Here is a 57,671-nt window from a genome sequence, read left to right as displayed (position 1 = left end):
AAAGGGGACTTTCACAGTACCTGTAGTCTCATTTTTTTCGGTAGTCGGCAAGCGCCACTCTTGCCCTATTCGCTTCAGGCCATGCATCAATTAGCCGAACAGGTGGTCAGGCAGCAGATATCTGTCACGGGAGTCCAGCCTAAACTATCGCTGGAACTGGAAAGAGGACCGGGTGAGGCCAGATTGACACTAGTGGGCTTATGGGGAAATTTCATTCTCAAACCGCCTTACGCACTGTATCCGGAAATGCCGGAGATAGAAGATTTAACCATGCATCTGGCGGAAAAAGCGGGTATCAAAACCGTGCCTCACACGTTAATACGGCTCGAAAGTGGTGAACTGGCATACCTGACAAAACGAATTGATCGGCCGGGTGACGGGAAGAAACGCGCAATGGAAGATTTTTGCCAACTGGCAGAGCGCGCGACGGCCGATAAGTACAAAGGATCTATGGAGTTGGTAGCCAGACTAATTCGACAGTTTAGTGAACAAGCCCAGCTTGATTCTGTCGCCTTGTTTGAACTGACTCTCTTCTGTTTCTTGACGGGTAACGCCGACATGCACCTGAAAAACTTTTCGCTCTGGCGAACTGATGAGGGTATATCGCTGACACCCGCCTACGATTTATTGGCCACAAAACTGTTGATGCCTACCGACAATGAGGAGTTTGCCTTATCACTCAATGGCAAAAAAAGCAGGTTACGCAGCTCAGACTGGAAGGCGTTTGGGAATTATTTGCAACTTACTGACCGACAGCAGCAAAACGTGTTTACCCGGCTAGCTGATCGAATAAATAAGATCACCAAACTGGTGGAAATAAGTTTCCTGACACCGACCACAAAAGAAGCCTACCGGCAATTGCTTCACGAACGATATGAGCGATTGTTCTATTCGTAACTAATCAACTAACAAAGCGTGTTGCTCGGCTAGCTGATCGATGCTGGTGAGAATGAGCTGACAGGCCAGTCTGATTTCATCGTCGGTGATGGTGAGGGGCGGGGCAATGCGCATGGAGTTGTTACAGAACAGGAACCAGTCGGTGATAATCCCAGGCTTGTCGACACCCGGATCAATGGCGTGATCGATGATAGGTTTCAGCACGTCGAACGAATCGAACTCGGCGGCGAGCATCAACCCTTTACCACGTACCTGCCGAATGAGCGGATGTACCAATAATGATTTGATGAGTTCTCCCTTTCGTCCGGCGTCGGCAAAAAGGCTTTGATCCTGAACTGTCTGCAACGTAGCCAGTGAGGCCGCACACGAAACCGGGTGACCGCCAAACGTAGTGATGTGTCCGAGCATCGGGTTATTCTTAATCACGGACATAAGCGACTCTGGAGCCATAAACGCACCAATCGGCATGCCGCCGCCCATCCCTTTGGCGCTCAACAGAATGTCGGGTACCACGGCTCTGCCAGACGGGTCTATCCCCTGAAAAGCCCAGAATGAGCCTGTACGGCCAAATCCGGTCTGAATTTCATCGAAAATAAGCAACGTACCTGTGGCGGTGCAGCGTTCGCGAACAGCGTGCAGGTACGCAGGATCGGGTACCCGAACGCCCGCCTCACCCTGTACCACCTCCATGATCACAGCCGCCGTTTTAGTGGTAATCTGTTGAAGGTCTTCCCAGCTACTGTGCTGAATGTGCCGGATATCGGGTAGGAGGGGGCGATAGTTGCGCTTGAAATTTTCGTCGCCACTGAGCGAAAGCGCGCCTTGTGTTGATCCGTGATAAGCATTGTGGCAGGCAATCAGTTCGCTCCGTCCCGTAAACCGCTTCGCAATTTTCATCGCTCCTTCAACTGCCTCGGCGCCCGAATTGGTGAAGTACACGTTGTCGATCGGGCCATACCCGGTTTCTGCCCCGGCCAGTGATACAATTAGAGCCTGGGCCAGATCGGCCTGTGGTCCCTGAATGTATTCACCATACACCATCAGGTGCATGTACTTATCCAGCTGAGCGTGAATAGCGGATAACACGGCCGGGTGCCGGTGGCCTACGTTACTGACGCCAATACCGGAGATCAAATCCAGGTACGTTTCGCCATTAGGTCCGTATAAATACACGCCTTCGGCCCGTTCAATTTCCAGCGCTAACGGGAAATCGGTGGTTTGGGCAATATGCTGAAAAAAAAGTTGTCGATGTGTCACGGATGAAGTAGCAACAGATGCAGGTTAGTGTTACTTGTTACGTAACTTTCTGTCGTCTGTCGATTTAAACGATTAGCTGTCAATTCGGGTCAACGTACAGTACAGGCCGTTGAGTTTCTCTATTCCTAAACCAAGCTTTTTATGAAAACAGTTCTTCTTTGTCTGTTTCTAGTGCTGATAGGAACTCCCCTGATCCTTGCCCAGGTACCGCCGACCGATACAGCCAACGGTAAGCCCTACTACATTTTATTAAAAGACGGATCGCATGTTCAGGGTCGAATTGTAAAGCGCGATAGTGTGATGTACACGGTACGAATGAAGAACGGCCAACTCACCTACGTTGAGCGGGAGTTGTTTGGTCAGATCAGCAGTTTTGCGCCGGTCACCGCCGATTCGGTGGCCTACTTCACACAGCCCGCTTATGCCCGCGCCACCGATACCCAGCCCACGCCATTGACCGTTTCGCCGGGACAATACGCCGTAACGCTGACCGATGGAACGACGCTAAACGGGCAAGTGCTAAGCCAGGATTCGAGCCGGGTGGTGCTGAAAACGTCGTCTCTGGGCACCGTCTACGTACCTGCCGAACGGGTATTGCGTATGGAGCGGACTGGCTCTGAACGTACACAGGTTGGTCAGCGCGACGGGTTTACGAGAGGAAATCCTAATCTGTTTGGGCAATACATGAATTTCCTGCCCACCGCCTACCAGGCCGAACGCGGGCGGGTTTACTACAGAAATACAGTGGTTTACTTTAGTCAGTTCGACGTTGGCCTTACAGACAACTGGAGCATAGGGGCTACCTTTTTTACGTTTATACCCAGCTTATTCGGTTCGCTGACGACCAAGGTATCTTTGCCAGTGGGGGCTCGCGTGAGGCTGGGGGTGCAGGCGCAACTTTTGTATGGATCACTTTTCGATCGTACCACTTCCAGCGGTTTGTTGCAGGGAATTGTATCGATTGGTGATTCGCAGAACAACGTGACTTTTGGTCTGGGCACCGGAACCAGCAGGAACTCAATAGGGCAGGTGATTTCGGTGGGAATCGTTCGGAAGGTAAGACCCTCGCTGACCTTCATCAGCGAGAATCTTATCTTTTTGGGTGGCAACGGCTTTTCGTTGAGTAAGCTGGCCGCTGGTGTTCGGTTCGATAGGAGTCGGCACTCGTTTGATCTGTCGGCCAACCTTCCGTTTGGACGTGATGGCCTTATTCGGGGAACAACGGTGGTATTTTTCCCATCGGCTAGTTATCAGATACGTTTCGGAAAATAACTACTGCTCGAAATAGGCAATGGTACCGCCTACCCAATCGAAATCCTTGTTGAACCGCACACCGATCATTTCACCGCGACTCAACCGGGCCAGATTGGTGATTAGCTGAGGTTTGTCGGCACCAGTTGGCCAAATAAAGAGCATCCGTATTTCGCACTTGACCTGTCCGTCGAGTGCCGTGATAACGGGTTCGTACTGCACTTTGCGCTGTAACAGGTAGTTGCCCCGTTCCTCGATCCCAATTGCCTCAATATCGGTAGGGGTGACGTTTATTTTCACACCGCTACCCGCAAAGGAGAAGAGCGGTTTCAATACATAATTTTCGAGGTCAGTAACGGACTCGATGCCGCCGGGTACGTTGTCCAGGTAATAGCTTTTGGGTACGTAGTCGCTGTCGATCAACGGAAGTGTGTACTTGCTGATGCGGAAAAACCAGTTTGGGTGACCTACCCATTCTACGTCTACATCATCGGTCAGTTTAAACTCTGTTTCCAACTCTGGCATTGCGGCCAGTTCGTCGAAAATCAGGCGGTTGTAGATGCGTTTGATGCGAATTTCCTGCCCGTTTTTCTCATAAAATAAGGCCCGGCCACGCTTTTTGATCTTGGTCAGGCAAACCGCATCGATACCGATATAGTGTTTTGTCAGGGCAAAATCGATGCGTGTTTTCTGTTTTTCGGGATAAATTTCCAGCAGAATGACCTCATCGGTATGGCAATCGCCCACGATCATCTGGCGTAGTTTGTCTATGTAGTCGGCATTGGTGGCCACGCCAAATAGGTGATTCACTGAATCGGGAATTGAGAAGTTGGCCCGAAATGAATCTGATAAGTAGGGTTGAAATCCGTAGAGCGACGGAAATCCTTGTAATTCAATTAATTGGGGTTCCAGTTCGCCTGTTTCACGGTTTCTGCAGACAGCAAAATCAACCGCCATAAACTGCGTGTGGCTATCCGTTTTTTCGCCGGGTACGTATTGATTATCGGGAATGGCAGCTTCGGTCTTATCCCTAAAATCGGGCTGCGTGATTGTCCTGACAATATCCTCACAAGCCATCAGCATTTTATCCGTCAGCAGCTTTGGGACAAAAACCGGCGTTTCGGCAATCCGAAAATCGAGTTGTGCTGGAAATTTGGCGTGAATATTGGCCAGCAAAGCTTCGTAGCGATCGGTTGAAAATTGGGCGTTGTAAGCCGAGCGAATGGAGTCAATCATAACAGTTTTGCTAATCCCACAACAGCGAAAGGTACATTGCAGGGTATGGTGTGATTATTTTTTGACAGGATTCACATAATTAACATGATTTCTCGCTTGCACCGGATTTGATTAGAGCAAGCAAGAAATCCTGTTAACTATGTGAATCCTGTCAAAAAAACTCTTCCTGGTTAAGCCAGGGTTATTTCACGAATAGCATTTCTAAGAAAGCCCGGCAAGATCACCGATTCGGTGAGCGCAATTTTGTTGGGATCTTTCAAATAGGTCACCATTTCATCGTACTTGGCTTGGCCATAATTGCTGATGATCTGGGTACGTTTCTCGTCGAGTAAAAAATAGCGGAGCATACCCTCGTCATCAGCTTCAGGGTGAAACTGCGTACCAATGATTTCGTTGGTAAACCGAATGGCCATCACGGCCCGCTCCAGATCAACGTGCGGACGAATTTTTTCCAAACACAGCAACGCTGCGCCTTTCGCGTCAAATTCTGCCATTTTGGGTTCCGTTAGCTGATAATCCCGCGAATCAACGGCGTAGAACGGTTCGGGCAACGCCGCAAACAGCGGTTCGGTCAAGCCATCGTCGGTGCGGTGGATGGGAAAAATACCGAACGACGTTGATTTACGCTTGCTGATGGTGCCGAGGTGTAAATGACCCGCCACCAATTGAAACGAGTGGCAAATCAGAAACAGGTGCTTCTTCGAATCCTGCGTGAGGTTGTGCTCGAAGATAGCATCGATCAACTCGAAATAAGGCACCTCCCAGTCCTCGCCCAACGGCAGAGGAATACCCGGTCCCCCCGTTGAAATATAGGCATCGAAGGAAAGGTCGGGCAACTGATTATCGGCCCGTACATTGAAAACGGTGTAGGGCAATGCCACACCCTCGGCGGCTTCCACCGCCTGAATAGCGTGTAAAATGCAACGCATGCCTTCATTGGCTACGTTGTTGTACATATCTAAAATAGCAATCTTCATCGTATAGAAGCTAACTATCTGACACCGAATGAAGTTTCCTTCACAATGTAATCCACCACCGATTTGAGGTCGTTTGTTTCGTTAAAAACAGCTAGCTGCCGATCGGCACCGGTACCGTTTTTCAGGATCTCGTGGACGTATTCACACTCTTTCCGGCTTCCCAGTTCATCGAGCACATCATCAACAAATTCGAGTAGTTCGTAGATCAGTTGATGGGTTGGTACCTCTTCCTGTTTCCCGAAATCGATGAGTTTCCCTTCGATGCCGTAGCGGGCTGCCCGCCACTTATTTTCGGCAATCAGCACGCGGCGGTAAGGCCGGAAATTGAGGTTGGCGCGTTGTAACTTGTAGATCTTTGCCACCAATGCCTGCATGATGGCTGCCAGACAGATGGTTTCATCAACGCGCATGGGTACGTCGCAGATGCGGAACTCGATGGTGTCGAAGAACGGGTGCAGGCGGATGTCCCACCAGATTTTCTTGCCGTTGTCGATGCAGTTTGTCTTTACAAGTAAGGCAATGTATTCATCGTATTCACTGGCGCTGCCGAAGTAGTCGGGGATACCCGTGCGCGGAAACTTGTCGAACACTTTTGAGCGGTACGATTTGAATCCGGTGTTACGCCCGCACCAGAACGGTGAATTAGTCGACAGGGCATAAATGTGGGGCAGAAAATACCGTACGGCGTTCATGATCTGAATGCCTTCATTCCGGCTGGCGATGCCCACGTGTACGTGCATACCAAATATCAGGTTCGACCGGGCTACGTCTCGCATTTCCTCAATTAGCCGATCGTAGCGTTCGTTGGGCGTGATCAACTGATGTTGCCAGTCTGAAAAAGGGTGCGTGCCGGCCGAGGCCACGAGCAGGTTTTGCCGCTCCGCCATGTCGATGATTTCGCGCCGCAGGTACGTTACCTCCTGCCGCGCCTCCTCAATATTATGACAGATGTTGGTCCCTACTTCTACCACCGCCTGGTGCATTTCGGCCTTAACACGTTCCTGAAGGATAATTTGCCCGCCATCAACGAGTTTCGACATGTGCGAACGGAGCTCGCGGGTTTCGGGATCAATGGTCTGGAATTCTTCTTCAATCCCAAGCGTAAATTCGGGCATAGTTTCGTGTTCGTTGTATGAAAGGAAAGTTAAGTGATTCCGGCGAAAAGACAAATGATAACCTTATCCGATAGCCATTAATCGACTGCCGGAGATAGTTATACGTATTTGATCACCCACGGCTACATCATCGCGTTCGGTTAGTAGTCGAATTGATACGTATCGGCTGACTTTCACGGCTAGTTCGCTCTGTCGCCCCTGAAAAAAAATGGCCTGCACAACGCCTGAAACCGGTCCGTCGGGAGTCAGGGTGATGTGTTCGGGCCGCAAGCCAAACAGCGCGTCTGGATTTTCTGCCGCGGGCAGGCCCAATGTGGGCAGGTGTTTTCCGCGAATGGTGTTGACCGGGCCGGTCATACGGGCAGCATAAGCGGTTTTGGGTTGGAAGTACACTTCGCGAGGCGTACCGATCTGTTTGAGTTGCCCGTGTTGAATAATGCCAATTTGGTCAGCAATAGAGAGGGCATCCGTAGCGTCGTGAGTCACAAAGAGACAGGCGGGTGGCGGTACATCACCAGATGGCTGTCGGACTAATTCAAACAAAAGGTCTTTGATTATCAAACGGTTGGGTAAGTCAAGGTGACTAAACGGTTCGTCGAGCAATAAGACGCGGGCGGGTTCGGCAATGGCGCGCGCAATGGCGGTGCGCTGCTTTTCACCGCCCGATGCTTCCCGGGGTTTGTGGTGTTGCACGCCTTCCAGCCGACAAAGCCGCAGTAGTTCGTCGACACGGGTGTTGCGGTAGGTACGTTCGTAGAAGCGGAGGGCGTAGTTAATGTTTTCGCGAATCGAGACGTTAGGCATCAACTGATATTCCTGAGGCACTACCCGGATTTGCGGATGACCAGCAACCAGCACGTCTTTGGGACCGACAACGAGTTGGCCGTCGAGCCGAACGTCGCCCCGGTCGGCATCGAGCAGGCCCGCAATGAGGTTCAATAAGGTGCTTTTTCCAGACCCACTGGCACCCACAAGTGCCATAATCTGCCCGGAGGCTAACGTCAGCGAGACGTTGCGTACAGCGGGTAAGTCAACAAATGATTTAGAGAGATGGGTAGCAGTTAGCATGGGGGCAAGTTAAGCCCGGATTGCTTACTGAACATAGGGTGTGATGAAGGCATAAAATTGCTGCCGCACCGTGATAAACTGTTGTTCGAGCATCTGATAGCCACTACGCATACGTCGGTGCCGTTCGTCGATCTCCTGTCGGCGGTACCAATTGGGCGTACCCTGAGCGGTAGACTGCTCTTCCTGCTCGATTAGTTCGGATAGTTGGGCCATCTGCGAGCGAAGCCCGGTGAACCATTGACGAAACGATCCCGATCGGTTGGCCAGGTCGAAATCGGCGGTGCTATCGCATACATGAGACAATAGCGAGTCGAAATATCTTTCCTGGTCGGAGTACAAAGCAAGGGCGCGGAGCCATTGCTGGTGTTCATGCTGGTAAAGCGAAAAACGTTCTGTGGTTTGTTGAGCGGTCGCCATGACAAGTGCCTAAAAAGTGGGCGATAAGATGGTCGAGTGGTGAGAAAGAGGAATAATAAGTAAAACTATAGGAATAAAACACTATTTCTTAACATATGGCTATTTTGTAATCTAACGGGACAACGTGCTTTTCCCGAGTTAATAATCGGGCATTCAGAATAGCAATTGACTACCATTGGCGTGTATTCGTGAACAATCAGGTACTCAGCACGTTCCGATAGGAGCCAACACATGGCTGGATTTGTGACACGCCCTGACGGGAGGAAAATTATAGATGACGAGTAAAATAAGAGTGACCGTTGCGACCCTGCTGGCGGTAATGGGCAGCCTGTCAGGATATGAGGCCATTGGTCAGAATCGCGTGCTTGATCACAACGCCATTGGTTGGTACACCTACAACGGAGATCATAAGATCAGTAAAGACTGGACGATTCACACTGAGTATCAGTGGCGACGTATTGATCTGATCCGTACCTGGCAACAATCGCTGGCTCGAATCGGGGTAATGAAGAGCCTCAGCGACCGGGTGAAAGCGGGCGCAGGCTACACCTATTTTACTACTTTCCCGTACGGTGATTACCCACAGGCCGACGCCGGAGTTCCGTATTCCGAACAACGTACCCATCAGGATATTCAATTTGAGAGTTCCTACGGCAAACTAACCATGACCCAGCGATTCAGGCTCGAACAACGCTGGCTCGCCACCTTATCGGAACAAAACCCGCGAGAAGTTGCCGACTGGGAGTTTCAGAATCGTGTTCGTTACCAGATTGCCGGTGAAATACCTCTGAGTGGCGATACGATCGATGACGGCGAACTTTACTTTAATTTCTTTGATGAAGTTTTCATCGGATTTGGCAAAAATGTTGGGCAGAATATTTTCAATCAGAACCGTCTTTCCGGCGGGATCGGTTACCAGTTTCGCGATAATTTTCAGCTTGAGCTAAACTACCTCAATCAGGTAGTTCAACACGCTGACCTTGATGCTATCACCAGTAAACCCGTTTTTGAAATAAATAATGGTTTTCGGCTGAATCTGATCTACAATATCGATTTCACAAAGGAGTAGCAAGGCAAGAGTTAGCAGAGGTAGGTGACGGTTGATTTGGCTTCGGATGATCCGGTTGTGCGGATTTGTCCGTGCAGCTTTGGTTCCAGGGTGTGGTCGACCTTGTAAATGCCAAACTTGATCGTCGACGAGCCACTGTTCAGCGTAATCACATGGGTTTCCAGGGTGTTCATGCCTGCGCTTTATAAGGCAAAATCCAGGTTTGATAAGTCCTCAATCAGGAGGGGTTCATCGTGGCGGGTGCTGTCATAAATCGTCAGGAGTGGAACGGGGGGGGTAAATATCCCTGACCGGGCCGTAGTGGTCGTTGTCGGTGAGTCAGTACGGGTATGGAAGCGGGGAACAATGACAAGCAGATCAACCGGTTGACTGGCCAGATACGAATCGATCCCCTTTTTAGCGTTCTGTGCCTGAAGGCGTGCCACGTTAGGCTCGATCGGGTGTAAGTACTGCCTTATCTGTGCTTCGTGTTCCGGCAGGATGATTTTTTTGCCCGGTGTGTCGATAGACAATAGGGTGAGGGTTGCCCCTTTCCGCATCACCAGCTCTTTTACGGGGTTGAGCAGCTCATAGGTGTTTAGGTTGGCAAAATCGAGGGCCAATACAATTTGCAGAATCGGTCTGATAGGTAGCGAATCGGGAACAACCAACACGTTTGCCTTTAACTGACGAATGAGGCCAATAGCACCATTGCCGAACACCAGGTCGGTCTCCGCTTCGCTGGGGCCAATAATCACAAAATCGTAGTTCTCGGCCTCGACCGATTCTCTGACTACGTCATACGATAGCCCCGATTTGGTAGACGACCGGAACGTGTGCCAATCGGTAACGGATTCTTCCCGCAGCCCGGTCACCAGTTCGTTGAGTTGACTGGAAAACGTGATTCGTGTTGTTTCGGCAACGTACTCGGGCGCATGAACACCACTTTGCTCATCCGGGTGCGGATACAACAAGTGGAAGTCGGTATCGCAATCGTTGAAAAAAGAACGGGCAAACTGAAGGGCATTGCGGGAGGCTGACGAGAAATTAGTCAGCAGAAGAAGCTTTTTCATACATTTTTAGCGGAAAAGTTGAAGACGAGTTATACGGCGGCTAGAACGGGGACTGTAGCCAGCCGCGACACTTCCTGCGTGACTGACTCGAGCAGGTACGTGCGCAGTTTATTGTGAGGTTTGGGAAGAAGGCAAATAAGGTCAGCTTTATGCTGCTCGAAATAGGTGTCTAATGCCAGTGGAACATCGAAGCCGGGTATGAAGCTGAATGTATGTGGTTGATTAAGCAGTAAATCACGGATATGTCGGGCTGCTTTTTGCTGCGTTTCCGTGGGCTCATCGTCAATACAAACCACGTCTAAAGACACATTGAGTAACTTTGTAAACCGCATAACCGTGGCCATAGCCAGCGCGTTGATCGGTTGAGCCAGGTCTACCGCCAGCACCATATTTTGTGGCGCCTGAAAGACCGCGCCTGGCGGAACCAATAGCATGGGTACCTGCGTGCGGGGAATAAGGTCAGTGGCCAAACTGCCCAACTCTCTGGCCAGTTTGGGCTCATCGCCTGCTACGCCCATGACCAGCAGATCGGCGTTGGCACTGGCTGCCTCTTCTGCAAGATGGGCACCGGGTGAACCGGGCTGCGCCACCACCGAAATGTCGACACAACCATCCGTTTTCGCCAGCATCTGATCCCGCAATAGAGACAACGGGCGCATGGCCAGAAAGTATTGTGTCTCGGGGGTCGAGGTGAGCCATTCCTGAGCCGGTGTGACGTTCGGGAGTGGGTCATAGGCATGAAAAACTACCAGCCGGGTATGTAACTGACGAGCGAGTTCGAGAGCGTAGTCAGTAGCCCAATGAGCGCCGGCTGAAAAATCGGTGGTAACTAGTATCGTGGTCATTTGAAGGTCGTTAAGTGATCATTAATCGGATCGTGGACGCTGGATATTGAATTGAAAATCAGGCCTGTTTAGGTTTTTTATCCAATATCCAGCGTCCACGATCCGATGTCCAGTTTTTATAGCCTTCAATCCAGCCGACGCCGAGCATGGCAGCCAGCATACACCAGGCCAGCGAAGCAACCGGCACGGGCGCAAAACGGAACAGCTGTTGTGCAGGCGCAATCAATAGGGTGATCAGCAGCAGGGCCATCGTAAGTCCGAGCATGAGCCAGAGTATTCGATTTGGGGTTCGGAGTGTTTGAAAGACCGACTGCCTGAAAGAGCGGTTTACCAAAGTGAGCAGCATGTTGCTGAATACCAGCGTGGCGAACACCAGCGTTCTGACCACCTCAACCGATTCGCCGGTTTGCATAGTCGAATAATACACGCCCAGAACCGCCCCGGCAATGCCTAATCCCTGCAGTATGCTCCTTAGTAGTTCGGGTCCAGCCAGAAAGGTATCGGTAACGCGGCGGGGTGGTTGCTGCATTTGACCTGCTTCGGCAGGCTCGTTTTCGAAGGCAATGGAGCAGGTTGGCCCCATTACCAGTTCAAGAAAAATGACGTGAATCGGACTAAATATATTGGCCCATTTCCAACCAGCCAGTAGGGGTATGGCTACCACCAGAATAATGGGAATATGGATGGAAACGATGTAAGCAACGGCTTTTTTCAGGTTTTGATAAATGCGCCGCCCCTGCGCAATCGCATCGATCATATTGCTTAAATCATCATGAACCAATACGATCGAAGCGGCCTGACGAGCCACTTCCGTACCCCGTTTACCCATTGCCACCCCAATGTGGGCTGCTTTCAAGGCGGGGCCATCGTTTACACCATCACCGGTCATGGCTACGATTTCGCCATTGCGTTTGAGAGCGTCGACCACGCGTAGTTTAGCTTCAGGAAACATGCGGGCAAAAACCGCCTTACTCGTTACTTCGCGTTGCAGTTCGTTGTCGCTCATTGCCATGATTGACTCACCGGTGACAAAGGTGTCGGCACCGGGTAGGTTTACCTGACGGGCAATCGCCTGCGCTGTTTCGGGAAAATCACCGGTGATCATTTTTACCTGAATGCCAGCCTCCGTAAAGGCATTGATTACCGCACCGGCATTTGCTTTTGGTGGGTTTTCGAGCGCAAACAGGCCCAGAAATGTCCAGTTGAAGTTGTCTTGTTGCGTCGGGAAGTCTGGAGTCTGGTACGTTCCTCTGGCCACCCCCAACACACGAAAGCCATTTCTGGACAGATCGCCGGTCACCTGTCGAATCCGATCAGCTATGGCTGACGCCGGTCGACAAACGGCCAGGATGTGCTCCACCGCTCCCTTGCCAGCTACCGTCAGTTCGCCCGACGGTGCCTTCCGAACGTGGGTCATCATGGGTGGGGTGCCGCCCAGCGGGTATTCAGCTACCATTGGGTACGTACCTGCGGTTTCTTGACCGTTTACCATTTCATACACGGTAACGATGGCCTTCTCCATCGGGTCGAACGGAATGGTTTCACTGGCCCAGCGGGCATAATTCAACACACTGATGGCCGTTTCAGACAGGGTAGAGGATTGCTGATTAGCGAGTGAAAGTAACTCATCCGTTGCCCCGTCGTAGAGTTGGCGGAGGGTCATTCCATTCTGCGTGATCGTACCGGTTTTGTCGGTGCAGATGACCGTGGCTGAACCGAGGCTTTCAACCGTTTGAGGCTGTTTGGTGAGCACACCCATTTGCGATAATCGCGCGGCTCCGAGGGCCATAAAGCTGCTGAACGCTACCGGAATTTCTTCGGGCAGAATAGACATGGCCAGCGTGAGGCCGAAGAGAAGCGCCGTCATCCAACTGCCCGACTGAGCGAAGTTGATGCCCCAGACCAGCAAAAAAGCACCCGCCCCAATCCAGGCCATGCGCAGCACAAACTGGCTTATCTGTTGTTGTAAGGGCGTTTTTTCGGTCTGAATACTGCCGATACTACGTCCTATTCGGCCGAGTTCGGTTTGCTTGCCCACCGCCGTGACCGTAAGCCATCCACTGCCCGACACAACGGTGGTGCCGCCAAAAACCGATTCTCCTGCTGGTTTGGAAACCGACACAGATTCGCCGGTCAGTATCGATTCGTCAACCGCAAAATCGTTGGTTTCGTCGAGAGTGCCATCAGCCGAAACTTTCTCGCCTTCCTCGATCAGCATAGAATCGCCAACCACGACTTCATCAACGGGAACAGAAACCAGTTCACCGTTCCGCTGCACCTGCGCCTGTGGTTGGGAGAGTTCGCGGAGTGCCCCCAATGCCTTGTCGCTTCGAATAGACTGGTAGACGGATATGCCCGATACCAGCAACAAGGCAACAATGAGTGTGATGGCTTCCTCGATCTGCCCAAGAGCGAAGTAGATGGTACATGCTGCTACCAGCAGTAGAAACATAGGCTCCACTGCCACTTCTTTTACCGTTACCAGTAAGCCGTTATCCAACTCCGGATCCACTGTATTTCGGCCATTCGCTGCCCGCGACTGCGCAATGGCTTCGCTGGTAAGTCCTGGTCTTTTCTGGAGGGTAGCTTGCATGGCCTGACGGGTTATGACGCTGAAACAGGGGTTAGATTCGGTCGGGTTTTCACTAAGGCGTGGTGACTTCGTTTAGGAATCTTCGTTCGTAGACGGCCGATTAGTTTTTGAAGTTCGATCGCCCAGAATACTACACTCGAGACCGCTACCGTAATGCCCATTTCAAACCAGCCTAGGGGCTGCGTATGAAAGAGATCGTTGAAAAAAGGGACGTAAATGATCATCAGTTGCAGCGCTACAGCCAGCACCAGCGCACCCAGCATAGGTTTGTTGGCCAGTAGACGGGTGCTGAAAAAAGAGGACCGGCGGGAACGAATGGCCACGGCATTGCCCAGTTGACTGAAACAGAGAACTGTAAACGTCATGGTTTGCCAGTGCGGAATACCCTGATTGATGGCCCAGGCCTGTATGCCAATCGTGATGGTCCCGATCAGCAAGCCCACCCAGAGGATAAACCAGGCCATGCCATCGGCAAAAATGGTTTGGGTGGGGTCGGCGGGTGGCCGTTTCATGCTGTTTGTTTCTGAGGGTTCGTAGGCCAGGGCCAGGCCGGGCAATCCGTCGGTGATGAGGTTGATCCACAGAATATGAATGGCCATCAGCGGAATGGGTAAGCCGACGAGGGGAGCCAAAAAAATGGCCCAAAGCTCACCCACATTGCCCGACATGATGTAGCGGATAAACTTCAGAATGTTGTCGAAGATGCGCCGGCCGTGTTTTACCGCTTTCACGATGGTAGCGAAGTTGTCGTCGAGCAAAATCATGTGGGCCGCTTCTTTGGCTACTTCGGTGCCGTTGATGCCCATGGCAATGCCAATGTCGGCGTTCTTAAGTGCCGGTGCGTCGTTTACACCATCGCCGGTCATGGCCACATATTGATTTCGGGCCTGCAATGCGCTGATGATGCGTAGCTTCTGCGCGGGGTCTACCCGGGCATATACCCGTACTCGCTCCACGATGGCATCGAAATCAGCATCGCTGAGGTTGGTTAGTTCCTGCCCGCTGAGCACCAGATCATCGTCCGACGATATAATGCCCAGCGTCTCTGCAATGGCTTTGGCCGTTAGTTTATGGTCGCCGGTGATCATAACGGTAATGATACCCGCCTGTTTGCATTGGGCTACAGCGTGCTTCGCTTCGGGGCGGGGTGGATCCATCAGGCTGGCAAACCCCATGAATGTCAGCTCCTGTTCAACGGTGGCGGGCGACAGGTTTTCGGGCAATTCGGGGATGAGTTTGCCCGCAAAGCCCAGCGTTCGATAGCCTTGTTGAGCCATGGCGTCTACCCGCTTTTTAAGGTCAGGTACGTTGTCTTTTTCAGTGCTGTTGAGCTGGGCGAACAGCGAACCCACGGCCCCTTTGGTAATCACCAGAATCCCTTTATTCGTTTGGTGCAGGGTGGTCATGCACTTCCGTTCAGAGTCGAAAGGCAGTTCGGCAATGCGCGGAAATTGTTGCTCCAGGGAAGCCTTGTCATACGCTTTGTCGGCGGCATACTGTACCAGTGCCACTTCTGTTGAGTCGCCGTGCCAGCTTCCCGGCTGGTCGGCGGTTACGTCGTTGTTGAGTGCCATCGCCACCAGAAGGCTATCGCGATCTGTTAGTGTCGGCCGGCTTCCGGCAGGCGATTCAAAGACATCCTGAACCGTCATTTTATTCAGGGTCAACGTACCTGTTTTGTCGGTGCAGATGTAGGTGACCGACCCCAGTGTTTCAACGGCGGGTAGTTTACGGACCAGGGCGTGACTGCCCACCAGCCGCTTGGCCCCCAGCGCCAGCGCAACCGTGACCAGGGCGGGCAATGCTTCGGGAATGGCAGCTACGGCCAGTGAAATTGAAATCAATAATAGGTTCTGGACCGGTTCGCCCCGTTGCCAGCCAACTACAAAAAAGAGCGCACAGATGGCAACGGCTGCCATGGACAGACTTTTCCCGAATGTACCCAGCCGTTTCTGGAGTGGGGTGATGGTGCCATCGGTCTGAACCAGTCGCGCAATTTTACCCAGCTCAGTTTGCATGCCGGTAGCAACCACATAGGCCGAGGCCCGTCCGCTGGTAACAAATGTGCCTTTGTAGCCCGTATTGACCCTGTCGCCCAAGGGATAGTCACCTGCTGGCAGCGCCTCGGTGTTCTTCTCTACATTGTCTGACTCGCCCGTCAGCGATGACTCATCCACTTTCAGCGCGTGGGTGTCAAAAAAGCGAACATCAGCCGGAATTACATTACCGGCTTCCAGCAACACAACGTCGCCCGGCACCAGTTCTGTGGCAGGAACCGCCAGGGTTTCACTGTGTCGAAGCACCTGAGCCTGACTGGCGGCCATTTTACGAAGTGCATTCATGGCCTGCGCAGCCTGATATTCCTGAACGAACCCAATAAGGGCATTCAGCGCTACAATAGCTATAATGACGTATGCCGAATTGCGCTCCCCTACCAGCACCGATATAACTGCCGCCGCCATGAGCACCAATATCATCACATCGGATAGTTGGTGCCACAGCATTCGCCAAATGGTGTTTTTTCTGGCTTCGTCGATCTGATTAAGTCCATACGCTGCCAGCCGTTGCTGAGCCGTTTGGGTATCCAGCCCGTTGGCCGACGTACCCAGCGACTCGGCTACTTCGGTTAGGGCAGTAACGTGATACTCCATATCAGGACTTGGCAAAAACCAATAGTGGCACACTCGTCAGAAAGCAGTAGTTGACCGAATTTCCTGACGAGAACAGTTGGTGGAAAAAGCCGAGGTTCTGCGTGGTAAACATGATGACAAGCGACGGGTTGAGCGTTTTGATCACGCCATCAATGTTGTCGATAAGCGTTTTGCTGAGGTCGGTTGGTTTGAGGTGTACCGTCATAGGGTAGTCGGTAAACGTTTTTACCGCCGTATTCAGAATGTCGGGGTCAAGGGTGGGTTCCGACGGGAAACTGAAATGCAGCAGATCAACTCGAGCGTCGAACACCCTGGCCATATCGACTACCTTCGGAATTTCCTGTTTCAAGGCCGTAAAGTCAGAAGCGTAGAGCAGACTGGTGAGTTGCTCTGTTCGGAACGTACCCGGAACGGCAATGACCGGGACCGACGACTGGTTGATGAGATTTGCCGTAGTGGTACCAATTATTTTCTCAAACATACCCGCACCCCGAGTGCTGATGCAGATAAAATCCATGTCGTTTTCTTCGGCATAGCCCATAATCCTAAAATCAGCCACTACGGCTACCTCAACCACACAGGCATGGGTTGATGGTGTGGCATTCAGCTCTTCGTAGCTGGAATTAATAAAGGTGTCGAGCGCCACCTTATCTTTTTCGATCTCTTCTTTCTCATAAGTCAGATACGTTTCTTCGTGCCAGGTAGTGGGGCGCGACAGATGGAGTATATGAAGAAAGGTGAGCGAAATGCTGCCCTGGGAAGCCAGTTGAATAGCAAAGCGAATAGCCGATTTAGAATTGGCTGAATAATCGGTGGTGACGAGGATTTTTTTCATGAAGTCGAGACAAGAGGAAGCGTTTGAGCACTAGAAAAGACTGGATCAGCCAACCACTACACAGTCGCTGGGCAGGGTTTGGTGTTCCAGGTACGTTAAGTTTTTCAGGGTAGTGTGGGCAATCTGCTCCATCGCTTCCCGGGTAAAAAAGCCCTGATGCGAGGTGACTAGTACGTTTGGTAGATGCGTCAGCGTGTTTAGATCCTCGTCGGGCAAGGGCTTGTCTGACCAATCAGTGAAGAAAAAATCGTCTTCCAATTCGTAGACATCAATGCCGAGGGCTTCGAGGTGTCCGCTTTTCAGCGCGTCGAGAACGGCGGGTGTATCGAGCAAACCGCCCCGGCTGGTGTTGATCAGGTAGGCACCGGCTTTCATGGTTGCCAGCGCTTTTTGGTCGATGATATGATGCGTTTCAGGAGTCAGCGGGCAGTGGAGCGACACCACATCGGCTTCGGCGAGTACTTCATTCAATGGCAGGTATTCAACGCCAAGCTGTTGCAGCATGGCCGACCGCATTTTATCGTAGGCCAGTACCCGGCAGCCAAAGCCAAGCATGATTCGGGCAAAACACGCTCCGATTTTTCCCGTCCCGATAATGCCCACCCGCTTACCAAACAGGTCGAAACCTATCAGGCCATCGAGCGTAAAATCGTTCTCTTTGGTGCGCTGATAGGCCAGGTACGTTTTCCGGTTCAAGGCCATAAGTAGCGACGCGGCGTGCTCGGCTACGGCATGGGGCGAATAGGCTGGTACACGCAGAATACGAATACCCAGTTCTTTGGCAGTAGGTATGTCGACCTGGTTAAAGCCGGTGCAGCGCAGCGCAATCAGCTTGATGTCGATGTGTGCCAGTGCTTTAAGAATGGGCCGCGATAGCTGATCATTGACAAAGACACAGATGGCCTCGTGCCCCGCAGCCAAATGAACTGTTTCGGCAGTTAGGGCATCAGGTAGAAAAGAGAGCTGGTGACGTCCGTTGCCGTTGGCAGCTTCCAGAAAAGGCTGTTCGTAGGTATGGCAACTAAAAAAAGCAATTTTCATGATGAGTTGATTGATAGTGCGTAAAGATCAACGGATGGAAATAGATAGCACATGATACCAATCAGCCAGTAAGCTGATAGAGTACCATAGAAAACGGCCTGTTTTGTCTGGACTAACTAAGCGACGGGCCAACGCTTGAGCCGTTCTTCAACGGCCGCTGTGACAGGATCTGCCGACAGCCCATATCCATTCACCAGCAGGCCCTTTACACGGTATTGATCGGAAGAGAGTGCGTACAGGATCGACTCATCATCGGGGTTGGTTGGGCCTTCAAACCGGTACACGTTATCGACACGATAGGCATCAGGGTCGTTCCAGAGGGCATTGTCTTCGTGGCGGTTCAAGTCCTCTGTATAGCCTTCGGCAGTGAGTCGGGCCATGACTTGTGAAAGTGTGTCCGGTGTTTCCATGGTTGAGTAAGTTGGCGTGGTATCGGGTACGTCGAACAGTTCGACTTTCACTACCTCCGAGTATCGGGCCAGAATTGGTTCACCCCATACAGCACCGTGGCTATAAGTACAGATGAAGAAGCCAACGTGGTCTTTGAAGATAGTCAGGACAATTTCTCCGTTGTCGGAAGCGTCACCTACGCATTCGCTCACCAGTGTATCGCCGCGACTGAAGATGATTTTGTAGACACGTACTAGTTTGATGTCGTACCCCAAACCTTTAATTCGATCGGCGATGCGAGCATACACGCGATTGGCCTGAACGGGGTCAGTGGTGAAGGGAATAAAGAATTTCATAATTGAGAGTTGTTTCGGAGGGGTAAATCTCCTAAATATACTCATTGATTATGAAGAGAGCGTGAATTGCAACTTATTGAGTATCAGTAAATTTTAGAGTAATAATAGTCCCCCCTTTTGCCGGTAGCTCTATCGAAATTCCAATACGATGAAACCGACTGATGGTTTGAATCACCTGTAGACCAATGCCATTTCCAGTGGCTTTTACCGGGCGGCCATACTGGGTTAGCATGGCAATTTGCTCGGGTGTCATTCCGGGTCCACTATCAGAAATGGTGAGTGTTGGCCGGTTTCCAAACCGCCCCCAGCCAATGGTAACTTGCCCCTGGTCAGGGTTATAGCGCACGGCGTTACCAATCAGATTGAGCAACATCGTATAGAGCAGCGAGTGATTGGCCGAGATACTGACAATGTCTGGCCCTTCGTCCAGCCCCAGTGTAATTTCCTTCATGGCAATGCGGTCATCAAGGGCGTGCAATACCTCCATCAGTACAGCTCTGATCGAAACGGTTTCGTTTTTCAGGTACTGATGGTTCTCGATCCGTGCCAGGCAAAGTAGCATCTGAACAATTCGGCTCAGTCGCTGCAACGTCTGTTGCGAATCGACCAGGCGACTGGCAATGTGATCGGGCGTCTCTTCGTCGGCAATAATATTGTCGAACCGGTTACGCAGTACGGCAATCGGAGTAAGTAGCTCATGGGAAGCGTAGGCGGTGAAGGCTTTCTCGCAGGCAAACCGGATGTCGAGCTGACTCATCAGGTTGTTGATTCGTTTGTCGAGCTGGCGCAAATCGGTTGTTGACGTTTTCAACGGCACAAAATCAAACTGGCCCGGATCCTGAATCAGGCGCAGTTTTCTACGAATGAGAATGCGCAGTGGTCGCAGTAAAAAATTCGTGTAGCCTAAATCGGCCACAACCATAACGCTCAGGAAAACAGTTACCGCCACATACCAAGTTGGGATTAGAGGCGCTGGCCAGAATACCCCGCAGGCACCCACCAGCACAAGGCGCATGCACGCATTGTAAAGCGCTATTTTAACGGCTAGCTTCATGATAAACGCGGTAAATTAGCCCGGTAACCCACGCCTCGCACCGTTTCCAGCCAGTCTATCGGTGCATAAACAGCTAGCTTTCGACGCAGGTTTTTCAGGTGTACGTCGATATAATTGGAGTCGGGCCCATCGTCGGCCATATTACCCCAGATGTGCTCAGCCAGTTGCAGGCGCGTCAGAACCCGGTTGCGGTAGAGTAGCAGATAATACAGCAGATCGTACTCGCGGCGGGTAAGTTCTACCTCCCGTGATCCGTAGTGCACCCTCCGATCAAGCGGATCGAGCACAAAGCCGGCGAAAATTATGTCGGGTTCGGTGAGCCCGTGTTTGCGGCGGTTGATGGCCAGCATCCGGGCGTGTAGTTCCAGCAGCGAAAAAGGCTTTGTCATGTAATCATCGGCTCCCAGATTCAAGCCTTTCAGTTTGCTGTCTAATTCGCCACTAGCCGTCAGAATCAGGTACGAGGCGCTATGCTGACACAGAATGGTTTCCTGCAACAGGTCGAAACCATCATAGTCGGGCAAACCCAGGTCGATGAGTACAAAGTCGTAGTTGTTTGTCCAGATTCGCTCTGATGCTTCTTTTCCGGTTCGGGCCACATCGCAGATGAACCCTACTTTGCGCAAAAAAAGAGCAATTTCTTCGGCCATTGCAGGCTCGTCTTCTACGATGAGAGTATTCATGGCGGGTGGGATACGGGAACAACCTGTCGTGTTCGGGCTCAACAATTCAGCGTGAACACGACAGGGCGGGGCAGATAAACGGATTCGATTGATTATTTGCTGCTTTTAGAAGCAGTCTTGGGGGCTATCGGGGCCGAGTCGGTCTCACGCTGTTCGTACTTGGGTACCTTGTGGCCGACTTTTTCTCCTTTGGCTACTACTTTCTTCGCCTTCTTTGAGTCCATACTCATAATCAAATCTTGTTTAAACGTTGACAGTACACTAAATACAATTATAGTCACAGGCTATCAGTGATTGCCGTGCGTGACCTACAGTAAGAGATTGACTAAAAACAGACCGTTGCAGAGCTGGTCTGGAGGCAGTATGTCATCTGCGTAGAGGGGAGCAACGTACCCAACTGTCAAGGCGACATATCGGAGCAGAAGCTGAGGGTTCGTGTGGCTTATTTGAGGCTAAGACGGCTCCACCAATTGGAGAGGCCGGTGTTGACCGTTTGTAAATAAGCGTATACGTTGTGCATAGGTAACGCGGTTCTGACAGAAAAGCGTTGTTTTGATTGAAATGATTTGAGGCAAACAACGACCAACATACGAAAAAGCCCCCCAACGTACCTAAGAGGCATATTGGAGGGCTAAAAATTATACTGCAAACGGGCTTACTGTTTCTTGGCTTTCACCGTTTCTACGTTTTTACGCTTGTTGTCCATATCGGTCGACGCCGTGGTCTGATCTACTTTATTGGTTTCTACGTCTTTCAATAGTTGTTCCAGTTCTTTCGCGTTTTCGTCGATTTTGCGTAGCAGTTTCTCCTTCTCCTTCTTGTTGTTCTCGATGTCACGAACCAGCGTTTCGCCCTTTTTAACCATTTTCTGATGGTTCTTTTGCGCTTCATTGAAGCCTTCTTCAGCCAGCCGTACTTCGTCGTTGAAAAGCGTTGTAGTTGCGAAATCTTTCAACAGTTTGTCGGCAGCTTCGTAGTTTCCGTTACCCGCGCTTACGTAATTTCCGCCACCCTGGTCAAACGCCGCGAAGACGGTTGTAGCTTTCTTGCTGCCTTTTATTTGACTGGTGAAGTTGACGGGCTCTGCTGAAATGTCTCTGATGTCGGCGGTGGTGATCCGGTATGTTCCCCGCGACGCGGCTACCCGCCCAAACGGCTTGATAAACGCCTCCCATTCTTTCTCTACCTGCTTATCGCTCAGTGGTAACGTTAAAAAGAGCCCTTTGTAGACCTGTTTGTCGATGGTTTGTTCACCGGCATACACGGTTTGTGCCTGCGTATTAAATGCGATCAGCGCAAGGCCGATGCTTACCAAAATGTTACGGATAGTCATAGTTAGTAAAAATGGTTTAAATCTGGGCCTATATTACCGCTTTGTGCGTAACAATCAATCGTTTGTCTCCATTCTGGAGGGTTGTGGCGAAGAGGTAGTGGCTGCCGCCTTCGCGCAGGCCGAGTTGCTTACGCAGTACATCAACCTGTTGGGGAAAGTTGCGTACGGTGAGGTTTGCCTGTCCATCGGGTATGTTCGCGTGCGCTGATTTTCGGTCAGCGCGACAAACGGCATCGATCTGAAACACTCTTCCCGGAAAATCAGCGACGAGTTCATTCCCTGTATACAGATGGCTGTGCGGGGCCAGTTTGGCCAGCCCGTAGTTTGCGCCTGCCAGCCGAAATGCCCCGGCTTTCAGCACGGCGGCGTTGGGTTCGTAGAGGTACGTTAAGGGATCGGAGAGTGTTACGAGGGCGTTGGTCTCCTGACCGAGAGAGTAAGTGATTTGCTGATTACCAGTTTGTTCGCGCAGGTTAACAGCGATCATTTCCACATCGGGACCGGGTACGTTCTCCTGGCCCAGCACAAACAGCGTTTCCTTTACTTCGCCCTGCACCGCCACCACATGAACAGCCCGAGTGGTGGGCAGCTGGCGTAACGTGCCCACGATATCGAGCAGGGGAGAGGTTTTGATCAATATGTTCTGTGCTTTGGCTAGCAGCGTCGGCAGATACGTCAGTACGTCGGGTTCGCAGTCGGTGAGGCCCACCACACGTCCACCGTTTCGGCCCGCCCGTGTGTCGCGCCTGGCGGGGTCGAGGTAAATCCAGTCGACAACGTCCGGTTGACTGCTCAGCCATTCCAGACCGTCGCCCTTGTGAACAATAACGTTGCTGAGGCTCAGCAGAGGCAAGTTGTAAGCAGTTAGCTCGGCCAGTGTCTGGGTACGTTCCACATAATGTACCTGATTCATCGACCGGGCAAAAGCGGCTGTATCAACGCCCATGCCGCCGGTAAGGTCGGCTAGTACATTGCCCGAAACCAGCGACGCTTTATAGTCAGCCGTTCGCGCTGAAGAAGCCTGCTCCACCGAGAGCGGGGGCGGAAAGGTCAGGCTGGGGTTGGCGTACCAGCCGGGTAGCTTATGTCTGGCTTTTTGCCGCGCCTGAATCTGTTCGGCCAATTCGCGCAGGTGTAGACCCGACAATCCAGCTGGCGGCCGAAGCAATAGCGACTGTACATCGGCCTGGAGGTGATTGGTGATAAACGTTCTATCGTCGTCGGATAACTGGGGAAGTGGCATGAACAAAGGTAAAAAACGTAGTTCACGGACGATGATCCCCAAACTACGTTAACGGGTAACAACGCAGGTTTACTGTCTGGTTGCGAACCGGAATGCGATAAACAGGCTCGCCACCACTACGGCTGTTCCAAGGCCAATCAATACATTGTCTGGTGCTTTTTTGGCCGGAGTGACAGCAGCCGTTTCCACGCTCGACTCCTGTGGCAGGTACATTCCGTCGGTTACGGAAAGAATCAATTGTATGGCTTCTTCAGGTACGTCGAGCTGAGGAAAATGTCCACAATTGGTAAACCAGTGTAGCTGTGCGTCGGGAAATAGTTGTTGCGCCAACTTCGCCTGACTGGGCAGACAGACCCGGTCCTGTTTTCCCCAGCCAATCACGAGTGGGTGCTGAATGGCACCAGCAGGGGCGCCCTCCTGTTTTTCGCCATGTGCCAGGTTATCAAGCAATCCGGTGAAGGTAGGGGTCGGGGTAAAGGTGCGTAATTCCTGCAAAGCGATGGGGGCCGGAATGGTCCAGGGATGGGCCGAAAACTGAACAAACAACAGGGTTCGGGTGATGGGGTTACCTGTTAAAGCAGGCAATATCGGTTGTAGGCTGTTTACCAATTGAGCCGACAGCCGAACGGAGTGGTAAAAAAATGGAATTTCCCAACCTTGCCAGAAACCACCTGGATCGAGAGAAACCACGGAGCCCAGTACGCCGCCGCGCCGGGCCAGTTCCAGCACCAGCCGCGCCCCCATTGAACTACCAACGGCGTCGATGCCTAGCAGGTCTTCCTTCTGCAGAAATGCTGTTACGGCATCGGCAAGCGTACGAATTGTTGTTTCGCCCGCTAACGGGGGTGTGTCGCCGAATCCGGGTAAGTCAATGGCGATCACATCGCGCTTGGTAGCCAGTTCAGTGATAATCAGATCCCAAGAGTGGTGACTGCTACCGATACCGTGGATCAGCAGGAGGGGTTTGCCGGTTCCAAGCCGGGTGTAGTTCATATCCATATACTTGAAACTCTACCCGACACATTCGGTTTATTTTTGTTCTCATCTTGTGGAAACTGACCCCGACGATCTGCTGTTTTCAACGTATGGACATGCTCTTGAAATTTGCTCCCGGCTGGGGAATGTTTATTGTCTGGATGTCTCACCTTGTCCGGTATTTACTGGTAGCCGGACTATTCTTTGCCGCTTTTTACGGCTGGAAACGGGCGGCTATTGCCTACAAGAAGATTCAGCCGCGCTTTCCAAAATCGGCTGATTACCGGCGGGAGATTCTGTATTCGATCAGTACGACGCTAGTTTTTGCGGGCATTACCTGGTTGATGGTGTCTACTAACATACGGGCCTATAATCTGGTATATGTTCACTGGGCAGAATACGGCACAGCATATGGCCTCCTCTCGTTTGTGCTGCTGATTCTTTTCCACGATACCTATTTCTACTGGACACACCGGGCCATGCACCATCCCCGGCTGTTCAAGGCAACGCACCTGGTGCATCACAAATCAACCAATCCGTCACCCTGGGCCGCCTACGCTTTTCATCCGATCGAGGCCATTGTTGAAGCCGCTGTTATCCCGCTGGCTACATTCGTGATTCCGCTACACCCGATCACAATATTGGTTTTTTTGTTCTTCATGATTGTCTACAACGTGTATGGTCATTTGGGTTGGGAGTTGTTTCCGACTCACTGGAACCGTCATTGGCTGGCCCGCTGGCTCAACACGTCGGTCAATCACAACCAGCATCACCAGTATTTTAAGGGAAATTACGGCCTCTACTTCCGCTTCTGGGACGAATGGATGGGCACTACCCGCGCTGACTACGGTCAGGCATTCGAGCGGGTAACGACGCAGCAAAAACAGCCTGAAGCTGAACCGGTTACTGTTGGTTAGTAGGTCGAATGAATGCACGGCGTAGCTTCGCGCCCCGGGCCCTTCGACCGCAACCTACCTCGCGAAGCCTATAGCTCCGCAAACACTAGGCAATTCCAATCTGAATGTCAGTGATGCAACTGGCCTGATTTTCCCAATCCACTACCCGGTAAATCTCTCGTACACAGCCATTGTAGAGGTGGTCTTCTGCATAGAATTGTTGAAAGAGCGTGTCATAAACAGCACTCAGTTCACTCCAGGGACCGAGGTGGGTGTATTCGGCGCAACGAAACGCAGGTACGTCACGCATGGCGCCAGGGTTGGGTGAGGTGGTGGTGGGGACGTCTACAGGCAGCGCAATTTCGAGATCAAATTCGTCGTCGGCATGACCCGAAAAATTGGTGTAGATCCAGTGGGTTGGTACAGTGGGGTCAAGGCCCAGGCGCTGTGCTTCTTCGCGGAGTTGCCTGTCGGCGGGAATCGCTAATTCACCCAGTGTATCAAGTGTGGTGCGTAGTTGGGTGGTGAGTGCCGCAAATGCTGTTTTGTGGCTGATTGTAAGTGCGTTGGCCGGCATTTTTAAGGTCGTTGTCATGAGTTTTGTTGGTTTTACCTGTGATCATGACAAAGGTCGGCGGGCGTACTGACAGCCCTATGTCAGTAGGGTTTCTTCAACTTTGTACAACTCGCTGATCTCCTCCGCGTAGGTACGCATTATGCTTTTCAGGTGGTTTGGTTTGTCAATGACAGCTTTGTTTCCATACATCATTAGCCACTGGCAAAGCCCTTCGGGACATTGCGTCAGAAAAACCATCTTGACCTGATCTCCCTGCACTTCTTCCGATAAAAAGCCAAATGAGTAGCGTTGTTGCTGGGTAAAGCGAGCCACCCGTTTATCGAACCAGACAACAACCTCGGTCAAGGAGCTAGTTTGGGTAAACTGGTCGAGGTATTGTTGCAATGAAAGTAGCGACTGGCGCGAAAACAGCCGGTCGGTCATGGTCAATTGTCGGATACGATCGGTACGGAAATCGCGGTAGTCCTGCCTGAGTCGGCAAAAAGCAATCAGATGCCAGCCTACACTGTAATAGTATAGCCCAACGGGTTCTACTTCACGGGTGGTCAACTGGTCGCTATAGGGAGCCTGATAGTCGATGATGAGCACTTGCTGTTGCACACAGGCCGCCTGAATCTGGTCAAGTAGCTTGTCGGAAAAGGGCGTTGGACGTGGGTAATCCGAAACGCCGATCATGGGCTCGAGTTCATCCAGATGTTCTTTTTCGGCGCGTTTCAGCACCGATTTTACCTTGTAGAGCGCTGATTGAAACGGTTCTTTGAGCGACAGATCGGCCATTCGTTCAACCAGTTTCGAACCAAAGACGAGCGCACTGGCTTCGGCGTTGGTAAACATAACCGGCGGCAGGTGATAGCCATCCAGAAAATAACCAACGCCTGCTTCAGCACCGATCGGAACACCGGCCTCTTCTAGTGACCGAACATCGCGATAAACGGTGCGGAGACTGATGCCGAAGCGGTCGGCGAGTTCCTGAGCCCGTACCACTCGTTTGCTCTGGAGGTGGATGAGAATGGCAGTCAGGCGGTCGAGGCGGTTCATAAGCTAATGGTCATTATGCTGCGCTGTCAATAGGTAGTCATTACACTACGCTGCTACGCTGTCATTGTTTGTAACGCGAAGCTAATGACCGCATAGCGTAATGACTACCTAATGACAGCGCAACTTAATGACAGCGCAGCGTAGTGTCAGCGAAGCATTCCCCAGACTAAACCGATGGCGATGCCAATGCCGACAGCGCGGGCTACGTTGTACGATGTAGGTTCGGGCATCGAAACAATGCCGGTTTTGTCGGTTACAGCAGCCTCCTGTACGTAACGGCCGTTCGACGGAATTGACCGCTCCCTAAATTCGCTGACCAGCCGACCAAGTTCTAGTTGCAGGTCGAGCCCATGCATAGATACGCCGTGGCCTGTACCTACGTTGTGTGGGTTGAGGAGCGCCAAGTGCTTCACTGACTTTTCGGCAGCTTCCCAGTCGCAGGTGAAATAGGCGGGCGGGCCATGTACCTCTTCAGTCTGGTTGATGACCGAGATTACTGAGTTTTGGTTTGTTGTCACGAAGGCATCGCCTGCCAACAGGGTGCGATCTCTCTGGCGGAACAGCGAAACATGGCCAGGTGCGTGGCCGGGCGTATGGATAATATGCCAGTCGGCTAACTCGTCGATCTTACCCGATTCAGGAATGTCGATGAGCGCGTCACTAAAATCTTCGGGGCCAATCGGGAATATCCAGGACATCAGCGACATACCGCCACCGCCGATTGCCGGGTCGGGCGGTGGATAGCTCGACAGGCCGGTGAGGTAAGGGCGTTCCAGTGGGTGAGCATAGACCCGCACATTCCCCCAATGCTTCAGCAGGGCATGCAACGTACCTACATGATCAGCATGACCGTGGGTCAAAACGATTGCCTGCGGTGGGTTATTGGCACCGTATAACTGCTCGGCCCGCTCTTTAATAGTGTCGGCATAGCCGTAAAAGCCCGCGTCGACCAGTGTCCACGGGTGCCCAATGCCCGGTTCCCCAATAAAAAACACATTGACGAACAGCGTTTTGATGCCGAATACATCATCGGTAACGTCGTAGGGAGTAGTCCGATGCGGAGCTACATAAGCCGATAGTTCGTCGACTGGTTGCTGAACGGTTGAATCGGTTACTGTCTGCGTTTCCATAGAGTTGAGTTTGATTATGACTACTTAACCTATGGATAATGATCGTGTTTTTATGGGTTAGCCAACGACCTACTTCTAAACGCCTCCCCGCGCCGGCCACATTGGTTAATTGCCGGGTTGGCGTTTCTGATTCGTCAGGAGCAGAATGCCTTTTCCCGACGTATACCATTGCTTCAACAACGGTTTTGGGGTGGGCGTAATGGCACGGGAAAAAGAGCCGAGCAGCAGGTCATCGTCGCCATCGTGATCTACGTCGGCCGCTTCCATAACCATCCAGTGACCCTGTTCAGGCTGGGGAAACGTGCGTGCCTTCATCTTGAAACTGCCCTCATTCTCCAGATATACGAATGATTCAACCGGTTTCTGATCGTAGTTTGGGAAGAATGAAATAGCGGCAATGTCTATATCACCATCCTGATCAAAATCGCGGGCAACGGCTTGGGCGGCCCCAAAGAGGGGATAAAACAGCGTTTCTTTGAACTTGAAATGTCCATCATTGGTAAACACCCGCACGCCATGGTACGCTTTCAGCGAGTACGAATGATCGCCGTTATCGCCGTTGGTATACAAAATATCCAGGTCGCCATCCCGATCCATGTCTGTCAAATCGAAATAGCTGGAGCCGTATACTGAAGGGAATCGGAGCACCACATTTTTTGTAAATCGCCCGCCACCATCGTTATAATACACCGCAATTTGTTCATCGCCTTGTGATAGTAGCGCCACAACATCGGGCCGCCCGTCGCGATTGACATCCTCGATAATGGCTCGTCGGGCACCGGGTACAGGATCAAGAATGTGCTGGAAATAGGTAGTGCCCCGCCGCTCAAACCAGCTTAGCTGACCCGTATAATTCCCAAACTGACAGACAACTACATCTTCCTGCCCATCCTGACTCAAGTCGCCGTAGGCCGCTGACACAGGTCGGCCCAACTGCTCAATGAAGGTTTGGGGTGCCGTAGGCTTCGCTGTGTTGGCCTGACCCGGAAACCTCACCGACTGCCATTTTCCAATTAACTGGTCGTTGGGCTCCATATTACCGGCGGTGAGCACATCGATAGTCCCGTCGGCTCTGACTCGGCAATCGGTTGGCGTTGAGCCAACTGAAACGGAATCGACCACCTGCAATTGCTGATTTAGCTTCAGCAGTTTACCCTGACCGGTACCCGCCAAAAGCTCATGGCTGCCAGCGTTGTAGCGTAGCAAGGTAATCGAGGCCTGCAAGGGCTTGGGCGGATAATGGAGGGTAAACAGGGGTAAGCCAACTGATACGGCCGGTTTGGCGAGGGGGGGTAAGGGCCTAGCCGGTGCGTTGTCGGTATAGTATTGAACAATTTTTTTCCAGTCGTCGATGTGTACCAGTTGTGTACCGGCAAAAGCGCCCGACTGAATAACCCGGTTTATTTCGTCGGGATCGCTAATGACCATGAAAGGCGAAATAGAATCAACGGAAAAGCCGAGCCGCAGTGCCATGTGAGGCAACACCCGATCCTGCCAGATTGATTTTGTCAACAGAGTTGGTTCGGGAAGCAGGTGACAGGAGCCACAATAGGCCGTTGCCAGTTGCTTGCCAGTTAGTTGTGAGGCAGTTTGAGAGTTGGTGGGAAAGGTATTTGGTGTGCTATCGGTTTGTTTGCGGGACTGGCAGGCAGTGAATGTTGCGAGCAGGGTAAACAGGAGCACGAAGGATGCGTATGAATGGTTCAGAACCGTTAACGTACCTGAGCCTTTGGCCTCAAAGGTGAGTAAACTTACTTGCTTTGCTATAAGTTTGCGAATTAACAAAAAGGGGGAACAGGTAGTCAAAACAGCATATTATTTAACTATTCGAAGATAATTTTAAGGAAAATCGCTAAATTGCTATACATTTGCTAATCAGGTATAGATAAACTTTTGATTTCGATGGCTGTTCATAAATGCCCTAAGTGTCAGAGTGTTGACGCTGTACGGAATGGTATTATTGCCGGTCGTCAGCGGTTTAAGTGTAAACAGTGCGCCTACAATTTCACGGTTGATAAAGTGGGTAAGGGTATAAGTACTTACTACGTTATCAAGGCGCTTCAGCTTTACATTGAAGGAGTCAGTCTGCGTGAAATAGAACGTTTGCTGGGTGTCAGTCACGTATCGGTGATGAACTGGGTGAAAAAATATCAGATCAAGGTGCCGGAAAATCAGGCGTATCACCCGACCTATAAAGTGTTCAATCATAGCGAATTAACAGAATATATGAGCAAATCTGAGAACGTGAGTGGCGCAGGTATGATCATCACTGAGCTAGGTGACAAGTTTATGCTGATTCGATGGGAGCGTTTCAGAACGTGACAAATCTATAGGGCTGACCATATCTATTGCATTTTTTTGTACTGGTTATAGAATTTATTGTGCTTTGCCTCTGTGCTTCACCTAAACCTATAACCTAATGCAAGTAACTCGTTTTACCTTATTCCTGGCATGCTGTGGTCTTTTTCTGGCCAGTCATCGGCTCTCGGCGCAAGGGTCGTCTGATTACGGATCCGGCTTAAAAGTGAATCTTAACCCTGAAGGCAGTAAGTATGTTCGTTTCATCGTTTGGAATCAGTTCTGGCTACGGTCGATGGAAATGAATCCGGGCACGATGGTCAATGGCGTACCTACCGAAAACTTGACCGACATTGGAGCGCGGCGGCTGCGTATGCTGGCCTACGCCCAAATTTCGCCCCGCTATCTCATTCTAACGCACATTGGCATAAATAACCAGACGTTTATTAACGGTGGCGCGGCCGGTACTAGCGGTACGGGCGGGTACGGTCAGGGCAAAAAACCGGGTCTATTTTTTCACGATGTCTGGAATGAGTATGCAGTAGTTCAGTCGGGTAAAAAAGCCGATGGCACCGCCGTTAAGAATACACTGTATCTGGGGGCCGGGTTGCATTACTGGCACGGTATTTCGCGCATGACATCGGCCAGTACGCTCAACTTCCTTGCCATTGACGCGCCTATTTTCAACTGGCCACTCATCGAAAACTCGGATCAGTTTGCCCGTCTGTTTGGTATCTACGCAAAAGGGAAACTGGGTAAGCTTGAATACCGGGTCAACTACAACAAACCATTTGCTACGAACCTGCCCATTCCCACAAGTGGGGCAGCCAACACGCCGGTACCAGACGTAGCGGTCGACAATAACGGCATCAGTAAAATGTCGTATGGCGGTTACTTCGAATATCAGTTCCTCGATTCAGAAGCAAACCTGCTGCCTTTCAAGGTGGGTACGTATGTGGGCACCAAACGGGTGTTCAACATCGGGGCTGGTTTTTATTCACAACCCGACGGCACCCGCTCATTCAGTGGTGGTAAGAATACGTCGCACAATATCAACCTGTATGCTATTGACGTATTTGCCGATATGCCCATTGGCAACAAGGATAAAAACGTAGCCGTGACCGCCTACAGCACATTGTATAGGTATGATTTCGGTCCGAACTACTTACGGAATGCAGGGATCATGAATCCTGGAGCTGCTGATCCTGCTTTTGCCGATAAGCGGGCTCTGGCTGGTCCGGGTAACGCGCGGGCCTTGATGGGGACAGGTAACATCTGGTACACGCAGGCCGGGTTGCTCTTGCCCAAAACCAGCGAAAAACCAGCCATGCGGATTCAGCCATTTGCCGCTTACACCATGAAAGACCTGGATGCGCTGGGCAAAACCGGCAGCTATTATGACATCGGCTGTAATTTCTATCTGGATGGTCATCACGCCAAAATTACACCGCAATATTCACTGCGTCCTGTCTATACCGATCGGAACACGATCAGCGAAAACAAAGGTGAATTTGTCTTGCAGGCACAGATCTACCTCTAAAACCGAACCCGTTAACCAATCAATCAACCCCTATACCTCTTCTACAATTTAACTACGCATGACAACAGAATCTATCAGTCCCAAAACCACCAGCACGCGGTCGCTGATCAGTGTGATCGGGGCCTCATCGGTAGGTACACTCATTGAGTGGTACGACTTCTACATCTTCGGCTCACTGGCCGTGGTACTCTCTACCAAATTCTTTCCTGAAGGAAACCCAACGGCAGCTTTTCTGTCGACGTTGGCCACGTTTGCCGCTGGTTTCGTAGTTCGGCCGTTCGGAGCCTTGTTCTTCGGTCGCCTGGGTGATCTTATTGGCCGGAAATACACCTTCATGGTCACGCTCATGCTGATGGGCGGCGCTACTTTCCTGATTGGTCTTATTCCGGCCTACGAGACCATTGGTTTCTGGGCACCGCTGCTGGTTCTGATTCTACGCTTATTACAGGGCCTGGCACTCGGCGGTGAATATGGGGGAGCGGCAACCTACGTAGCCGAACACTCGCCCGCCGACAAACGGGGTTTCTGGACGTCGTGGATTCAAACCACGGCCACGGTTGGTCTGTTTGTATCGCTGCTCGTGATTCTGATCACCCGTAAATCGCTCTCGAAAGAGGCTTTCGACGATTGGGGCTGGCGGGTGCCTTTCCTGGTGTCGATCATCATGGTGTTCATTTCATACATCATTCGGAAAAACATGCACGAGTCACCCCTTTTCGCTAAGGTGAAAGCTGAAGGGAAGGCCTCTACGAATCCGCTGAAAGAGAGTTTTGGTAACAAATACAACTTCAAGTTCGTGTTGCTAGCGCTGTTTGGTGCCACCATGGGGCAGGGTGTTGTGTGGTACACGGGACAGTTCTACGCCATGAGTTTTATTAAAACCGTATGTAACGTCGATGCCCTGCAATCAGACGAACTTATGGCCATTGCCCTGCTGATGGGTACGCCTTTCTTCGTCTTGTTCGGCTGGCTTTCTGACCGTATTGGCCGCAAAGGCATCATGATGGCGGGTATGCTGGTGGCCATTCTGTCGTACCGCACTATTTACGAAAGAATGTACCAGACCACGAACCTGGCCAATAAGCAGGAGGTAGTGGGTAACATGACGACAGACGAGAAAACGGTGCCGGACCCGAAAGTGGAAGGGGGGCAGATCAAGACCGTGACGGTGAATAAGGAATACACCGACGGAACAAAACTGACGCAGGTAACCAAGACAAAAATTGCTGCCGACCCGGCTGCTGAACCCGCAAAACCAGAAGTTAAGAAAACCGTAGCCATCAATGACACCGACCGGTGGTCGCTGATCTGGCTGGTATTTATTCAGGTTATTTTCGTAACCATGGTGTACGGACCAATCGCCGCTTTCCTGGTCGAAATGTTCCCGACAAAAATCCGCTATACATCGATGTCGCTGCCTTATCACATTGGTAATGGCGTATTTGGTGGACTGCTACCTGCCGTGGCAACGTACCTGGCCACCGGGGCAAAAGAAGCCAACGTGGCCGCCGAAAAAGTGGGCAGTGTGCTTCCTTATGCAGCCCCTTATCTGGAAGGGCTCTGGTACCCAATCATCATTACAGGCGTTAGTCTGGCCATTGGTCTGGTTTATATCAGCAGCTCACGCAGAGTTGTGGATTAGCGAAGGGTGAAGGGTGGAGAGTGAATTGGTGAAGGGCGAGGAGTGAATGCTGACTCACCCCTCACTCTCCACCCTTCACCCTCACCCCTCACTACCCACCCTTCACCCTTCACCTTTTTAAACCAATCTATATTATGGACGCAGTTCGGCGTTATTTAGGCATTGTTTGGCTGGCTTTGGCCGCCCTTTGCGGGTACTATGGTGTCATGTTTTTTGGCATTCCCAAGCTGGCATCTGGCAAATCAGATGATCTGGTATTTGGTATTATCATCTTGTTTGTGCTTTTACCCATCATCGTAGGTGGTCTGGTCCGTTTCGGACTTTACGCCCTGCAGGGCGAGTATAACGAAGAGTAAATTGTCAGTTAGGTTCGGGGCTCGTGCTGATTGGGGTCAGTTCGGGTTCCGACCTTTTTTATTTCCCTTCCACCGTCTGAATCTTATGAGAACCACGCGCTTAGTCTGTATCTGTGTGCTGTTTGTTCTTCTCGTAAATGAACCGATCATCTCGATCGTTGACCGGCCGGTGCTGATCTGGGGCGTGCCCATGCTGTTCATGTATGTACTGTTGGTATGGGCGCTTGCAATTGGGTCCACCGCCTGGGTGTTGCACGTAACGCGGCACGCCACTGAGTCTGCGCCGACTCATGAGTAATCTCGCGCTCCTGCTTTGCTCGCTGGGCTATCTGAGCCTGCTGTTTGCGGTGGCCTACTGGGCCGAACACCGGGGTCGAACAAAGCGCAGTGTTGCCAACAACCCTTACATCTACGCCCTTTCACTGGCCGTTTACTGCACTGCCTGGACGTTTTACGGCAGCGTAGGCCGTGCCGCCTCCGAAGGGCTTGAGTTTCTGGCCATGTATGTTGGCCCCACCATTACGGCCCCGCTCTGGTGGATTCTCCTGCGAAAAATGATTCGCATCTGTAACGGGCAACGCATCACCAGTATCGCCGATTTTATTTCGGCCCGCTACGGCAAAAATCGTACACTGGGCGTGCTGGTCACGGCTATCTGTGTCATCGGTCTTATTCCCTATATCTCGATTCAACTGAAAGCTATTGCCGGTAGCTTCAGTGTGCTCACCGGACAGGCAGAAGCCGCCGGTACTTCGTGGTTTTTCTACGATAAGGCCTTCTACATCACACTGGTGCTGGGCATGTTTACCATTTTGTTTGGCACCCGAAAGCTAGAAGCTACTGAGCGCCACGAAGGACTTGTCACCGCCGTTGCTTTCGAATCCATCGTGAAACTCGTTGCCTTTCTGGCCGTGGGTATTTTTGTCACCTTCGGATTATTCGATGGCCCTGCCGATATCTTCAGACAGGCGAGTACACAACCTGCTCTTAAAGCCGAATTTACAACCGGGCCAGGCCATACCACGGGCGATTGGTTCTGGTACTCCCTCTTGTCGGCCATTGCCATCGTGTTTTTACCCCGTCAGTTTCAGGTGGCGGTGGTAGAAAATAGCGACGAACGGCATGTGAGCAAAGCCATGTGGCTGTTCCCGCTCTATATGTTGCTCATCAATTTATTCGTTTTTCCGGTTGCTTTTGGGGGGAAACTGCTGCTTAATGCCGCCACGTTCGATGCCGACGGGTACGTGCTAACCCTGCCGCTTCAAAACGGGCAGAAAGGGCTGGCGTTACTGGCGTATCTGGGCGGATTTTCGGCGGCAAGCAGTATGATTATCGTGGAAACGATTGCCCTCAGCGTTATGATTTCCAACAACGTGGTGATGCCTTTGCTGGTGGGTGCGCCGCGCTGGCATGTCTGGTTCGGCACCGCGTCGAGCCGGTTTGTGATCAACGTGCGTCGAATCGCGATTTTGTCGTTGCTGCTGCTGGCCTATTGGTACTATCGTAGTGTATCGAGCCACTTTTCGCTGGTATCGGTCGGCACTATTTCCTTTGTCGCTATTGCCCAGTTCACACCCGCCATGTTGGGTGGCCTGTTCTGGAAAAGGGGATCCAAAACAGGGGCTATAACCGGTCTGGTAGCCGGGGCACTTATTTGGGCCTACACGCTCATCATTCCAACGCTGGTACCGGTTGGCTGGGTGCCCGCCTCGTGGTTGACTATTGGCCCGGCCGGACTTGGCTGGCTCAACCCACAGGCGTTGATGGGCTTAACTGAACTGGATTCCACGGCCCACGCGGTGTTTTGGTCGTTGCTGGTCAACGCCGTTGGGTACGTATGGGGCTCACTAAGCCGTTTGCAACCTGCCCTGGAGCAGCAACAGGCTGAGTTGTTTGTTAATGTTTTTGATTATGGCGCTGAAGGGCGGGATAATCAGGTGGTGTGGAAAGGGCAGGCAAAATTGAGTGATCTGCGGGGGCTGCTCACTTCCTTTTTTGGAGCCGAACACGCGCACAAAGTGCTGAAACGATACGCCCGTCGCAACCGAATCAACGAGCAACAGGTTGCCGCCGACCCACGAATTGTCGCCTATACAGAACGTGTGCTGTCGGGGGCTATCGGTACGGCGTCGGCCCGGATTGCGGTGGCATCGGTAGCCAAAGAAGACCCCATTGCCAGCAATGAGGTGATTCAGATCCTGAAAGAATCACAGGCGCTGGTTTCTGTCAATAAAGAATTACACCGTTTAACGAATGAACTCAGCGAGGCTAACGAGCAACTAAAAGCGGCTGATCGGCAAAAAGATGATTTCATCTCGACCGTTACCCATGAAATCCGTACCCCAATCACGTCGATCCGGGCGCTGGTCGAGCTGATGTACGATACGCCCGACATGGAACGAGACACCCAACAACATTTTCTGGGCACGGTGATCAAAGAGTCAGAACGGCTGACACGATTGATCAATCAGGTGCTCGATCTTGAACGGATGGAGTCGGGACAATACCGGTTTGTACAGCAGGAAACAGGTATGGATGAGCTGATTAGCGATGCCATTGAGGCCGTAAAACCCCTGGCCACGGAAAAAGCTGTTCGGCTTGAAACGTACCTGAACTGCACGGCAGTCAGCGTTTTTGTTGACCGCGATCGGCTGATGCAGGCATTAATCAACTTGCTGGCTAATGCCATAAAGTTTGCCCCCTCGTCGGGTGGGGCCGTCCGGGTACGTTCCGAGTGTGAGCCGGGTGTTTGTCAGGTCAGCGTCACGGATAACGGCGTGGGTATTGATCCGAAGTACCATGATCTGATCTTTGAAAAATTCCGTCAGGCACAGCAGGGAGTGGCCAATGGTGGTGCCAATTCACTCTCTAAACCATCGGGAAGTGGCTTGGGGTTGGCCATTACAAAACGAATTGTCGAACTTCACGGCGGACATATTAGCCTGATCAGTGAGCCAGGGCAGGGAGCTACTTTTTCGTTTCAGATACCAATAGCCTCCGCCGAAAGCACCGCCCGTGACCGCATCAGCACACTCGAACCATGACAAAGATTGTAATTGCCGACGACGAACCAAACATCTTGTTGTCGCTCGAATTTCTAATGAAAAAAGAAGGTCACCGCGTATTCATTGCCCGCGATGGTCAGGAAGCGTATGACCTTATTCAGCAGGAAAAACCCGACGTATTGCTGCTCGATGTGATGATGCCCCGCATGAACGGACTGGAATTGTGCCGTCACGTAAGGGCTGAATCGGCTTATAAATCGATGAAGGTGATTTTTCTCAGCGCCAAGAGTAAAGAAGCCGATGTTCGGGCGGGCTACGATGCCGGGGCCGACCTGTATCTGGCCAAACCGTTTTCGACCCGCGAACTAGTGCAAAAAATAAACGGCCTGATCGCCGAAAATTGATCAATCGCCATGACTACCACCGAACCATACGCCCTGCAACACCATCGAAGCCTAGCTGATCCGGCCGGATTTTGGCGTGAACAGGCGTTGCGTATTCCGTGGTATCTTGAGCCGGCCCAGATTCTGACTACAGATGACGAAGGCCTGACGCGCTGGTATGCCGGTGGCGAATTGAATACCTGCTACGCGGCGGTCGACTTCCACGTAGAAAACGGCCGGACCAACCAACCCGCGCTGATTTACGATTCGCCGGTGACTGGTCAGGTACGTTCCTATAGCTATCTGGCATTGCGTGATGAAGTAGCTAAACTGGCGGGTATGTTGCGTCAGTTGGGCGTAGAAAAAGGGAGTACCGTTGTGATATACATGCCGATGGTGCCCGAAGCAGTATTTGCCATGCTGGCCTGCGCGCGTCTGGGGGCGGTGCATTCGGTGGTGTTTGGCGGTTTTGCGCCCCCCGAGTTGGCCGTTCGCATCAACGATGTACGTCCGGTGGTGGTGCTTTCGGCCAGTTGCGGCATCGAGTTCGACAAAACCGTGCCTTACAAACCACTGCTCGATGCCGCACTTGGTTTAGCCAATCACCAGCCTGAGCACTGCGTTATTCTGCAGCGCCCGCAATGCCATGCCGAACTCTACGCCCACCGCGATCATGACTGGGCCAGTCTGCTGGTACACGCAACGCCGGCAGAGCCGGTTCCAGTGCTGGCAACCGATCCGTTGTATGTTCTGTATACATCCGGTACAACGGGTAAACCCAAAGGCATCGTACGCGATAACGGCGGGCACGCCGTGGCCATGGCCTACAGCATGGAAGCCGTGTATAATGCCCGTCCCGGCGACGTTTTCTGGGCCGCGTCAGACCTGGGCTGGGCGGTGGGCCACAGCTACATCGTGTACGCGCCCCTGCTCTACGGATGTACTACCATCTTGTTTGAAGGCAAACCCGTTCGCACGCCCGATGCCGGTACGTTCTGGCGGGTAATCGCCCAACATAAGGTGAGCACGTTCTTCACTGCACCCACTGCTTTTCGGGCCGTTCGTAAAGAAGACCCGGAAGCCAGTTTACGCCAGGCATACGATTTGTCGTCGTTGCGCGCCCTTTTTGTGGCGGGTGAACGCTGCGATCCGTCTACGTTGAGTTGGTTACAGGATACCCTGAACGTACCCGTAATTGATCACTGGTGGCAGACCGAATCGGGCTGGGCTATGGTGGCCAATCAACTGGGAATCGAGCCAATGCCGGTAAAAGCCGGTTCGGCAACAAAGCCAGTTTGTGGCTACGATCTCCAGATTTTAGACGAAGATGGCGAGCCACTAGGTGCTAATCAGGAAGGGTATGTGTGTCTGAAACTGCCACTGCCCCCCAGTTGTCTGCCTACCCTCTGGAATGATACGCCGCGCTTTAAGGAGTCGTACCTGAGTCGTTTTCCGAGTTACTACCTCACCGGTGACGGGGGGTACGTTGACGAGGATGGGTACGTATTCATCATGGGTCGGGTTGATGATGTGATCAATGTGGCAGGGCACCGACTCTCGACAGGGGAGATGGAAGAAATTGTGGGAGGGCATGCCGCCGTGGCCGAATGTGCGGTGGTGGGTATTGCCTGCCCGCTGCGCGGACAACGTCCGGTTGGCCTTGTGGTGTTGAAAGATGGGCAGCCGATCACCGCCGAACAACTGGAGGGTGAACTGGTGACACTCATTCGTGAAAATATTGGCGCCGTTGCCAGTTTTCGCACGGCGCTGGTCGTAAAACGATTGCCGAAAACACGGTCGGGTAAAATTCTTCGAAAGACGATTCGCCAATTGGCCGATGGTGAACTGACCGGCGTACCGGCTACCATTGATGACCCCATCATTATTGACGAACTCAGGACCATTCTGATACAAAACAAGGTTGGCGTAGCTTTCTCCGACTAGGTACGTTGTTAGGTTCATGTCTACAATCAATAAAATCGTCTATAGTAAATAAGCAAGTTTGATAGGATCGATCAAAAGTAAACTCAGTGGATGATCGTACTTTTAAACCCATTAATCATCCTTTACCCATGCGTATCCAAACCTACGAACAGTACCAAACCGCTTACCAGAAAAGCGTTGACGATCCAGAGGCCTTTTGGGCCGAAATTGCCCAGGAATTTCAGTGGCGCAAACCGTGGACCAAAACGCTTCAGTGGAATTTTGACGAACCCAGCATAAAGTGGTTTGTGGGCGGTAAGATGAACATTACCGAAAACTGCCTGGATCGTCACCTAGCCACCCGTGGTGATCAGCCTGCCCTGATCTGGGAGCCTAACGACCCCGCCGAACTGGGCGTAACGCTGACGTACCGGATGCTGCACGAGCAGGTATGCCGGATGGCCAACGTGCTGAAGCGGAACGGTGTCGTAAAAGGTGACCGTATCTGTATCTACATGCCGATGGTGCCCGAACTAGCCATTGCCGTGTTGGCCTGTGCCCGTATCGGTGCGATCCACTCGGTGGTGTTTGGTGGTTTTTCGGCACAAAGTATTGCCGACCGGATCAACGATGCCCAGTGTAAACTCATCATCACGGCGGATGGTGCCTACCGCGGTAATAAAGAAATTTCGCTGAAAGGTACGGTCGATGATGCCCTGATTGGCTGCCCAACGGTAGAACGGGTGATCGTAATGACCCGGACCCGCACACCGGTGGCCATGTTGAAAGGCCGTGATGTGTGGATGGAACAGGAACTGAAACAGGTTACGTCTGATTGCCCGGCTGAAGAAATGGACGCAGAAGACATGCTGTTCATCCTGTATACGTCTGGCAGTACGGGTAAACCCAAGGGCGTGGTGCATACCTGCGGCGGGTATATGGTCTATACGGCTTACACGTTCCAGAATGTTTTCCAGTACGACGCTCCTCTGGGCGAGCGGGCTCCTGTTCACTTTTGTACGGCCGATATTGGCTGGATTACGGGGCATAGCTACATCGTCTACGGCCCGCTGGCCTGTGGCGCTACTACCCTGCTGTTCGAGGGCGTACCGACCTGGCCTGATGCCGGCCGCATGTGGGATGTGGTTGATAAACACGAGGTGAACGTACTCTACACCGCCCCAACCGCCATTCGTTCGCTGATGGGCTTTGGGCTGGAGTGGGTGAAAAACAAAAACCTCAGCAGCCTGAAAGTGTTGGGTTCGGTGGGTGAACCGATCAACGAAGAAGCCTGGCACTGGTACGACGATAACATCGGTAAAAACCGCTGTCCGATTGTGGATACGTGGTGGCAGACTGAAACGGGAGGTATTCTGATTTCACCCATTGCGGGAGTAACGAAAACCAAGCCATCATATGCCACCCTGCCCTTACCCGGCGTGCAGCCCATTCTGGTTGATGAAAACGGGAAGGAAATCGAAGGAAACGGCGTCAGCGGTAACCTATGCATCAAGTTTCCGTGGCCAGGTATTATCCGCACTACCTACGGCGACCATGAGCGCTGTCGGCAGACTTATTTCGCTACGTACCCAGGTCTGTATTTCACGGGCGACGGCTGTATGCGCGATGAAGAGGGCTATTACCGCATTACCGGCCGGGTTGATGATGTGCTGAACGTATCGGGCCATCGTATTGGCACCGCCGAGGTGGAAAACGCCATTAATATGCACACCGGTGTGGTAGAAAGTGCCGTTGTTGGTTATCCGCACGACATTAAAGGCCAGGGAATCTACGCCTATGTGATTGCCGATCAGTTCCCCGACGACCACGATGCCGACCTGACCAAACGCGATATTCTGGCCACAGTAAGTCGGGTGATCGGACCCATTGCCAAGCCCGACAAGATTCAGTTTGTTTCAGGCTTGCCTAAAACGCGCTCCGGTAAGATCATGCGTCGTATTCTGCGCAAAATCGCGGAGGGCGATACCACCAACCTGGGCGATATAACCACGCTGCTCGATCCGGCCGTGGTAGATGAAATCAAGGAAGGAGCGTTGTAGGTTACACCGGGTTTTACCCGGTGTAACCAATCACCCGGCCACCTACTCCTGGAAATGCCTTTCCGAAAAAGGAGTAGGTGGCATGAGGTGCATATTTTCGTTCCCTTGACCATATATCACGATCGATTCGGGCTGTAGCTGGATAGTACTATCGCTGGGTGCCGCCATTGCGGCAGTACTGCGCGTAGTACTGTCTGGTTTTTGCCAGGCCTCATCAGCTGAGTCGAGAAGTATCTTCCAGTCGCCGTCGCCGGGCAGGCTAAGGGTTTGAGGTTGATCGGAAAAATTCAACAGGCACAAAACGTGTTGCTCGCCCGCCCAGCGATGAAGGAGGAGTGTATGGTTTTCTTCGTCGGCAACCACCCGAATATGCTGACGGCTCAGTTCGTGCAAAGCAGGTAATTGTTTCCGAAGCGAGATCAACTGCTGATAGTACCGGAGCAGGGTTTGGTTAGGTCTTTGACGGGGCAACTCCCATTGTAGCCTGGTTTGCCGGAAGGTAGACCGCCGTTGCGGATCGGGCATGTCGGCGCCCGAATAAAAAGCAGCAAACTCATCCTTTCGACCTTCGCGTACCGAATCGATTAGCTCCTGATCGGAGTGATCGACGAAGTAGAAAAAAGGATTGGTCTCTGCCCATTCTTCACCCATGAACAACAGGGGAATGAACGGACTAACCAACACAGCACCGGCCATCAGCTTCAGCATCTCGAAGCTAAACAGCTGACTCGACCGCTCGCCGCCTTCCCGGTTACCAACCTGATCGTGATTCTGTGAAAACACGATGAACTGATGTCCCGAACGCTCTTTCTCCAGCTTCCTCCCAACTCTTTTTTGGCGAACCGTTGAGAATTGCCCGTCGTAAGCATATGCATCGACGTATGATTTGGCAAGGTGGTAAATGCGTTCAAAATCAGCGTAATAGCCTGCCTGCTCTTCGCCACCGCTGACCCGTAACGAATGATGAAATTCGTCGTTCCACTGAGCGTCCATGCCGAACCCGTTTTCTGCCAGTGGCGTAATTACGCGCGGGTCATTCAGGTCACTTTCAACAATCAGGTAGTACTGCCGACCGGTTTCAACCGATAATTTATCCACCTGCTCACGAAGTTCAGCCAGAATATGAACCGGGCTAAAATCTTTAATAGCGTGGATGGCATCGAGCCGAAGGGCGTCGATATGAAAATCCCGGAACCACATCAGGGCATTTTCGAGTACGTACCGTCGAACACCATCGCACCAGGTATCATCGAAATTAACGGCCTTTCCCCATGGTGTAACATACTGGTTGGTCAGGTATGGTCCGTAATCGGTCAGGTAATTTCCTTCCGGGCCAAAATGATTGTAAACCACATCAAGTACCACGGCAATACCCCGGTAATGGCAGGCATTTACCAGATGTTGCAACGCTTTGGCACCGCCATAACTGTGCTGAACGGCAAAGCTGTATACCCCATCATAGCCCCAGTTACGCTCCCCTGAAAACTGGGCAACCGGCATGATCTCGATTGCCGTGATGCCCAGTTCTTTCAGGTAATCCAGTTTTTTTTCGATGCCTGAAAATGTGCCCTCGGCTGAAAATGAGCCGGTATGAACTTCATACATGACATAGCTGGCCAGAGATGGGTTTACCCAGCAATCGTCTTCCCAATAATAAGCGGCGGTATCAACGGCCTGCGAAGGGCCATGCACGCCCTGAGGTTGAGCCAACGATGCCGGGTCGGGGCGCTCCAGTACCGAATCTGACAGGTTAGGGCCGGTCACATCTGATCCGATCAGGCTAGGGTGCGTGGTTTCATTATTAATTCTGAACCGATACAGGTCGCCAGGCTTTAACTGGTCTGTAACCAGATGCCAGTAGCCGTAGGGCGCTTTTTCCAGAGAAATAGCGTCTGTAACCCCCTCTATGCAAATTGATAGCTGACAGGCTAGTGGTGCCCAGACCAGCACGTTTGCCTTGCCACTGGCCAGAAAGGTAACCCCCAGCGTTCGACGATCGGTCTTGAACGGATGTAAATGAATCCATTCCGTGGGTCGCTGAGCAACGGTAAACGTCAACCCCGGTTTAACAACCTGATTCATAACTTTAAAGAAGTTTTACTCGCGACGATGTATAGACACGAGCTCAGAGTTAGGTTGAAACGACTATATGGTTGGTGAACCCCCGGTTACCTGCACTGTGCTACCCGTCATGAAACTAGACTCGTCAGAGGCCAGCATCACATACATTGGCGCCAACTCGGCCGGTTGTCCGGCGCGTTTGAGGGGTAAATCTTCTCCAAATGACTGCGCCTTTTCAAGCGGCATGGTCGACGGAATCAGCGGTGTCCAGACTGGCCCTGGTGCTACGCAGTTAACCCGAATCCCCTTTTCGGCCCATACCTGCGCCAGATTGGCCGAAAAGTTCTGAATAGCGGCTTTTGTTGCTGCGTAGGCGAGCAGTTGCGGGTTGGGCTTGTAGGCATTTACCGATGTGGTATTCACCACAGTACTGCCGGGCTTGAGATGCGCTTCGGCTGCCTTACAAAGATGAAACATCGCAAAAATGTTGGTCCGAAACGTATGGTCCAGTTCGTCGGCCGAAACATCCTGAATCGATTTGCGCGCCATCTGGTAAGCTGCATTGTTGACCAAAATGTCCAGTCCACCCAGTTCGGCTACGGCTGTTTCAATCAACGTGTAGCAATGCGCTTCCTGACTGATATCGCCTGAAATCAACACGGCTCTGCGGCCGGCCTCTTCAACGTACCTGGCCGTTTCGCGGGCATCGTCGTCTTCGTTCAGGTAGGAAATAACCACATCGGCCCCTTCGCGAGCAAAGGCAATGGCTACTGCACGTCCAATGCCCGAATCACCGCCTGTGATCAGTGCTTTACGGCCGGTAAGTTTTCCCGATCCCCGGTACGAGGTTTCGCCATGATCGGCTTTGGGTGCCATGTTCCCTTCGGTTCCTGGCGTCGATTGCGCGGTCGTTGGGTAGGGTGGAGCCGGGTATTTTGTAAGTGGATTCTGAAGCATGGCTGGCGTATTCTTATTACTAGCGTTCATTTAAATAAGGTGTTGTCAGTTAATAGGTACTGGCAACTATACACGCTGTAGTCTGAATCGTTTGCCTGCATCCAGTTACAAGTGAGGGAATGGACAGGTTGCTAATCGCTGCTTTTTTGAGTCAATCTCCGTGTCAGATATCATGAACGGAATACCGGATAAAACACGGACAAAACGGATCATCACTCATACCTGAATAACAAGTAAGGGACGTAAAAGCTGGATTGGGTATTTGTAGGGTAATAGCCTTCATTGATTCGATATGACCCATTGGCGCCTACCTTTTTGCCGTTTTTGCGTAGTTCTGTCTTTACTGTTTTGTCCACACGACTCTTTCCAGGATCGATAGCAACATTGATAATGCCTAAGCGCTTGATAACCGGAGGTATATCACGCTCTAACAAAAAAATGGTGATCGAATCGGCGGAATTTCCAGTTGCATCAGTCGAACCTGATTGCGTATAAAGAGTGACTGTTTCCGCTGGCATCATCACAGAGCGAATACAACTTACCGAACTCATCGTCAACGTACTCAATAAACATAATAGTGGTGTTCTTTTCATGTGAGAGTCTAGTGAAGTTAGTTGTTTGAGAAAATCGGAAACATTGATGAATGATAAACGGCAAGCTAACTCAAAGGTTTAGGGGCTGATAAATAGGACTGAGGTGGCCAACATTTGGGCTTCGTGATAGTTTTTAGGCCTATGAGCATCCCAACTAATACAACGACCGGTTTATCGTTGATCGAAGACGGCGAAAGACAAAAGTTAGAAACGTCTCTGACCAACTTCGTCGCTTTTCTAAACCGCCAACCCGCTTTTTGTGGCACCCCCGAACAACAGGAAACCTTAATCAAACATGTGTCGCAGGGCAATGAACTGATTAAACTAGTTGCCGAAGAGCGGCTTAAAATCACCCGGGAGCTGGATCATCAAAAGCACGAGTGGATTGAACTCGAAAAGCAGTTAACGGCACCCATTGTAGCAGCTATGCAACCGCTGAAAGAAGCGGTAGATCATTACAACCGGGAAGTTATGCGCATACGTCAGCATCAACTGGATGAGGCGCAAAAGCAGGGAATTGTTGACCAGAAAGGCCAAACCGACTGGCTGGCCGCCAACGTAGAGACCCCGGAGAAGCCGAAAGGCGTACGTACTAAATGGACGTTCAGGATTACTGATCCGTCGTTGGTGCTCAACGGCTATTGGCTGATCAACGAGGCCGCTATAAAAGCCGATATAGCCAAAGGAGTGCGGGATATACCAGGCGTTCAGATGTATGAAGAGGTAACCACTACTTTCCGGGACTAGCTGTAGAAGTTACGTAAAGAAGACCGAACGATTTGCCAGCATAAACGGAGCAAAACCGTTATTTTTAGGCAAATTAGATTCGACCATGCTAAAGTATACTATCGGTGCAGCCTTTGCTGCCGTATTCGGTCTCAGTAGTTTCTTCGTTGACCGAGAGCCTGTCGCCAAAACGGCGCGCGAGAATTATGAACAGTATTGCTCTTCCTGTCACGGAGAGAAAGTAGAAGCGTTTGTTGACCGTACCTGGAAACACGGAAAGGCTAAAGGCGACCTGACAAAGAGCATCTCAGGCGGTTACCCGGATCTGGGCATGCCTGCCTGGAGCCCTATTCTGAACGAGAAGGAGATTGGCGAGATGGCCGATCTTATTCTGGAAAGCCTGAAAAACGTTGACCAGTACAAATTTGCCAGTAAACCAACGTCGAATGTGTTCACGACTGAAGGCATGACTGTGAAACTGGATACCATTGCCAGTGGCCTTAAGTCACCCTGGGGGCTGGCGTTTTTGCCCGACGGTGGTATGCTGGTCACTGATCGTACAGGCGAATTGTATCGCCTGGATAAAAGCAATGCAAAAACAAAGGTTACAGGCGGGCCAACGGTGCTTGTTGAAGGGCAGGGCGGCTTGCTGGACGTAGAGTTGCATCCCGATTTTGCTAAAAATCAGCTGGTTTATTTGTCATACTCAGCCATGAAGCAGGAGGGTGCCGATAAATTGTCGACTACTGCGGTGGTACGGGCCAAACTGACTGGAAATGCGCTGACTGATCAGAAGATTATTTTCGAGGCATTGCCTTATGCCAAAACCCGCCATCATTACGGGTCGCGGCTCGAGTTTGATAAGAAAGGATTCCTGTATATATCGGTGGGTGACCGGGGTAACGAAAAACAAAACCCGCAATCCCTGGATCGGGGGGCGGGTAAAGTCCATCGCCTGCACGACGATGGCCGAATTCCTGCCGATAACCCGTTCACAGACGCGCAGAAGCAACGTACCTCGGTGTTTTCATACGGTCACCGCAACCCACAGGGAATGACCATGAACCCCGCCTCTGGCGAAATCTGGACGCATGAGCATGGCCCACGTGGAGGTGACGAAATCAACATCATCAAAAAAGCCGCTAACTACGGCTGGCCAGTGATCTGTTTCGGCATCAACTACGATGGCAAGCCAATTACCAACATGACCGCCAAAGAAGGCATGGAACAACCCCTGACCTATTGGCTTCCGTCTATTGCTCCCAGTGGAATGACCTTCGTGGAAGGAACGAAATATCCGGGCTGGAAGGGAAACCTGATGGTTGGTTCGCTTCGCTTTCAGTACCTCAATCGCTGCGTGGTTGAAAAAGGAAAAGTGGTTAAACAGGAAACGATCCTGAAAAATATTGGTCGGCTGCGTAACGTGGACATGGGACCGGATGGTTACCTCTACGTGTCTGTCGAAGACCCTGGGTACGTCTTCCGGTTGATGCCCGTAAATCTGTAAAGTAAGAAGCCGGGCTATCGTCCGGCTTTTCTTTTGCCCACCTAAACCGACCGTATATCCAGTGCGCGGAACCACTTGTACCACTACAGGCTGCAACCCACAACCCCTTTTTGTTATCTTTGAGTCAAAGCCCCGTGCTTATGAATCCGACCGAGACAACACTGATTAGTACCGAAACGCTAGCCACCCTAACGGCTGACACTGAGGCTGAAAAGAAGGCCAAGAAAGAGAAGAAAAAGAAGAAAAAAGCCAGTAAGGGCGTAGAAACCATGTTTCGAACCACGTTGGCTAATCATCTTAGGCTCAGTGAAATGGCTGATCGAAAGGCCAACCTGATGATTTCGATCAACGCCATTTTGATCTCTATTACTATGTCGTCGTTCCTGAAACCGGTGAGTGGCATGGAACGGCTGCTCATTCCCGAAATACTGCTGTTGATAGTCTCCCTGGTAACGGTGATTATCTCGATTTTTGCCACAAAGCCCACGTTTTCGCTGAAAAAGAAAATGGCTCCCGACGCCAATGATCCGGGAATGGACGACCCGGCCAATAACCGGCCCGTCGACCTGTTGTTTTTTGGCGATTACACGCAACTAACCGCGGCCGAATATCGGAAGCAACTCCGCGAGCTAATCAGCGATGATAAACGGTTGTACAACAGCCTGATCGATAATATTTACGCACAGGGACGCGTGTTGATCAAGAAGTATCGGCTGCTCACTATTGCCTACAGCTTTTTTATGATTGGCTTTTCGGTGGTCGTTATCTGCTGCGTGATCGTGTTGTTGTTGAACCGCTAGTCAGCGGTCGAGTCCTTTTATCTGCACGCCGCGGCCGGTAGGGTCCTGAAAAATGGCCTTTACCTTTTTAGGATCGTTGATGAGCGCATAAAATTCATCGAGGTACGAAAGGGTCATCTTGACGTACCCACGCTCGACCCGTTTTTCAGACTCATAGAGCGCGTAAATCTGTGGTTTAACGGCATTGTAGCGGGCAATGACCCGATTCAGCACCGACATGGGGTAAATGGGGCCTCGATAGAGCCGATCGCGAACTGAGTTAAGTTCGAGCTGTTCGGCCGGTTTAGCGTAGGGGGCACCCACAATGCCCGAATGATCGAAATCATAAGCCACCGGAATGGGGCGTGCATGTACCGAATCCATCATGAGCCGGGTATTATGTTTGTACACGATCGACCAGTCGGTGTTCCCGATCATGTATTCAAACAGGGCCATCGTTGCCGTAGCTATAGTATCGCAATGTTCGGCGCGGTACCGGTTCTTGTATATTTTACCCTGATTTCGCTTAGCCATATCGCTGTCATCTTCGAGCAAAATGCCCCAACGCGTAAATGGTGCCTGTTTTCTGGCCGAGTCGGCATAGGTTACCTGCGCCAAACGCGCTCTCAGGCTATAATCAGTGATCAGGTTGTAAACGCGGTACACCAGGTATTCATTGACGACATACACTTCGTTATTGCAGTGCGTCACCAGTTTTAGCGACGACTGCTTGGCGAAAGGCGTGCCTTTGATCGTTTTCTTGGGCAGGGTAAGGTAGAGCGGTGGAAACGTGCAGTTGGCTGAACTCCGCCGAAAATGACCACGTACCTGCACGTTGATGGGCAATTGCGCCAAATCGCCCGAGTCACTGGCTACGGTCAGCAAAGCGGGATGAATGACCCCTTTTTCGTCGGGCTTGGGCGGAATTCGATCGCGCATGATCGGCTGCATGCGGGCAGTAAGCGTTAAAGACAACACATTATCGGTTGAGAAAAGAGGCTTCACCGCCGGGGTTTGGGCGGCCTTCGTTTTTTTCTTGGGCAGATTTTCAGAGGCAACTGTCTGTGCGTTTACAGCGCTAAAGCCGAGGCCATACAACAGCAAGCAGAGTAATAGGCCTGGCAAAAGGTGGTTACGAAAAGCGTTCATGGGGTGGGAGGGTGGTGTTACTTGAAGCTACTGAACAGCTCGTTATTCGTATCGCCGTTGAAGAAGTGGGTGCGCACGGCGGCCGGATCGTTGATTAGTTCGTAAAAGGCGTCTAGAAAGCGCAGGGTTTGCTTTACATAGGCACGGTTCAGTCGCTTGTCGTTTTCATAAAGCGCATAAAACCGGGGTTTCAGTGCAATGTATTCAGTAAATACTTTCTTTAGCAACCAACCCGGATACAGCGGTCCGCGGTATTGACGGACGGGAATTCCGGTGGTATTATCGGGTTCGAGGGCGTGGGCGTATGGCGCATCGACGAGGGCGGCATGGTCGAAATCGTAGGGAATAACTACTGGTTTGGTGTAGCCTTCCCCAACCGCCAGCCGAACATTATGCCGATAAAATACGGACCAGTCGATGTTGCCGATCATGAACTCAAATACGGCCAACCTAGCCATCGATAGCGAGTCGGCGGCACCTGTCTCCACGCCGTTTTTCGATTCAGTCAACTGATTACGCTTGGCCATGTCGTCTTCATCTTCGATCAGGAAACCCCAACGGGTTTCTTGTGGGCGCTTTCTGAGTGAGTCGACGTAGTTGACGCGGGCCAGCCTTGCGCGAAAACTAAGGTCAGTAACCTGATTGTACAGCTTATAGATGAGGTACTCACGAACCACATATTCTTCTGCCTGACAGTGGGTTACGAGCTTAAGCTTGTTCTGTTTGGCAAAGAGTGTTCCTTTTACCTTCTTCTTCTGAAAATCAAGATAAAGCGGTGGGAAATCGCAGTTGTTGGCGTTACGGCGAAAGTTACCACGAACGAGCAGGGTTAAGGGCAACGAGATGTTCTCAGTGCTTCCGGTGTTCTGATAGGTCAGTAGCGCAGGATGTTTGACCGACAGGGAATCGTCTTTTGGCTTTGTACGATCCCGAACGATGCGCTGCATGCGGGCAGTTAGCGTGAAGGTAAGCGGCTCATCACGCAGGAATAAATCGGTCGTTTTGGCTGACTTTACAGTGCCTGTGTTTAGGGTCGTGCTATCAGTTTGCGCCTTGGTCAGGCCAGGCTGGAACACCAGAAAAGCCAGCAGAGGAATAACGAAAAAGGCGGTTAGTTTCATAGCCGCTCAAGTTACAGAAAAAGCTAGTTCAGAAACGACCAAAACTAGTTTTACGGCGCAGTGACCACAAGAGGCATGGCGATTTAGCCTGATTATGTGGGTGCCTGATCGGATCTGTGAAGGAGGCTTGTGCCGAATGGCACACAACACAAATCCAGAAGGCGCTTCACTGTATACTCAGATATTGAGGCGATAGGTATACTGATCGCGAATTTTGTCTCGGGTTCGTTTAAGGCGCATTTTCACGGCACTGTCTTTCAGATTATACCGCTTGGCTATTTCCTTAATGTCGAGGTCATGCTCATACTTTAGCAGGAGTAACTTAACTTCTTCCGTGGTTATGGTCTGAATCGCGAGCGTCAACGTTTGAAGTTGATCTTCGTGTTGATCGGTGTCCGATTCATCGGCAATCATGTGCGCCATCTCTTCATCGATGGTGACGGTTGTGAGCCGGTTTCCCTGTCTGATCTGGTCCATACAGTAGTTGTATGAAATGGAATAAAGCCAGGTTGAAAAAGTAGAGCGTTCTTTAAAGCTGTTGAGGTTTGAGTGTACCCGGATAAAAATGTCGTGCGTGTAATCTTCAGCTTTTGCGCTGCATTTGGTGAGCGAGTAACATCGTCGAAAAACTTTGTTCGCGTATCGCTGGTAAAGTGTTTCAAAGTACTTGTTTTTGTTTGTAGAGAGATACATACGTATCAACTCTTCATCTTTGGTGACTGAGGCTGTCATAATCACATACGATAATGGGTTAGTTTGGTGAATCTACGAAGTAAACTATAGGACACATAGACTGGAAATTTATTTGTCAAATTGTACGTGTGTGGGACTAATATTAATTAAAAGGCATGTAATCAATAACATACACATGTAGCCAATTTTGCTTAATATCAGGTTCTCCTACAGAGTAAGTAGCGCTATTTCCTGAATTGATGAGTTATTACTGGTAAATTGGTGAGATAACGACCAATCAGGCATTCTAAAGCTTAATGATATGAAAAAAATTGGTGTTACCGGTGGTATAGGCTCAGGTAAAAGTACGGTCTGCCGGGTATTTGGCCTGCTTGGAATTCCCGTTTACGTAGCCGACGACCGGGCTAAATGGCTGACTGAGCACGATCCGATTCTGAGGGCCGACATTGTCCGGTTATTGGGTCGGGATGCTTATGACGCGGCTGGTCATTATAACCGGGCCTATGTGGCTGCTCAGGTATTCAACGATTCCGATCGGCTGTCTGCCCTGAATGCACTGATTCACCCCAGGGTGCTTGCCGATACAGTTAGTTGGATGCAGCAGCAGTCTGCTCCCTACGTAGTGAAAGAAGCCGCACTCATGAAGGCGGCGGGAGATCAGAATGATCTGAATGCTGTAATCGTGGTTATGGCTCCGTTAGAACTCCGCGTAAACCGGATTCGGCAGCGGGACCCACAGCGTAGCGAGATGGAGATTCGATCTATTATTAATCGACAGATTAGTGACGAAGCCCGCTTGCAACTGGCTGATTTTGTGCTGCACAACGATGAGGAGACATTGCTCATTCCTCAGGTTTTAGCATTGCACGAGCGCTTCAAACAATAAAGATCAGGTGCCTGCCCGGAAATAAGCGAAGCACCTGATCTGAAAAGGTAGTACTGACTGACAATGGGAGCGTTTGTGAATCAGTCTTTAAGTGACGCGAGTCGAATACTCACCGCCCGTTTGTGCGCGTCGAGGGATTCGGCTTCGGCCATTGCTTCCACCACCGGACCTACATGTCTGATGCCTTCGGGCGAGATGTGCTGCACGGTGATTTTCTTAACGAAACTATCCAGCGAAACGCCGCTGTAAGCCCGGGCAAACCCGTTGGTCGGTAATGTGTGGTTTGTGCCCGACGCATAATCACCTGCCGATTCGGGCGTATAGTTGCCCAGAAAAATCGACCCGGCGTTGGTGATTTGTTCGGCCACTGCTTCGGCATCATCCACGCTTAAAATAAGGTGTTCGGCGGCGTACTGATTCAGTAATTCAAGGGCATCGGAGTGGGTCTCTACCAAAATGGCCTTACTGTTATCAATGGCTTTGGCGGCCAGATCACGGCGGGGAAGTTTATCCATCTGTGTGTTCAGCACCAGATTCACCGCTGAGAGCAGTTTTTTACTCGTCGAGACCAGTAGTACCTGACTATCGGCCCCGTGTTCGGCTTGCGAAAGCAGGTCGGCGGCCACAAAAGCGGGAATAGCCGTGTCGTCGGCATAGACAGCCACTTCACTGGGTCCGGCGGGCATATCGATGGCAACGCCTTCTTTGGCTACCAACATTTTGGCCGAGGTAACGTACTGGTTGCCGGGGCCAAAGATCTTGTACACCTGCGGAATACTTTCTGTACCATAAGCCATCGCCGCAACCGCCTGCGCCCCACCGATGCGGAACACCCTGGTAACGCCAACGAGTTTGGCGGCAAAATAAATAGCGGGGTGATTACTGGGTGAACAAAGGACCACCTCGCGGCAACCGGCCAGTTGCGCAGGTACGCCAAGCATCAAAACCGTACTAAACAGCGGTGCGGTGCCACCGGGAATGTAGATGCCCACTTTGTCGATACCCACACTTTTGCGCCAGCAGGTGACACCAGGCATAGTCTCGATCTTTTGAACGGGCTGTTTCTGCGCTTCGTGAAACGTACGGATATTGCTGTAGGCCTGTCGAATCGCCGATTTTAGCTCGTCGCTCAGTTGAGCTTCCGCCGCGTCCAGTTCATCCTGATGTACCTCTAATCCCGACACCGACAGGTCTACCTTGTCGAAGCGCTGCGCCAGGTCAATAAGCGCGGCATCGCCCTGGGCACGTACCTGCGCCAGAATCGGCGCAACAATTGACTCGATTTGCGCCGACGATTGCATGGGCCGCGCTAATAACCGGGGCCATTCAGCACGGTCTGGAAAAGGTATGATTTGCATGGGGAACTAAGTCGGTAGTCGGTAGTCAATAGTCGATAGTCGCGCTGCAAACTAACCATACGTTCACTGGGCAGCGCGACTATGACTATTGACTATTGACTATCGACTCCTTTTTAGTTAATCATTTTCTCAATTGGAACAACCAGAATGCCTTCGGCACCAGCGGCGCGGATGGCTTCGATATTCTCCCAGAACGCATTTTCATTGATCACTGAATGCACGGAACTCCAGCCTTCGGTAGCCAGGGGTGTAACTGTTGGGGCTTTCATGCCGGGCAACAGTTTCGAAATGGCCGAAATGGCGTCGTTGGGGGCATTCAGAACAATGTATTTGTGATTTTTGGCCGCCTGAACGGCGTTGATGCGGAACAGCAATTGATCGAGCAGTGTCTGTTTCTCGGCCGACAAACCGGGATAGGCAATCATAACGGCCTCGGAGCGGAAAATGGTTTCCACCTCTTTCAGACCATTGCTGAGCAACGTACTGCCCGACGATACGATGTCGCAAACGGCTTCGGCCAGGCCGATGCTTGGCGCAATCTCTACCGACCCGCTGATCTCGTGAATGTCGGCTTTGATACCCTGACCGGCCAGGTACGTACCCAGCAAACGTGGGTAAGAAGTAGCAATGCTTTTTCCCTCCAGGTCGCTCAGACCGTTGTATTCGTCACCACGGGGAATGGCGATGGACAGGCGGCATTTCGAGAAGCCCAGCCGATGTACCGTCGACACGTTGCGACCTGTTTCAACGGCCACATTTTCGCCCACGATGCCCAGATCGGCAACACCATCTTCAACGTACCCGGGAATGTCATCGTCGCGGAGGAAAAGAAACTCGGCGGGGAAATTGGAAGAAACGGACTTGAGTTTGCCTGTGCCGTAATCGAAACGAATGCCGCAGGCTTTAAACAGTTGATATGAATCTTCGCTGAGTCTGCCCGATTTCTGAAGGGCAATGCGAATGGGAGCGATCATTAGGTAGTGCAGTCGATTTTTGAGGGTGCAAAGATACGGAGGAAAGGCGGAACAGGAGGATAAGGTGTGAGTCCGGAGCGCGCAATAATCGTGTTTATTGTCTGGTGTTTTCTGACAATCTGCTGTTACCTATCACCGCTTAGTAAATTCTTGACAACAGTTTTAGTTAAAGCGCTCAACCACCAAGTGTTTGGGCATCACACCAGGTTTGCATCTAGGTATTTTTATATCGAAGCGATATACTTGCAACCTTTTAACGCTACTTAGTCCTGTATTTTTACAACTAACTGTTCTATGCAACTTCGCTACCTTCTCATTGGTTTCCTGAGCTTTCTTTCGCTGCTGGCTTCCGGGCAAACGATCAGCATTCAACAGCTTAACTCGGGTGGTAACTCTGGCGGTCCATTCTGTGCAGGCGCTGCGCTGAGTGTTTCTTTCACTACTTCAGGTACGTTTGTGGCAGATAACAGCTTCCGGGTTCAATTGTCGAGTAACTATGGTAGCTCTTATATCGATTTGCCCGGTTCGTTCACGAGTAGTCCCGCTTCTGTTACGCTGCCCGCCTCCATTGTGCCGGGCACTAACTACGTGGTCAGAGTACTGGCAAGCAAGCCCTTGATAGCCAGTTCGTATAGTTACTCGTTCAGGATAGCGACCACGCCAACGGCTCAGATCACCGGAAGTACAACCAAGGGTGTACCGGTAAACCCGTACACAGCGGTGAATCTGGCCATGATCATGACGGGTGGAAATCCTTATACCCTGGTGCTTCAAGATAGCACCCGGCTCATTTCTTACTACGATAATACCACTACTGATCTTCTTGTTTATCCGCCCCGAACAACAACCTACACCCTGGCAAGCGTGCAAAATGCCTGTGGTACAGGGGCTGTTAGCGGTAGTGCGCTCGTACCGGTGAACACGGTTGGCTTCCAATTGTTGAGCCGGGGCAACGAAAGCTTGTGTCTGGGCTCGGAATTGCCCGTTTATTTTTCAACCACAGCTCCTTTACCCGCCAATACTACGTTCGAGGCTGAGTTGATCAGCACCTACGATGGCAATCGGTCTATTTCGGTGCCTGTGAGCGGTACAACGAGTCCATTAATGGTTACCCTGCCAAAGCAGTATATAGGCAGTAACAGCTCTGGTTATCAGCTCAGAATCTATTCGAAATCGGGTACTATATCGGCGTATTATCGTGAGGGGTCTATGTTTAACCTGAATTCTTCGCCACGTTTATCATTATCGGGCGCGCCTGTCTCGATGCCATTCGGCGGTCAAACATCCCTGCTGTTGAGCTATACCGCATCATCGACGGGTGACGTATTTCTCAATGATGGTCGTCAGTTTACAATCTACAGCAGTGGTACATTTGGCGGATCTATCCTGGCATCGGTTACGCCGTCGATGACTACCTCGTACAGCATCGCTTCGTATACCGGTGCCTGTAGTGAAGGCCTCAGCTACGGAAGTCGCTCGGCGACCATTCAAGTACGTCCCGGCATACGGATCGATTCGTTGTCGGCGGCCCAGGTTTGCGCTGGTGAGCCGGTAACGGTGTATTACACAGCAACGCCTGGTTATTCACTTCCGCCCCAACTTCGGGTACAATATGGTACTTACTACACGGCCAATGCGGTACTGACCAAACCGGGCCAGCTGGTTTTTACGCCCCCGGTTTCCAGCACACCCGTTCAAAGTCAAACGCTTCAGTTAAGAAATGCACAGGTCGATACCCTGATTTCGTCTGCCTCAGTGCCATTGCTGATCAGGGCTAAAGCCGGGGCATTTTTTATCAATAATCAGCAAACCGTTCAGAACTCAGGCCAGCAGTCGATTGGGCTGAATGTTGTGTCAGGAGGGGTAACGACTATCGAGTTAAATACGGGAAATCGGTATGTGGTAAATACGGGCACGGGATCAGGTTACTATACTCAGTATTACGTATCGGTCTATGTCCCGAATACGACCACCTTCTCTGTTGTTTCGGTCAAAAATGAGTGTTCCGAAAACCTGGAACGTAGCAGTACAACCATTACGGTCCAGAATCCATCGACGGGTCAAACGGGTATTATCCTGAACAAAGCCGACCAGCGAGGGATAAATTCATGCCCTGGCATCAGAGAGTGGATAAACGCGAATCAAATGGGCACGTTCAACGCCGACAATCAGTTTCTACTGGAGGTATCGTTGGCCAACGGAAACTTTTCGGGTTCGCCGGTACAGTCATTTTCCAGTCTGGAGGCGATATCGCTGGTAATGCCGACACTGAGTGGGTCGTACCGGGTGCGGGTATCGTCTACCAGCCCCGTTACGAGAAGCAACGAGCTTTCATTTTATGTTAACAGTGCGCCAACGGCATCGGTCAGTATCTATGCACCCAACAATATTGGTAGTGGGTCAACCAGCCAAACACTGACCACAGTGCCAGGCCAACTGGTTACGGCTGAGTATAACTTTTCAAACGGTAGAAGCCCCTATCGTTATGAGATAGCCAATGGTAGGAAGGGGCAGTCAGACTACGGGTTTCAGACCACCTATCAGCCCATGACGACAACGAGTTTTGGCCTAGTTCGGGTAACTGATGCCTGTGGCACCTCGGCAACCATTGTTTCCGGGCCAGCTATGGTTGAGGTGGTCCCGTCGATCCTTAAAACCGGTGCACTAAACGTTTCTCAGCTTTGTGTACAGTCGCCGGTGCTAGTGCCTTTTACCCAGTTTGGTACGGTTCCAGCGAGTGTGTCGTACATTGTTCAGTTTTCAGAAGATTTACAAACCTGGCAAACAGCACCTACATCGGGTACGGCCAGCCCGCTTACGGTAACGCTTCCCCTGTCATTGGCCAATAAGCAGGTCTACTATCGGGTTGCTTCTGTAATCAACAACACCGTGGTGGCTGGTATCAAATTTGAAAGTCGAATTTTGATCAAATCAGCCCCGGACGTCGTGTTAACTACACCCAGTGGATCAACCGCTATTCAGATCGACCGGGCTAACTCTTTGTCAGCGGAAATTAGGCTGTTCGATATATCGTCTGACGCGATGGCGATTTTAACGAATGGCACAACGGTGATCAGGTCGAATGTCTACTCTAATGGCAGTTCCTATTACGTCACTCAACCAGGTACGTATAGCCTCGTTACTGCCTACAACAGCTGTGGATATGGTAAAGGAACAGGTCTGGTAAAGGTCACCGAAAAGCCTTACCTGACGTTGCTTAGACCAAGCCGCACGAGTGTCTGTGTGGGGCAAACAGTGTCGTTTACCTACGCCGCTGCCGGTGATTTTGAAGCTGGTAATAAACTGTCTTTTTACCTGGTCGACAATTTTAGTAGTGAGCAGACCAGAACACTCTTAACTGAAACACTGGCCCTGAATGGTGTCGTGTCTTTCTCCGTGAGCCCTTCCCTGAAACTCAATTCATATAGTGTCCAGATTCAGGCTTCTGCACCCGCCACTATCCTGTCTGGATTTACGCTACGTGTTAATGCGCCGGTCAGTGTTAGCCTAACTGCCGCCTCGGGCATAGCGTATGAAGGTGATACTCAGGAATTGATTATCAGGTCAGACGCCACCGGACCTTTTACGGCAACGCTGGCTACCCCCACCGGTCTAAGCGTTGTCGATTCCCCGTACAATTATTATTACGCCCCTCTTCGGCTCACTCAGTCGGGGAGTTAC

50 protein-coding genes (1 of these 50 running past the window's edge) are annotated in these 57,671 nt (G+C 51.5%); 18 read left to right on the top strand and 32 right to left on the bottom strand.

The features are described from left to right. Positions 1-81: 81 nt before the first annotated feature. Positions 82-897 carry a HipA domain-containing protein gene (locus ACAW87_RS06485; RefSeq protein WP_370722373.1) on the top strand — a complete coding sequence of 272 codons (816 nt, stop codon included), beginning with the start codon at positions 82-84 and terminating at the stop codon, positions 895-897. Here the strand turns inward: ACAW87_RS06485 and ACAW87_RS06480 are convergent, their stop codons facing one another. After that, a complete protein-coding gene (locus ACAW87_RS06480; protein WP_370722371.1) occupies positions 898-2,154 on the bottom strand; it encodes an aspartate aminotransferase family protein in 1,257 nt (418 codons plus the stop codon). It lies immediately after the preceding gene. A gap of 141 nt (positions 2,155-2,295) precedes the next feature. Between ACAW87_RS06480 and ACAW87_RS06475 the strand changes: the two genes are divergently transcribed. Beyond that, positions 2,296-3,426 (top strand): hypothetical protein, encoded by a 1,131-nt coding sequence (locus ACAW87_RS06475; protein ID WP_370722369.1) that lies wholly within the window; start codon positions 2,296-2,298, stop codon positions 3,424-3,426. Here the strand turns inward: ACAW87_RS06475 and ACAW87_RS06470 are convergent, their stop codons facing one another. The 5 genes from ACAW87_RS06470 to ACAW87_RS06450 all read right to left on the bottom strand — a co-directional run bounded on the left by ACAW87_RS06470 (position 3,427) and on the right by ACAW87_RS06450 (position 8,218). After that, the gene (locus ACAW87_RS06470) at positions 3,427-4,641 is read right to left on the bottom strand and encodes a hypothetical protein (protein WP_370722367.1); all 1,215 of its coding nucleotides are present in this window, start codon (positions 4,639-4,641) and stop codon (positions 3,427-3,429) included. A gap of 170 nt (positions 4,642-4,811) precedes the next feature. Next, positions 4,812-5,618 carry a type 1 glutamine amidotransferase gene (locus ACAW87_RS06465; RefSeq protein ID WP_370722365.1) on the bottom strand — a complete coding sequence of 269 codons (807 nt, stop codon included), beginning with the start codon at positions 5,616-5,618 and terminating at the stop codon, positions 4,812-4,814. A gap of 14 nt (positions 5,619-5,632) precedes the next feature. Then, positions 5,633-6,733, bottom strand: a complete 1,101-nt coding sequence (locus ACAW87_RS06460; RefSeq protein WP_370722364.1) for a carboxylate-amine ligase — start codon at positions 6,731-6,733, stop codon at positions 5,633-5,635. 63 nt (positions 6,734-6,796) lie between these two features. Beyond that, on the bottom strand, positions 6,797-7,801 hold the full coding sequence (locus ACAW87_RS06455; RefSeq protein WP_370722363.1) for an ABC transporter ATP-binding protein: 1,005 nt from the start codon (positions 7,799-7,801) through the stop codon (positions 6,797-6,799). Between the two features lie 24 nt (positions 7,802-7,825). Beyond that, entirely contained in the window at positions 7,826-8,218 is a 393-nt protein-coding gene (locus ACAW87_RS06450; protein ID WP_370722361.1) for a hypothetical protein, read from the bottom strand. A gap of 292 nt (positions 8,219-8,510) precedes the next feature. On the opposite strand from ACAW87_RS06450, the gene ACAW87_RS06445 reads away from it, so the two are divergent. Further along, entirely contained in the window at positions 8,511-9,287 is a 777-nt protein-coding gene (locus ACAW87_RS06445; RefSeq protein ID WP_370722360.1) for a DUF2490 domain-containing protein, read from the top strand. A gap of 11 nt (positions 9,288-9,298) precedes the next feature. Here the strand turns inward: ACAW87_RS06445 and ACAW87_RS06440 are convergent, their stop codons facing one another. The 14 genes from ACAW87_RS06440 to ACAW87_RS06375 form a co-directional block, all read right to left on the bottom strand. After that, positions 9,299-9,460 (bottom strand): hypothetical protein, encoded by a 162-nt coding sequence (locus ACAW87_RS06440; RefSeq protein ID WP_370722359.1) that lies wholly within the window; start codon positions 9,458-9,460, stop codon positions 9,299-9,301. Between the two features lie 9 nt (positions 9,461-9,469). Then, on the bottom strand, positions 9,470-10,339 hold the full coding sequence (locus ACAW87_RS06435) for a universal stress protein (protein ID WP_370722357.1): 870 nt from the start codon (positions 10,337-10,339) through the stop codon (positions 9,470-9,472). A gap of 29 nt (positions 10,340-10,368) precedes the next feature. After that, positions 10,369-11,184 (bottom strand): universal stress protein, encoded by an 816-nt coding sequence (locus tag ACAW87_RS06430; protein ID WP_370722356.1) that lies wholly within the window; start codon positions 11,182-11,184, stop codon positions 10,369-10,371. Positions 11,185-11,242: 58 nt separating this feature from the next. Further along, a complete protein-coding gene (locus ACAW87_RS06425) occupies positions 11,243-13,777 on the bottom strand; it encodes a cation-translocating P-type ATPase (protein ID WP_370722355.1) in 2,535 nt (844 codons plus the stop codon). An 11-nt stretch (positions 13,778-13,788) separates the two neighbouring features. Continuing rightward, entirely contained in the window at positions 13,789-16,428 is a 2,640-nt protein-coding gene (locus ACAW87_RS06420; RefSeq protein WP_370722353.1) for a cation-translocating P-type ATPase, read from the bottom strand. 1 nt (position 16,429) lies between these two features. Next, positions 16,430-17,263: a universal stress protein gene (locus ACAW87_RS06415; protein ID WP_370722351.1), complete on the bottom strand. Its 834-nt coding sequence runs from the start codon at positions 17,261-17,263 to the stop codon at positions 16,430-16,432. Positions 17,264-17,308: 45 nt separating this feature from the next. Continuing rightward, positions 17,309-18,304 carry a 2-hydroxyacid dehydrogenase gene (locus ACAW87_RS06410; protein ID WP_370722349.1) on the bottom strand — a complete coding sequence of 332 codons (996 nt, stop codon included), beginning with the start codon at positions 18,302-18,304 and terminating at the stop codon, positions 17,309-17,311. Between the two features lie 116 nt (positions 18,305-18,420). Continuing rightward, positions 18,421-19,050, bottom strand: coding sequence for a hypothetical protein (locus tag ACAW87_RS06405; RefSeq protein ID WP_370722347.1), 630 nt, complete (start codon positions 19,048-19,050; stop codon positions 18,421-18,423). 73 nt (positions 19,051-19,123) lie between these two features. Then, positions 19,124-20,104, bottom strand: a complete 981-nt coding sequence (locus tag ACAW87_RS06400) for a sensor histidine kinase (RefSeq protein ID WP_370722346.1) — start codon at positions 20,102-20,104, stop codon at positions 19,124-19,126. Next, positions 20,101-20,787, bottom strand: a complete 687-nt coding sequence (locus ACAW87_RS06395) for a response regulator transcription factor (protein WP_370722344.1) — start codon at positions 20,785-20,787, stop codon at positions 20,101-20,103. Before ACAW87_RS06395 ends, ACAW87_RS06400 begins: the two co-directional genes overlap by 4 nt. Before the next feature lie 92 nt (positions 20,788-20,879). Further along, positions 20,880-21,017 carry a hypothetical protein gene (locus ACAW87_RS06390; protein ID WP_370722343.1) on the bottom strand — a complete coding sequence of 46 codons (138 nt, stop codon included), beginning with the start codon at positions 21,015-21,017 and terminating at the stop codon, positions 20,880-20,882. A 425-nt stretch (positions 21,018-21,442) separates the two neighbouring features. Then, a complete protein-coding gene (locus ACAW87_RS06385; protein WP_370722341.1) occupies positions 21,443-22,120 on the bottom strand; it encodes a hypothetical protein in 678 nt (225 codons plus the stop codon). A 28-nt stretch (positions 22,121-22,148) separates the two neighbouring features. After that, complete coding sequence (locus tag ACAW87_RS06380) at positions 22,149-23,363, bottom strand: THUMP-like domain-containing protein (protein WP_370722340.1); 1,215 nt, start codon at positions 23,361-23,363, stop codon at positions 22,149-22,151. A 69-nt stretch (positions 23,364-23,432) separates the two neighbouring features. Beyond that, on the bottom strand, positions 23,433-24,362 hold the full coding sequence (locus tag ACAW87_RS06375) for an alpha/beta fold hydrolase (RefSeq protein WP_370722338.1): 930 nt from the start codon (positions 24,360-24,362) through the stop codon (positions 23,433-23,435). A 92-nt stretch (positions 24,363-24,454) separates the two neighbouring features. Here ACAW87_RS06375 and ACAW87_RS06370 point away from each other — a divergent pair, with 92 nt between their 5' ends. Beyond that, the gene (locus ACAW87_RS06370) at positions 24,455-25,255 is read left to right on the top strand and encodes a sterol desaturase family protein (RefSeq protein WP_370722336.1); all 801 of its coding nucleotides are present in this window, start codon (positions 24,455-24,457) and stop codon (positions 25,253-25,255) included. An 85-nt stretch (positions 25,256-25,340) separates the two neighbouring features. Here ACAW87_RS06370 and ACAW87_RS06365 read toward each other — a convergent pair whose 3' ends face one another. The 4 genes from ACAW87_RS06365 to ACAW87_RS06350 all read right to left on the bottom strand — a co-directional run bounded on the left by ACAW87_RS06365 (position 25,341) and on the right by ACAW87_RS06350 (position 29,662). Then, positions 25,341-25,829 (bottom strand): GyrI-like domain-containing protein, encoded by a 489-nt coding sequence (locus tag ACAW87_RS06365; protein WP_370722334.1) that lies wholly within the window; start codon positions 25,827-25,829, stop codon positions 25,341-25,343. Positions 25,830-25,886: 57 nt separating this feature from the next. Then, the gene (locus ACAW87_RS06360) at positions 25,887-26,849 is read right to left on the bottom strand and encodes a helix-turn-helix transcriptional regulator (protein ID WP_370722332.1); all 963 of its coding nucleotides are present in this window, start codon (positions 26,847-26,849) and stop codon (positions 25,887-25,889) included. A gap of 146 nt (positions 26,850-26,995) precedes the next feature. Next, entirely contained in the window at positions 26,996-27,979 is a 984-nt protein-coding gene (locus ACAW87_RS06355) for an MBL fold metallo-hydrolase (protein WP_370722330.1), read from the bottom strand. Positions 27,980-28,084: 105 nt separating this feature from the next. Next, the gene (locus ACAW87_RS06350; RefSeq protein WP_370722328.1) at positions 28,085-29,662 is read right to left on the bottom strand and encodes an FG-GAP repeat domain-containing protein; all 1,578 of its coding nucleotides are present in this window, start codon (positions 29,660-29,662) and stop codon (positions 28,085-28,087) included. A gap of 219 nt (positions 29,663-29,881) precedes the next feature. Between ACAW87_RS06350 and ACAW87_RS06345 the strand changes: the two genes are divergently transcribed. The 9 genes from ACAW87_RS06345 (at position 29,882) to acs (ending at position 41,186) form a co-directional block, all read left to right on the top strand. After that, complete coding sequence (locus tag ACAW87_RS06345) at positions 29,882-30,301, top strand: IS1/IS1595 family N-terminal zinc-binding domain-containing protein (RefSeq protein ID WP_370722326.1); 420 nt, start codon at positions 29,882-29,884, stop codon at positions 30,299-30,301. Between the two features lie 97 nt (positions 30,302-30,398). Continuing rightward, on the top strand, positions 30,399-31,817 hold the full coding sequence (locus tag ACAW87_RS06340; RefSeq protein WP_370722325.1) for a porin: 1,419 nt from the start codon (positions 30,399-30,401) through the stop codon (positions 31,815-31,817). Positions 31,818-31,875: 58 nt separating this feature from the next. Beyond that, a complete protein-coding gene (locus tag ACAW87_RS06335; protein ID WP_370722323.1) occupies positions 31,876-33,459 on the top strand; it encodes an MFS transporter in 1,584 nt (527 codons plus the stop codon). Positions 33,460-33,593: 134 nt separating this feature from the next. Further along, positions 33,594-33,815: a DUF6814 family protein gene (locus tag ACAW87_RS06330; protein WP_370722322.1), complete on the top strand. Its 222-nt coding sequence runs from the start codon at positions 33,594-33,596 to the stop codon at positions 33,813-33,815. Between the two features lie 85 nt (positions 33,816-33,900). Further along, positions 33,901-34,113: a hypothetical protein gene (locus ACAW87_RS06325; protein ID WP_370722320.1), complete on the top strand. Its 213-nt coding sequence runs from the start codon at positions 33,901-33,903 to the stop codon at positions 34,111-34,113. Further along, a complete protein-coding gene (locus ACAW87_RS06320) occupies positions 34,106-36,859 on the top strand; it encodes an ATP-binding protein (protein WP_370722319.1) in 2,754 nt (917 codons plus the stop codon). Before ACAW87_RS06325 ends, ACAW87_RS06320 begins: the two co-directional genes overlap by 8 nt. Further along, on the top strand, positions 36,856-37,224 hold the full coding sequence (locus ACAW87_RS06315; protein ID WP_370722318.1) for a response regulator transcription factor: 369 nt from the start codon (positions 36,856-36,858) through the stop codon (positions 37,222-37,224). Before ACAW87_RS06320 ends, ACAW87_RS06315 begins: the two co-directional genes overlap by 4 nt. Before the next feature lie 9 nt (positions 37,225-37,233). Continuing rightward, a complete protein-coding gene (locus ACAW87_RS06310; RefSeq protein ID WP_370722316.1) occupies positions 37,234-39,147 on the top strand; it encodes a propionyl-CoA synthetase in 1,914 nt (637 codons plus the stop codon). A gap of 128 nt (positions 39,148-39,275) precedes the next feature. After that, a complete protein-coding gene (gene acs, locus ACAW87_RS06305) occupies positions 39,276-41,186 on the top strand; it encodes an acetate--CoA ligase (protein WP_370722315.1) in 1,911 nt (636 codons plus the stop codon). 42 nt (positions 41,187-41,228) lie between these two features. On the opposite strand, the gene treZ is transcribed toward acs, so the two are convergent. The 3 genes from treZ to ACAW87_RS06290 all read right to left on the bottom strand — a co-directional run bounded on the left by treZ (position 41,229) and on the right by ACAW87_RS06290 (position 44,797). Continuing rightward, complete coding sequence (gene treZ, locus ACAW87_RS06300) at positions 41,229-43,268, bottom strand: malto-oligosyltrehalose trehalohydrolase (RefSeq protein WP_370722313.1); 2,040 nt, start codon at positions 43,266-43,268, stop codon at positions 41,229-41,231. 63 nt (positions 43,269-43,331) lie between these two features. Next, complete coding sequence (locus tag ACAW87_RS06295; protein ID WP_370722311.1) at positions 43,332-44,234, bottom strand: SDR family oxidoreductase; 903 nt, start codon at positions 44,232-44,234, stop codon at positions 43,332-43,334. Positions 44,235-44,416: 182 nt separating this feature from the next. Then, the gene (locus ACAW87_RS06290; RefSeq protein ID WP_370722310.1) at positions 44,417-44,797 is read right to left on the bottom strand and encodes a hypothetical protein; all 381 of its coding nucleotides are present in this window, start codon (positions 44,795-44,797) and stop codon (positions 44,417-44,419) included. A gap of 141 nt (positions 44,798-44,938) precedes the next feature. Here ACAW87_RS06290 and ACAW87_RS06285 point away from each other — a divergent pair, with 141 nt between their 5' ends. From ACAW87_RS06285 to ACAW87_RS06275, 3 genes are all read left to right on the top strand, one after another. Continuing rightward, on the top strand, positions 44,939-45,544 hold the full coding sequence (locus ACAW87_RS06285) for a hypothetical protein (protein ID WP_370722308.1): 606 nt from the start codon (positions 44,939-44,941) through the stop codon (positions 45,542-45,544). A gap of 85 nt (positions 45,545-45,629) precedes the next feature. Then, positions 45,630-47,030, top strand: coding sequence for a PQQ-dependent sugar dehydrogenase (locus tag ACAW87_RS06280; protein WP_370722307.1), 1,401 nt, complete (start codon positions 45,630-45,632; stop codon positions 47,028-47,030). Positions 47,031-47,170: 140 nt separating this feature from the next. Continuing rightward, on the top strand, positions 47,171-47,830 hold the full coding sequence (locus tag ACAW87_RS06275) for a Pycsar system effector family protein (protein WP_370722306.1): 660 nt from the start codon (positions 47,171-47,173) through the stop codon (positions 47,828-47,830). On the opposite strand, the gene ACAW87_RS06270 is transcribed toward ACAW87_RS06275, so the two are convergent. From ACAW87_RS06270 to ACAW87_RS06260, 3 genes are all read right to left on the bottom strand, one after another. Beyond that, a complete protein-coding gene (locus tag ACAW87_RS06270) occupies positions 47,831-48,958 on the bottom strand; it encodes a hypothetical protein (RefSeq protein ID WP_370722304.1) in 1,128 nt (375 codons plus the stop codon). 17 nt (positions 48,959-48,975) lie between these two features. Then, a complete protein-coding gene (locus tag ACAW87_RS06265) occupies positions 48,976-50,079 on the bottom strand; it encodes a hypothetical protein (protein ID WP_370722303.1) in 1,104 nt (367 codons plus the stop codon). 177 nt (positions 50,080-50,256) lie between these two features. Next, complete coding sequence (locus tag ACAW87_RS06260) at positions 50,257-50,772, bottom strand: RNA polymerase sigma factor (RefSeq protein WP_370722824.1); 516 nt, start codon at positions 50,770-50,772, stop codon at positions 50,257-50,259. A gap of 301 nt (positions 50,773-51,073) precedes the next feature. On the opposite strand from ACAW87_RS06260, the gene coaE reads away from it, so the two are divergent. Next, the gene (coaE, locus tag ACAW87_RS06255; RefSeq protein WP_370722301.1) at positions 51,074-51,658 is read left to right on the top strand and encodes a dephospho-CoA kinase; all 585 of its coding nucleotides are present in this window, start codon (positions 51,074-51,076) and stop codon (positions 51,656-51,658) included. A gap of 80 nt (positions 51,659-51,738) precedes the next feature. Here coaE and hisD read toward each other — a convergent pair whose 3' ends face one another. After that, positions 51,739-53,016: a histidinol dehydrogenase gene (hisD, locus tag ACAW87_RS06250; RefSeq protein ID WP_370722300.1), complete on the bottom strand. Its 1,278-nt coding sequence runs from the start codon at positions 53,014-53,016 to the stop codon at positions 51,739-51,741. Between the two features lie 113 nt (positions 53,017-53,129). After that, on the bottom strand, positions 53,130-53,990 hold the full coding sequence (gene hisG, locus ACAW87_RS06245) for an ATP phosphoribosyltransferase (RefSeq protein WP_370722299.1): 861 nt from the start codon (positions 53,988-53,990) through the stop codon (positions 53,130-53,132). Positions 53,991-54,284: 294 nt separating this feature from the next. Between hisG and ACAW87_RS06240 the strand changes: the two genes are divergently transcribed. Further along, a protein-coding gene (locus ACAW87_RS06240) for a T9SS type A sorting domain-containing protein (RefSeq protein ID WP_370722298.1) crosses the window boundary here: on the top strand, positions 54,285-57,671 show its 5' portion. 906 nt of this gene lie beyond the right edge of the window; the window shows 3,387 of its 4,293 coding nt (coding positions 1-3,387); it begins with the start codon at positions 54,285-54,287; its stop codon lies off the right edge, out of view.

It is taken from the genome of Fibrella aquatica (assembly GCF_041321135.1).
In the GTDB taxonomy this organism is placed as follows: Bacteria; Bacteroidota; Bacteroidia; order Cytophagales; family Spirosomataceae; genus Fibrella; species Fibrella aquatica.
The sequence above is the reverse complement of the archived record's forward strand: the minus strand, read 5'-3'. Positions and strand labels throughout refer to the sequence as shown.

Coding starts and splice junctions, on each gene's coding strand:
- ACAW87_RS06470 (WP_370722367.1), bottom strand. CDS start 4,641: ATGATTGACTCCATTCGCTCGGCTTACAACGCCCAATTTTCAACCGAT.
- ACAW87_RS06435 (WP_370722357.1), bottom strand. CDS start 10,339: ATGAAAAAGCTTCTTCTGCTGACTAATTTCTCGTCAGCCTCCCGCAAT.
- ACAW87_RS06365 (WP_370722334.1), bottom strand. CDS start 25,829: ATGACAACGACCTTAAAAATGCCGGCCAACGCACTTACAATCAGCCAC.
- treZ (WP_370722313.1), bottom strand. CDS start 43,268: ATGAATCAGGTTGTTAAACCGGGGTTGACGTTTACCGTTGCTCAGCGA.
- ACAW87_RS06355 (WP_370722330.1), bottom strand. CDS start 27,979: ATGGAAACGCAGACAGTAACCGATTCAACCGTTCAGCAACCAGTCGAC.
- ACAW87_RS06375 (WP_370722338.1), bottom strand. CDS start 24,362: ATGGATATGAACTACACCCGGCTTGGAACCGGCAAACCCCTCCTGCTG.
- ACAW87_RS06370 (WP_370722336.1), top strand. CDS start 24,455: ATGCTCTTGAAATTTGCTCCCGGCTGGGGAATGTTTATTGTCTGGATG.
- ACAW87_RS06320 (WP_370722319.1), top strand. CDS start 34,106: ATGAGTAATCTCGCGCTCCTGCTTTGCTCGCTGGGCTATCTGAGCCTG.
- ACAW87_RS06295 (WP_370722311.1), bottom strand. CDS start 44,234: ATGAACGCTAGTAATAAGAATACGCCAGCCATGCTTCAGAATCCACTT.
- ACAW87_RS06325 (WP_370722320.1), top strand. CDS start 33,901: ATGAGAACCACGCGCTTAGTCTGTATCTGTGTGCTGTTTGTTCTTCTC.
- ACAW87_RS06340 (WP_370722325.1), top strand. CDS start 30,399: ATGCAAGTAACTCGTTTTACCTTATTCCTGGCATGCTGTGGTCTTTTT.
- ACAW87_RS06380 (WP_370722340.1), bottom strand. CDS start 23,363: ATGCCACTTCCCCAGTTATCCGACGACGATAGAACGTTTATCACCAAT.
- ACAW87_RS06455 (WP_370722363.1), bottom strand. CDS start 7,801: ATGCTAACTGCTACCCATCTCTCTAAATCATTTGTTGACTTACCCGCT.
- ACAW87_RS06360 (WP_370722332.1), bottom strand. CDS start 26,849: ATGAACCGCCTCGACCGCCTGACTGCCATTCTCATCCACCTCCAGAGC.
- acs (WP_370722315.1), top strand. CDS start 39,276: ATGCGTATCCAAACCTACGAACAGTACCAAACCGCTTACCAGAAAAGC.
- hisG (WP_370722299.1), bottom strand. CDS start 53,990: ATGATCGCTCCCATTCGCATTGCCCTTCAGAAATCGGGCAGACTCAGC.
- ACAW87_RS06310 (WP_370722316.1), top strand. CDS start 37,234: ATGACTACCACCGAACCATACGCCCTGCAACACCATCGAAGCCTAGCT.
- ACAW87_RS06450 (WP_370722361.1), bottom strand. CDS start 8,218: ATGGCGACCGCTCAACAAACCACAGAACGTTTTTCGCTTTACCAGCAT.
- ACAW87_RS06430 (WP_370722356.1), bottom strand. CDS start 11,184: ATGACCACGATACTAGTTACCACCGATTTTTCAGCCGGCGCTCATTGG.
- ACAW87_RS06260 (WP_370722824.1), bottom strand. CDS start 50,772: ATGTATCTCTCTACAAACAAAAACAAGTACTTTGAAACACTTTACCAG.
- ACAW87_RS06485 (WP_370722373.1), top strand. CDS start 82: ATGCATCAATTAGCCGAACAGGTGGTCAGGCAGCAGATATCTGTCACG.
- ACAW87_RS06440 (WP_370722359.1), bottom strand. CDS start 9,460: ATGAACACCCTGGAAACCCATGTGATTACGCTGAACAGTGGCTCGTCG.
- ACAW87_RS06425 (WP_370722355.1), bottom strand. CDS start 13,777: ATGCAAGCTACCCTCCAGAAAAGACCAGGACTTACCAGCGAAGCCATT.
- ACAW87_RS06335 (WP_370722323.1), top strand. CDS start 31,876: ATGACAACAGAATCTATCAGTCCCAAAACCACCAGCACGCGGTCGCTG.
- ACAW87_RS06265 (WP_370722303.1), bottom strand. CDS start 50,079: ATGAAACTAACCGCCTTTTTCGTTATTCCTCTGCTGGCTTTTCTGGTG.
- ACAW87_RS06345 (WP_370722326.1), top strand. CDS start 29,882: ATGGCTGTTCATAAATGCCCTAAGTGTCAGAGTGTTGACGCTGTACGG.
- ACAW87_RS06420 (WP_370722353.1), bottom strand. CDS start 16,428: ATGGAGTATCACGTTACTGCCCTAACCGAAGTAGCCGAGTCGCTGGGT.
- ACAW87_RS06390 (WP_370722343.1), bottom strand. CDS start 21,017: ATGAGTATGGACTCAAAGAAGGCGAAGAAAGTAGTAGCCAAAGGAGAA.
- ACAW87_RS06405 (WP_370722347.1), bottom strand. CDS start 19,050: ATGAAATTCTTTATTCCCTTCACCACTGACCCCGTTCAGGCCAATCGC.
- ACAW87_RS06275 (WP_370722306.1), top strand. CDS start 47,171: ATGAATCCGACCGAGACAACACTGATTAGTACCGAAACGCTAGCCACC.
- ACAW87_RS06385 (WP_370722341.1), bottom strand. CDS start 22,120: ATGACTATCCGTAACATTTTGGTAAGCATCGGCCTTGCGCTGATCGCA.
- ACAW87_RS06400 (WP_370722346.1), bottom strand. CDS start 20,104: ATGAAGCTAGCCGTTAAAATAGCGCTTTACAATGCGTGCATGCGCCTT.
- ACAW87_RS06460 (WP_370722364.1), bottom strand. CDS start 6,733: ATGCCCGAATTTACGCTTGGGATTGAAGAAGAATTCCAGACCATTGAT.
- coaE (WP_370722301.1), top strand. CDS start 51,074: ATGAAAAAAATTGGTGTTACCGGTGGTATAGGCTCAGGTAAAAGTACG.
- ACAW87_RS06465 (WP_370722365.1), bottom strand. CDS start 5,618: ATGAAGATTGCTATTTTAGATATGTACAACAACGTAGCCAATGAAGGC.
- ACAW87_RS06410 (WP_370722349.1), bottom strand. CDS start 18,304: ATGAAAATTGCTTTTTTTAGTTGCCATACCTACGAACAGCCTTTTCTG.
- ACAW87_RS06280 (WP_370722307.1), top strand. CDS start 45,630: ATGCTAAAGTATACTATCGGTGCAGCCTTTGCTGCCGTATTCGGTCTC.
- ACAW87_RS06415 (WP_370722351.1), bottom strand. CDS start 17,263: ATGAAAAAAATCCTCGTCACCACCGATTATTCAGCCAATTCTAAATCG.
- ACAW87_RS06270 (WP_370722304.1), bottom strand. CDS start 48,958: ATGAACGCTTTTCGTAACCACCTTTTGCCAGGCCTATTACTCTGCTTG.
- ACAW87_RS06475 (WP_370722369.1), top strand. CDS start 2,296: ATGAAAACAGTTCTTCTTTGTCTGTTTCTAGTGCTGATAGGAACTCCC.
- ACAW87_RS06330 (WP_370722322.1), top strand. CDS start 33,594: ATGGACGCAGTTCGGCGTTATTTAGGCATTGTTTGGCTGGCTTTGGCC.
- ACAW87_RS06395 (WP_370722344.1), bottom strand. CDS start 20,787: ATGAATACTCTCATCGTAGAAGACGAGCCTGCAATGGCCGAAGAAATT.
- ACAW87_RS06315 (WP_370722318.1), top strand. CDS start 36,856: ATGACAAAGATTGTAATTGCCGACGACGAACCAAACATCTTGTTGTCG.
- ACAW87_RS06290 (WP_370722310.1), bottom strand. CDS start 44,797: ATGAAAAGAACACCACTATTATGTTTATTGAGTACGTTGACGATGAGT.
- hisD (WP_370722300.1), bottom strand. CDS start 53,016: ATGCAAATCATACCTTTTCCAGACCGTGCTGAATGGCCCCGGTTATTA.
- ACAW87_RS06285 (WP_370722308.1), top strand. CDS start 44,939: ATGAGCATCCCAACTAATACAACGACCGGTTTATCGTTGATCGAAGAC.